This window comes from Deltaproteobacteria bacterium RIFCSPHIGHO2_02_FULL_44_16, from assembly GCA_001798185.1.
Classification (GTDB): domain Bacteria; phylum UBA10199; class UBA10199; order 2-02-FULL-44-16; family 2-02-FULL-44-16; genus 2-02-FULL-44-16.
In genome coordinates, this window is sequence record MGRM01000023.1 from 1 (window position 1) to 57412 (window position 57412).

Genomic DNA, 57412 nt, shown 5'->3' on the forward strand with positions numbered 1-57412 from the left:
CGGAATGAACACGAGGACGGGAAGTTTTAATTTGGCCACCCTTGGGGTGGCTCACAGCCGCCAAGCCTCCCCCTTTGGGGGAGCGTTATGACTTTTTTGCAAGTTCTTCCAAATGTTTTCTTCTGTCTGTTACTGAATCCAGTTTCATAATACGTTTTAGTTTGCTGTGAATAGCACACATAATTTTTTCCCCTTTTTTAGAGTCTTTAAAAGTGTCATCGCGAGCCCACTAACGCTCTAGTGACGGGCGTGGCGATCTCCTGAATGCACTGTTTGCAGGAGATTGCTTCGTCCCCTTCGACTTCGCTCAGGGTCCTCGCAATGACCTTGAGGTGATTCTTATGAAGCAACTACACCATCGACCATTTTGCCAACACCGGCAAAATGGTAATCTATCGCCAAGTTCTGTGACCCCGGCAGGAGTTGAACCTGCGACCCTCTGCTTAGGAGGCAGATGCTCTATCCACTGAGCTACGGGGCCAGACAAGCTGTTGATTTCATTCATACTTCACTAATGAGTGCACTGGGACATCTTTCATTTTTTTGCGACCATTCAAAAATAAAAGTTCGATGACAAAGGCGCATTCGATGACTTTCCCTCCTAATCGCTCCATCAAATGACACGCAGCACCAGCAGTGCCACCAGTTGCGAGAAGATCGTCGATGATTAAGACGCGATCCCCCTTTTCCACCGCATCATTATGAACTTCGATCGTCGCCGTTCCGTATTCAAGATCATACGACTTCTCAACCGTGTCATACGGAAGCTTTCCCTTTTTTCGAATCGGGATAAATGATGCTTTCAATTCTCGCGCAAGTGGAGCACCAAAAATAAATCCGCGCGATTCAATTGCTGCAATCACATCGATATGTTGATCACGATATCGTTTTACAAAAGCAGAAATAATCGTATCAAAAATTTCAAATTGTTGAAGGAGCGGTGTGATATCTTTAAAAAGAATTCCTGGTTTCGGAAAGTCCGGCACATCGCGCACAGAACATCGAATGAGTTCTTCCATCGTTTGCTCCTTTGATCTCTTTTGTTCTTTCATCTTTTTTTCTTCGGTAAAAAGAAAAGAGGATTGCGCGCTTGCTGACCTTGGCGCACTTCAAAGTGAAGATTTGGAGCTGTCGCTCTTCCGGTGCGACCAACAGTTGCAATGATCTCTCCTGTTTTTACCAACTCCCCTTTTTTCACACTGTTTTTTGTATTGTGAGCGTACGCCGTAATAAAAGCATCATCGTGACGAATTAAGACTAAATTCCCGTATCCGCGCATCTTTCCTGCAAAAGCAACACGTCCAGCATCGGCAGCTTTGATCGGAGTACCCGATGACGCCGCAATATCGATCCCTTCGTGTTTACGACCATTGCGCATTCCAAACCCTGAAGTGACTGTTCCACCGACAGGCCATATAAAACGACCGTGATAAACTTCGATCGGTCCATCCCCTTTTTTCTTTTCGCGTGTTTTTCGCTCCGTTCGTCGATCACGCGTTGCACGCGGAGGATTATCATCATCTAAAACAACGCGCTTATATCCCGGCTTTTCGGGGCGTCCCGGAATATAAAGTTTCATGCCGACCTGAAAATCGGTGACATCCGTAATATTATTGTACTCAGCCAATGTTTGAGCATCGATACGATAGGCTCGCGCAATAATCCAAATCGTTTCTCCGCGACCAACGGTGTGATGACGACCTCGCTTATCAAAGGAGGTCGCACAACTCATGTTGAGCATGAACAGAGCAAAAAGAACAAAAGAGATTCTCTTCATTTCCATCCCTGTTCTCCAATCAGTTTGACAAAGCGACAGGCTGTAATTCTTTTTTCTTCAAAACCTTGTGGAGTACGCATAATCAGAAAAAGTTCTTGTTCTTCAGCGCGACCAACAGGAATAATAAGCCTTCCTCCGACAGCAAGCTGTTGCTTGAGCGCTGCAGGAATAACAGGCGCTCCTGCAGTCACGAGGATTCCATTGAATGGAGCTTCTTGGGGCCATCCGAGCGTACCGTCGCCGATACGATACGTCACATTATTATAGCGAAGCTTGTAGAGAATTTTTCGTGCACGAATGGAAAGACTTGAAATGCGTTCCACCGTAAAAACATGAGAGACAAGTTCTGCAAGCACTGCCGTCTGATATCCAGAACCTGTGCCAATTTCAAGCACGCGAGCTGTCGGTTGAGGGTCGAGAATTTCGGTCATCGTCGCCACCATCAGCGGTTGAGAAATCGTCTGACCTTCGCCAATCGGAAACGCTTGATCGAGATATGCCTGTTTTTCAAAACCAGTGGCGACAAATTCATGACGAGGAACCCGCTTCATCGCTTCCAACACTCGTTTGTTTCTCACTCCTCGCCGTTCAAGCTGTTCAGCGACCATGCGTCGACGCGCGACTTCATACGGATCACGTCGTTCAGCACGTATTTTTTGGCCCATGAGCATTAAGATTGGCATGAAAGCTTCAGATATCTCCCTCTATTTCATGATTAGTTTCAGACATTTACGTGCTTTTAGGATTACTGTCAAGAAGCGACGTCGTGTACTCTTCTTTTGCTTTTTCTCATTTGCCATGATAGCCCGCATTTCTTCATGAGTGACTCCTACAAAAAAGCGGGTGTGAATATCGACGAAGGAAATCGTTTCGTCGAACTCATTCGTCCTTATGTGCAGATGACCAAACGACCCGGTATGCTTTCCGATATCGGAAGTTTTGGAGGATTTTTTCAACTCCATCTCGATGACATCAAAGAACCTGTTCTTGTTTCAGGAACCGACGGCGTGGGAACGAAACTTCTGCTCGCTCAACAACTCACACGTTTTGATACGATCGGTATTGATTTGGTCGCAATGTGTGTGAACGACATCGCTTGTAGCGGCGCAAAACCCCTTTTCTTTCTCGATTATCTTGCCACTGGAAAACTTGAAGCCGAGTTTCATGCCCAGATCATTCACGGTATTGCAAAAGCTTGCAAAGAGGTTTCATGCGGGCTCATTGGCGGTGAAACTGCGGAGATGCCGGGCGTTTATCATGGTAATGATTTCGATCTGGCCGGCTTTGCGGTCGGTATTGTCGATAAATCAAAAATTATCGATGGCAGCACGATTCATGTTGGCGATGCTCTCATCGGAGTTGCTTCAAATGGTTTTCACAGTAATGGATATTCACTCGTTCGAAAAATAATTGAACAGCAACATTTAGATCTCACCTCTTCTTTTGAAAAATCTGGAAAAACATTAGGTGAAGTTCTTCTCACTCCAACAAAACTTTACAGCAATCTCATTCAAAAATTAACTTCCGAGTTTTCCGTGCACGGCATTGCCCATATTACAGGCGGAGGTTTTTGGGATAATATTCCGCGTATTCTTCCGCAAACCGTGCAAGCATGTATTGATAGCGGTTCATGGGATGTTCCGCTCGTGATGCAGCGTTTTCAACAATATGCACAGATGAGTGAACACGAATTTTTGCGAGTGTTCAATAGCGGCATCGGTCTTGTTCTTGTTGTTGGTCAAGAAGAGAGTACTGAAATTTTGGAACGAGTTCATGGCATGAATGAAGTAGCCTGGAAGATTGGAACTATCAGTCGTCGCACGGAAGATCAGCCGTCGATAATCTTGAAATGACAAAAAAAGATTCCCAATTACAACTCGGCGTTCTTGTCTCGGGGCAAGGTAGTAATTTGCAAGCCATCATCAACGCTTGCGAAAAAAAAGAGATTCCAGCTGAAGTCGTCGTGGTCATCTCAGATCAACCAGATGCTCAAGCCTTAACTCGAGCACAAGATCATCATATTCCTGCACTCACCGTTGAACGAGAAAATTTTCCAAACAGAGAAGCGTTTGAAAAAGAGATATTACGTCATCTTCAACACTATCGCATCGATCTCGTTTGTCTTGCTGGCTATATGCGACTTGTGGGTAAAACCCTACTTGATCCGTATCCTGATCGTATCATGAATATACACCCTTCTCTTCTTCCCGCTTTTCCGGGACTGGACGCTCAGCGACAAGCGCTTGAAGCAAAAGCGAAGGTCACTGGTTGTACCGTCCATTTTGTGGATGAGCAGTGTGATCATGGCCCCATCATTCTTCAAACAAAGGTGGAAGTTCTGAAGAACGACACGGTTGAAACGTTATCAGCTCGGATTTTGAAAGAAGAACATCTGCTCTATCCAAAAGCCATTGGACTGATCGCAAAAAATATGCTTGATAAGAAAAGATGAAATCTACTTATTGTCATCGCGAGCCCATAGGGCGTGGCGATCTCTTGAAATCACTGGATTGCTTCGTCGTTGACACTCCTCGCAATGACAAACGCGGCTTTTGAAACAATGCATAGGGGGAACCATGAGCATAAAAAATTATTTCAAAACAGATGAGATACGGGTGTCGCCGACGTTGGATCCCAGGGGTGCCCCGCGCCAGCGGGGAGGTGGAACGACGGAGGAGACAGGACCCGCATCAAATAAGAAACGTTTTGAAATAATTTTTACCCTTTTTCTTTTCTCTTTTCTTTTCTCTTCACGCGCCGAAGCAGTCGGAAATTTCTCGGTCGGTTTAGGGCCTGTCGGAAATATTTATGCAGTTGATGCAAGACCACAGCTTGATCCAGGAGTTGGAGGACAACTCTATTTTGATTATCGTTGGTCACCACAGTTTTCAACGCAGTTTGGCGTCATGGTCACAACGCAAGATGGAACCGGAGCTGATAACGGTGACAATGGCATTGAATTTTTAGGTATCCCGACGTTTGACGTCAAAATCTACTTTCTCTCCAATGAATCTCGCTTTGATCCTTATGGTCTTCTTGGCATCGGTGTCTATGCGGTCTCTGAAGGGAGTCGTAGTAATGGAACGGTTGCGGTCGGTGTTGGAGCAAATGCCGGCATTGGTGTCGATTATTATGTGACGGAACATATTTCTCTTGGACTCTCAATGGTCTTCCGCTCTATCGCACTCATCGACTCTACCGGCAGCCGCGACAACGGCGCATCACTCTTCCCCGTGTCTCTGAGCGGCCTCGCCGCCTGGCATTGGTAATTACTACGCTGCTTTCTGCTCTTTAAAGATTTTGACTTTCTTTTCAAGGGTATTTGCCAAATGATCCTCTTCAAGTGCCAGATCATATTCCATTTGAAGCCCAAGCCAAAACTGAGGTGACATTTTAAAATAGTGAGCTAAACGAAGAGCTGTATCAGCTGTGAGATTTCTTTTTCCGAGAACAATCTCATTAATTCTGCGTGGAGAGACATCAAGATCCCGTCCAAGCTTATTCTGACTTAAATTCAACGGCACCATGAATTCATCAAAAAGTATTTCTCCAGGATGAATCGGTTTTATTTTCTTTTTCATAATGTCTTCATTCGTTATATCGATCAGTAATGAGAATCTCTTCGGCATAATCAATTGTCACACGAAATCGACGAAAGAAGTCGAGTCCAATAAGAGCATCGATATTCCACTTCTCATCAAATCGGGAAACATAGACAACCCAATCTGCAAGTTGTTCACCCAATACGGTGACAAGAGGAAGGCGAATTTTTCCATATTTTTGTGTTTCTTGCAGGTCTTTGGTTTGAACCTTCGATTTGGCAGTATGGAATCCGGCTCTCGCTAAAGATCTATCTGAAATTTCCGTAAAAGGCGCGCCAGTATCAAGAATCGCACTAAAAGAAATTTCTTTTCCGGAACTGCTTTTAACACGCATCCATGTATGAATGTGCTGTTTCTTGGCATCAAACCGCGTAATCTTCGACATGTGAACGAAGGCCTCGGAAAGGGCTCTCTCCTGTGTACCAAATGCCAACCTTGTCGGCTTCAATGGGATATGAATAAATTTCTTCTTTGTTCGTAGAATGAGTCACGACAATACCGTCTTTGACTTCTCCAAATTCAGTGAAATCGTAATCAACAACAAGAACCCATTCATCAGGATATTTTTTTTCAATTTCTTTCCATGTCATCTTTTTCTCCATGACACCTCCTTCGTTTAATAACAGCACTATAGTGCATTTCTTTTATTTGTGCAGCAGCAATTTTGTTTTCTTTATTTCTACAAGATAAGTCTCTCGCCACGTGGCATTGGTGGTCAAATCTAAAGTCATTTTCAATGCCTTATAATCGACTTATTCCCAATTAAGTGCACGGCACTTAATCCTTTAGGATTGCTGCTTGGCATTGGGAATGTACATTTATTTTCGAGCTTTCAGAGCTTCTAATTCTTTTCGAATGTGATCGAGATATTTCATATCCTCGATTGTTACTCCAATGCTCTCTGCAGGATCGATTTTAAAGGGACAAAGATCGTCGGTATCTATATTGTTCCTCACGAGTTCATCTATTTCTTCGCGAGTACTTTCTTCGCATTTTTCACCATGTGGATATCCCGAATCCGAAAGAAAAACTAAATCAGGAGCCCAAATTTCTGTAAAAACTTCTCTCCCCCGTGAATCAACAAAATAGTATCCAGAAAGATCGCGACTTTTCCCCTGAACCAATCCTCCATTCTTGAGGGCATCGACAAAATCGAGATAAAGTATTTCAGCCCTAGCTTTTCCTGCGAGAAAAGTTTTTTGGGCATCAATTGCCTGGGTGTTTGGTTGCGGAACAAATTCAACATCACTCTGCTCTGCAGGACAGGAAGATGCTAAAGGAACATTCCAAGAAGCAGCCCCAGAATACATTGGATGAAAATTCCAACTGGTAACAAAAAAATGTTCACCTGTATTTCTGCAATCGGGAGAGGTATTTCTATAATAATCAATAACTCCATCGTCATTTTCATCTGCAACCTGAATAGCGCCGCCTGTTCCTCTACGTCTCTGTCTGTCCTCGAGATAGGTGTCATCAATTTTTTTCTCAAGAACGTAAACGCTTCCATCGCTGTTAAGAATCACACTCATTCCGGATTGAGCCATAAATTCTCCTTGTGATTTTATTATCGACAAATGTTTCAGCAAAGTTGTGGGTAGGAGCTAAAAAGAGCATAAGTATTCAAAAAATATAATAATTATACCCCTTTTATCTCATACGCCAGAGATTGGACACGGAGATTGGCTTTCTTGAAGGCCTCTTTGAGCTTGGTGTTCGGTTCATCCAGAAATTTTGCGAACTTGATAGGTTTTCCATCTTTGAGTTCCACAAAATCGTTTAAAAGTTTATCAGCTCCTTTTCGATCGCCACTGAATTGGATACGCGTCACACGACGTGCAAGTTTATCGATCGCAGAATCCATCTTTTCAAAACGAATTTCGTATTGATTCTGTTTTGGATGATAGACAACGGCCCCTTCTTGAAGAAGATTCCCAAGTTCAATGGCAGCAACTTGCGTATACGTATTATCAAGAGGACGTTGAAGCATCGTAATCGTCCAAAGAAGATACGCCACATAACGTCGCTTCAGCTCTTCGTCATTCACCAATCCTTGAGCATGCAAGTAAGGTAAAAACCAAACCCCGAGCGAGTCTGCTTTGACCTCTTCCATCAACGTATCACGAATGCCGAGTGACTCACGAACCGTCGTCTTCTTCCCCTTCACCGTAATCGGCATGGTGTGATACGAACCGAGCCCATGCGCAAGTTCATGCAGTGTTGTATTCATGATCGCTGAATGATCATCGACAAGTTTTGCTTGATGCGGAACAATCGCAATCTCAGCCTGCTTTTTACGCTGATCGTAACGCACCGTCATGTGATTAATCAACATCACCTTCTTTGAAAGTCCGGCGTCAATTGCCGCACCCTGGTTTGGAAGATGATATGCCGCCGTTGAACCATAAGCATATCGATAATCTCCCGCCGCACGAATGACCTGCACCGCACGGATTTCAATTCCTTTATCAAGTTTTCGACGTTTATAAAGGTTCCCTCCAAGCTCTTTCGCAAGGAGATCTTCCATCGATTGCAGATGACGCTTGTACTGTTCCAACTCCTTTGTCACTTTCGGATCTTCTTGCGCAATCAACATTCCAAACATGGCTTTGACATTCAGAGGATCGCGATAGGTTTCATAAGCGCCGATAGTGAGCTCCCACTTACTTTTTATTTTGATCCAATCAATGTCGCTTGCATCATAAGGATAAGGATCGCGATGTAAAAAAGCACGCGCACGCGATCGCAAAAACTTTTTCATCGACGGTGTGTCCGCATATTTAATGGCAGCAGTCATTTCCTGCGAAAGACTTTCCAGTTTTTCCCGGATGAGAGGCCACGATGCATAAGGAATCCCAATGTAGTTTCCTTTGGCATCAAAACGAACCACCGTAAAAGGACTCAACAATTCATCTTTATTTTTTGTTTCCGAAAAAAGTTTGAGGGTCGCTTCATTCATCCCTTCTGGCCAATGGTGCCACGCTTCACGTTTTGCAGGAAGAGAAGGGTGGGCGTTGCACAGAGGGTTCCGCACACTTTCGCACCAAGGGCCACGATTACGTTCAAAGAGCGCCTGATCATCACTCGTTCCAGAGAGTCGAATCTCTTCACGATACTCAAGAGTTTGGGGATCACGCTGCAAAAAACAGATTTCATCGACCACGTCGGCAACACGAAGCATTTTCGTCAAAAATTGACGCTCACGACGTGAAAGAGATTTTGCGTCAAATGTAAGGAGTGTCTGCTCAAAAGCAGCCAACTCATCTTTGACGAGCTGCCGGCGAATATGTTCTGTTTCGTTTGTAATCTCTTTCGACATAGCTCCTCCTGTGTGGAAAAAAAGAATCACGCCAATGGTGAACAAAAACACAAATGTTGTAAATTGCTTCATATTGTCATCCCTGCGAAAGCAGGGATCCAGTCTTTTAACGTTTCCTGGATTCCCGCCTTCGCGGGAATGACAAATAACTTTTTATGTTGCTTTGATCAACGCAGATTTCAACTCTTTCACTTCAGCAGGCGTTAAAAAACGCCACTTTCCTCGCGTAAGATCACCAAGCGTAATCGGTCCGACAGCAACACGTTTCAGTCGCATGAGAGGATGCCCGACAGCTTCGCACATACGGCGTAGCTGTCGATTTCGTCCCTCACGGAGCGATGCTTCTAGCCACGCATGTCGATCGCCGGCTTTCAACAGTTTCCATTTTGAAGGAAGCGTTGGGCCATCCTCAAGTTTGATTCCCTCTTTGAGTTTGCGAAGTGTTTCAGGCGATGGAAGACCTTGCACTTTGAGTCGATACGTTTTCCAGAGTTCGTGACTCGGATGCATGAGTGCATGCAACAAAGCTCCATCATCAGAGAGAATAAGAAGTCCTTCGGAGTCAAAATCGAGTCGACCTGCTGTGTTGAGTCGACCCTCCCAACGCTCTAACAATTTCCAAATCGTGTCGCGGCCTTCGGGATCAGAACGCGTCACCAGCATGTTTGGTGGTTTGTAAAAAGCAACGTAGGAAAATGATCGCGGAAGCTGAAGTGATTTTCCATCAAGCTTGACGTGATCTTTTTCCGGAGAAACCAAAACACCAAGTGCGGTTACTTTTTTGCCGTTGAGTAAAACTCTTCCTTCGACAATCGCTTTTTCTGCGCTACGGCGTGAAAGCTCACTGCACAGGGCTATCAGGCGATGTAACCTTATCTGATTCGGTAGTAGATTTTTCGATGGCTTCATCGCTCTCCTCGAGAACGATTCCAACATGTTCAAAGACTTTCTTTTCAACACGGCGGAGATCTTTTAAGCTCGTTTCGAGCGTCTCAATAGCCTCATCATCACTGATGAGTTCCGAAGGTGCAAGGACTTCTTCTTTCTCTTCATCATCTTCATCAATCCATTCTGTCGGTTCTTCTTCATCGTCAGATGAATCAGAAGGAGTAAGAGAAACCTCTGGTCCTTTTTCTGTTCGGACCTGATGCTCTCGCATCAACTCTTCGATATCTTTGAGTTGAGGAAGTTCTTTTAAATCCTTCAAATCAAAAAGTTCCAAAAACTCACCCGTCGTTCCGTAAATTAAGGGATGACCCGCTTCATCACGACGTCCCACGATCTTGATTAAGCGTCGCTCCAAAAGTTTTTTCAAAACACCACCAGAATCGACACCGCGAATCTGCTCAATTTCCGAACGAATAATCGGCTGACGATAGGCGATCATCGCAAGGGTTTCCAGGGCCGCACCAGAGAGTCGTGACGGCTTTTGGATATTCAAACGCATGAGCCACGAAGCGAGCGTCTCTTTTGTGCGAAATTGATAACCACCTGCCACTTGTTTGAGTTGAAGACCCGACTCAGGATCATCGTTCCATTTTTGTGTCAGCTCGTGAAGACACGTTGTGAGAATTTCTTTCGTCACACCGGTCCCTTCGAGGCAAAGCAACATCCCCTTCTCATCCATTGGCTCTTCGGCGACAAAAATCATCGCTTCGAGAATTGGTTTCAATTCAAAAAGTTCCATGGCTCTCTCCTTCATCATCCATCTGAACAAGGCGCAGCACCTCTTCTTCGGTAACCTCTTCCATTCTCCCTCGTACATAAAGAGGTCCATATCGTTCAGATTGATAAACTTTAATCATCTTGAGTCGCGACATCTCAAGCACCGCCAAAAACGTCACGACCATATCGTACTTTGTCATCGGAATCACAAGCAGTTCTTCAAGCGTTATCGTCACATCTTTTTTGATCCGTTCCGTCAGTTGCAGAATACGTGCGTTCACACTGATTCGATCAACCGCAACCGCATGATATTGATCTGCCGGAATGCGTTTCAAAATTCTTCCAAACGCAGTCATCAGTTCAAAGACATCAGCTTCCAAAGGACCTTCCGCAGCTTCCACTCGTTCGGGCTGCAACGGCACAAAGACATCGCGACCGAGCTGGGTTCTCTTTTCAAGGGTTTCTGCGGCAAGGCGATATTGTTGATACTCCAAAAGCCTGCGAACAAGATCCGCTCGCGGATCAGCTTCATCTTCTTCGATCGCTCCCTCGTCTTGAGGAAGAAGGAGTCTCGATTTGATATGCGCGAGTTCCGCAGCCATAAGAAGAAACTCGCCCGCAAGATCAATATCGAGTTCGCGAAGCGAATCGAGATACTCCATATATTTATCGAGCATCAGAGAAACGGGGATATCGTAAACGTCGAGATCATTTTTCTTAATGAGATAGAGTAAAAGATCGAGAGGACCTTCAAAGACCGAAAGATTAACGCGGTAATTTTCATTCATGTGAAGTTCCATAATCTAACCCCATTGCTTTACGGACCAACTGCATCGTCACTGCAGCAACGTGTTGCGCTTTTTTCGAACTTTCGCGCAGCATATCAAGAAGCTTCTCTTTTTGCGACTCCCATTGTTCACGGCGTTGCCGGATGGGGCGCCAAAACTCAAGCGCATTTTGAATACAGATCTGCTTACACTCCACACAACCGAGCTGGCCGCTGCGACATTCTTTATCGATCCAGGCGACCTTCTCGGCATCGGTATAAAGTTTGTGATAAGCATAAATATTGCAAATATCGGGATTACCGGGATCATAGCGTCGTTTACGGCCAGGATCGGTGATCGTCTGCATCATTTTTGTTTCAATAGTTTTATCGTCATCCGCCATATAAATTGCGTTGCCGTAACTCTTGGACATTTTTCGACCATCTGTCCCCGGAATACGAGGAGTCTTTGTCAAAAGGGGTTTGGGCTCCACAAAAACTTCAGACTTCGTTATGTGATGAAATCGACGCACAATTTCTCGAGAAAGTTCGATATGGGAAACTTGATCTTCTCCGACAGGGACAAATTTCGCTTGATAGAGAACAATATCGCCGGTCTGCAGCACGGGGTATCCAAAAAAACCATACGTATTCAGATCGGTCCCTTTCAGCTGTTCTTTCATCTCTTTATACGAAGGGACACGCTCTAACCACCCCAGCGGGGTAATCATGGAAAGAAGAAGATGGAGTTCAGCGTGTTCAGGAACCCACGACTGAAGAAATAAGGTACATTTTTTGGGATCTATTCCAGCAGCCAACCAATCGAGAAGACATTCTTTGACCGAGGGAGCAATCTCTTCGGAATGCTCATAGCCAGTCGTCAGAGCGTGCCAGTCGGCAATAAAATAGAAGCAGTCATATTTTTCCTGAAGTTCAACCCATTGCTGAATCGCTCCAAAATAATTTCCCCAATGGAGCTTTCCCGTCGGTCGATTTCCACTTAAAATGCGCTCTTTTTTCATATATTTCCCTTAAAAAGGTAAAAGAAGATGTGCGAAATACATCACAGGTATCAACAAATACTTTAAGATTCCTGTCATGAAAAATAACAATAAAATCAAAAAACTATACTGAGAAAATTGATCAAAAACATGAAGCAATGAATCGGGTAAAAGTCCTCTTAAAATTGCTCCTCCATCAAGGGGAGGCATCGGTAAAAGATTAAAAAGCGCCAACATGAGATTCAGAAAAACACCTATCTGACAAATCGAAAAAAGGCCCTTCACCAGACTGCTTCCAACATCACCGGCGGTAAATTCGTTTAAAAAAAGATCGACGGTCGTCAGAAGTCCTCGCGCAAAAAATGCAAAAACACAGGCGAGAAAAATATTGGAAAGAGGACCCATAAGCGCAATCCAGAGATGATCTCTTCTCGGGTTTTTCAAATAACGCGTATCAACTGGAACGGGCTTCCCCCATCCGATCACCGGAGACTGGGTCAAGATGCCAAAAATAGGGAGGAACGCAGTTCCAAGCATATCCATATGTGGAAGCGGATTGAGCGTGATGCGGCCAAGATAACGAGCTGTCGCATCCCCTAAGCGGTTCGACATCCACGCATGAGCTGCTTCATGAAGCGAAAGAGAGAAAAGAAACACCGGATAGAAGAGCAAAAGTTCGACAAAGCGCTGTTGCATCAGGCATTGTTATTGGAAAAGACCTTAGATGTCAAATAGTTAGTATTAATTTTCTTTAAGTTTTTTGCTGATGCTAACTTCAATTGCTTTTAAAATTTTGTCATCTTCAAGCGTTTCCTGTTAGTAGAGAAGAAATTGACCGATAGAATCAGATTTTGAAAGGGATATGGTCATGTTCTGACTTCCTAAGTGATATTTTCGCTTGAGCAACATACACAGAAAAATCGAAAAATGATTGGCCCGTTTATCCCTTCCATTTTCCGTGCGCTACATACCCAAATACCCTCACGAGACACTGATTGTAGACGAGAAATGTTAGCGCATATATCGCTGGTGCTGCAAGAATCAGAAGCAACAGAAAAATGATGCCATCAAGTATTCGCTTGTACTCTTTTCTGTAGATTTTTACTCTGAGATCCGGGTTTTCCTTTTGGACATGTGCCAAGACAGATTTGACTGTCTCCTCTCTCTGCCCGGGATGTACCCACATCAGCCTATCAATTTCTTCTTCAACGACAGCTTGAACTCGAGCATCGTCTTTGGCCGCCCTGATAATATTTTCGTTCACACCAAAGTATTTGTAGATGACGTCCCTCGCATCCGATTTCAACCGTAGAATCTCATGAAATATCAACCAGTGCTGAGGAGGAAAGAATTCATGGTTAAGCTCTGAACCGCTATCTTCTACATGTTCATATTCCTCTTGAAATGAAAAAACGATATCCTCAGTTCTTAATGACTTGAATACGAAATCTAAACCACCATCATCGAGGTAATTGAACCAAGGAATAACCATAAGCAAGGAGGCAACAGCCACAACTATTTTAAAAAAACGTTGTAACCGCTGCCTCCACATTTTTATTTTTACATCTGTCATCCGCCCTGTTCCATTAAACCAGAATATATAATTAAAAGTATCAATCCCGTGAAGTATCCTTCACAGCTAACGTCACCGTTATAACCATGCAAAGCGGTGTTTCTAAGCCAATGAAGCCTATCTCCCAAATGAGAAATATCTTTATCTCTTCCTGCAACTTTATAGGGCACAATCGATTCATCGATATCTTTTAAGATTTGGTTCATTGGCTTGTTAGTTTCTCGAACAATCTTATAGAGCCGATCTATCTCTATCCTGTCTCCAATATTTTTCCCTGCTCGCAGCCCGTTGGGTAAATCTTTCACTAACATCCCTTTTTCATCAACATATTCACTTAACCTTCACAGTGAGTACTCAATTTGTGTGACGAGATAAGGCGTTGCCACAGCACCTCCCGGCCGAAACGGTGGAGACGAAACAAACAAGTCGATGGCAAAAGCGATGTGTTCGCGGCGGCGGTTACCATAAATGCATTCATTTTCAGAAAGCAGAAATGAGGAAAAATTTTGAAGGAGTTCAACAACTCTTCCAGAAATGGAAGAAGAACCAGCATGTGGGCAGCATGTTTTTATAATACCTGCCGCCTCACTTTGGTTTTCTTTCCAATTCATTTTATTCATATAGCTCTCTCACTGTCTTCCACTATCCACAAAAACTACATTCCTTCCCGCCTCCGGCATCTCACCTTCAAGCACAGTCAAGCAGTTTCGCCCTGAAAACCAAAATCAATTTCAAAATTAGATCATCCATGCCGCATCCCTTTCTTGGGCGGTAGATAATTTCCTGCGCTCACCACTTTTCGGCCAGTCTTTTCCTCAAGTTCCAAACGTGCTTTTTTGGCAATACGTCCACCCTTGATACCGGCAACTTTGTTTTCATCCATTCCCGTGGCACTGGCACTTTCGGCAATTTGTCGTGAAGATAATTCTGCAAGCGCCGTGAAAATCAATTCTGCCTCGTTCATATGGTCGCGCAGATTCTGAGTTTTTAATCCCTTGAGGGCTTTGTGGTCCTTAACCGAAACGTCGGCCCACTCTTGATGAATGATGTTAGTGAGAATGGCAAATTCATCACCTTCTTTAATGCCGTGATCTTTCCAATAATCGGTGAGTTTGTTGCGAGTCTCTTGACCCATCATGCGTTGTTGAACCCACTTTTCACTACGTCCATGTTTACGCCATGTCTCACGGGCACGATCGAGCGAACGGGCAGGATCGGACATTTCTTGCATGCGTTCATAACCAACCTTGGCGAGCCAGAGCTTCACTGGTTCGGCCTTGGGGCTTGGGACGGATTGAATCAGGCGTAGTAAGGTTTCGGGATTGGCCACATCGGTAAGATATTTTTTACCGTCGGCAGCTTCCAATTTCAGTCGGTTACATTTTGTAACCGACTCACTCCCCTCTTTCATCAATCGATTTTTAAGCACTTTCCAATAATTTCGAGCAGCCTGAAAGTTGGGCTGTTGGATGAGCACCTGAATAATGTCGACGACAGAGAAGTACCAAACCTCCTTTTCTTTATCGTATAAACGACGAATTTTAAAGTTTTCAAAAATAGCTAAATTAGTTTTGCCTGTCATAACGCAAACCTTTCTGCAATTGTGCAACTGTACATTGCATATTCTTACAAGTCAGCCGTGTTGTAGACACGTAAATGCGGTCATAATCGACTCCATCATGTCGAAGTGTATGGTATAGCAAATTAACCTTTCATGAGTATGATGTCATTCCTGCGAAAGCAGGAATCCAGATGTTTATCAGCCTTTCTGGATCCCCGCCTGCGCGAGGATGACAATTATAGAAGCCCCATAGTTTGTTGACGATATCGGACATATGCTGTTTTTCACTAATCACTCAAAAAACTTTCATTGGATATACTTGCTGGTGTATTCAAAATCACGTTCGGAACCATGTCTTCAACATATTCTAGTAATTTTGAAATTGCGTTTAGTGAATCTTTGCCTCGTTCATTTATCCAACTTTGGATATAGTTGTAGTCTGGATTTCCATTTTTATAAACAGCGTCTAATGGGGCTATTGCATCGTAGTAATATTGAGCTCCAGAAACCCGCAATTCCCTCAACCATGACGGCATATTGCTATAAGAATATTTATGAAGTGCTAAATCTTTTGGACTTTTTATTTTTGTGTCGCTTCCTTTTTTAAGCATTTGGCTATCTTCTCGATTTATACTTTGTTGCAATGCATTAATTCTCTTCTGTAAATCTTTCTCCCAAGATTCCAAGTCCACCCGTACTTGAATCACCCAGGAAAGTTTCGGCAGAACTTCTAACTGCCTTTGTATTTTTGCATCATCGATACTTTTCTTGGTTAGAATGGCTGATTTTTTTGTAAAGTGCGTTTGACAAATAACAACAATCAAAGCGATTGTGTTAATAAGCAATGCTACTAATGTCATAACTCCTGTATATGAATTCATTTGATTTAACATACGGAGTATTTCCTCTATCATATTCAAGCCGCCAGTCTGCAATTAATCTCTTTCGCTAGGAAGAATTGTAACCATTACGCGAGAAAATTCAATGAGAGATTCGTGGATATTAACCCCTCGGATGATATTTCTCGTGAAGTTTTTTTAAATGCTGGCGCGTGAGATGCGTATAGATTTGTGTGGTCGCAATGTTGGAGTGACCGAGCATCATCTGCACACTTCGCAAATCCGCACCTCGCTCTAAAAGATGTGTTGCAAATGAATGCCGAAGCATGTGCGGCGTGATCCTTTTTTGAATTCCAGCTTTTCGCGCGCACGCTTTCACAACTCCCCACAAGCGTTGACGCGTCAGCCCTTCTCCCTGCTGTGAAAGAAAAAATTTCTCAGAGCGATGCTTCTCATAGAAACGCGGCCGCACTTCATCGACGTACGTTTGCAATGCCTGCAACGCAATCTTCCCCACAGGAACCAAACGTTCCTTACTCCACTTTCCCATCACACGCACGACACCGGTTTGAAAATCGACACGATCAACGGTCAAACCGGTCATCTCACTGATGCGAAGTCCTGAAGCATAAAAAAGTTGCAAGATGGCAAAATCGCGCTTTCCTAAAATCTCTTTCTGATCAGGCGCTGTCAGGAGCGCATCGACTTCATCGAGTCGAAGAGCGCGTGGAAGTTTTTGGAACTTCGCAGGCGATTCGATAAACTCCATGGGATCACGCTCAATCGCTTTTTCGTGAAGGAGAAAAGAAAAAAAACCGCGAAGCGAAGCAACAATGCGAGCGATACTCCGTGAAGAGAGTTTTTTTTGCGCAAGCTCTGCAAGAAATGGCAAGATATCGGCTTCACGTATGGATGAAAGAGAATTTTCCTCTGCATAAAAATGTTGAAACTTCAGAATATCGGAGGCGTAAGCTTCGAGAGTGTGGGGAGAGAGTCGACGTTCAACTCGCAGCGACGTCAGATAAAGATCAATCAGATCTTGCAAGCCACGCGTTTTCATGAAACGTACTTTATCAGAACAAATGAACATTTTCAAAAAATATAAACTCGGTTTCGAACATATCTTCATCGGAGCACGCTTTCTTTTCAATCAACGCTCTTTGTGGCCCTATGCAATTCTTCCGATGTTGATCAATCTTGTCCTGCTTGGCAGCATGATCGGAACGTTCTCTTTTTTCTATGATGAATCGTATACCTGGCTCGCAGCACAGCTCGGCTCTCTCCATATCGAAAGCCCCAACACGTGGATACTCCATCTTGCCAATGCACTCCTCTGGGTGCTCGACAAACTTTTTCAACTCCTTATCATTCTTTTAAACCTCATTCTCATGCTCCTTCTCTTTTATGCGCTCGGGTTTCTCATTGCCGCCCCCTTTAATGATCTCCTTTCAGAAAAGGTGGAACAACTTGTCACCGGGAATATCTCTTCGCTTCCGTTTTGGAAAAATATCGTGCGAACATTCAAAGCGGAACTTCTGAAGATTCTCTTTTTTCTGGGAATTCCACTTTTTCTCCTGTTGGTGACTACCTTTCCTTTTCTTGGCCCCTCTCTTTATCCGTTCATCACTATTGTTTTTGGCATGTTTGACCTCGGATTTAATTATCTTGATTATCCGATGGCGCGCAGACTTCTCCCTTTTCGGGAACGTCTTCGCTTTGCACGATCGAACACACTTACGGTCGTCGGTTTTGGGCTTCCGTTTGCCATTCCTTTTACGAATTTCTTGTTGATGCCGATACTCGTTGTTGGCGGCACACTTCTTTATTTAAAACTTTCTACCGAACCACGTCATGATCGCCATTCCGTATAAATCTCCTGATCGCCGAACTCGTGCACAATTTCTTTTCCCCGCAAGTGCATCGTGGCAACAAGCTCAAAAGTTGATTGTCGAGATTGGTCCTGGTCGAGGTGATTTTCTTTTTCATCTTGCAAGCACAAACCCCGACGCAATCATCTTAGCAGTTGAAATCAAATCACTTCGAGTGGACAAACTGGTTCGTCGCATTCAGAAACGTGGAATGAAGAATATTATTCTGATTCAGGCTGACGGACGTGATTTTTTGAAGACGTTTTCAGAAAAAATCCATGCCCTCTATATCAACTTCCCTGATCCTTGGCCAAAACAAAGACATAGAGAGAATCGGCTTATGAATCCCCGTTTTCTCTCAAGCATAAATGCTTTACTGACTCCCGGAGGATTTTTTTCATTTACCACAGACGATCAAACCTATGCGACTTATACCTCGCGTCTGCTTCAAAATATTGCAGAGTTCCAATCACTGGAAGAAAAGAGGATGAGCACTTCTGCACCTGATGCGTTTCCCACCTATTTTTCAGAAAAATGGAAAGCAATGGGACGTACCATCTACTATCAACGCTACAAAAAACTTTAACGCATTTCGACAATTTCAAGCATTTTCGCTCGTATCCGATCGGGATCATACGCGGTAATGATCGCATCTGGATAGAGGGTCCCGTCAGATCCAAGGAAAAGAATGGTCGGCCAACCGATCACACTATACTTATCGACAATCGCTTCCACCTCTTCTGTCTCAACCGTAGCATCAATGCGAAGCATGACAAACGCGCGACTCAGTTCAAGAATCTCTTGTCGCGAAAAGAAACGGTGATCGAGTTTCTTACACGGCGGACACCAATCAGCATAGAAATCGATCATGATCGGTTTCTGCAGTTGCTCTGCGAGCGCTAAAGCTTCTGGCTCAGAGGTAAGCCAATCGATCTGCTCAGCGCCTCCTTTTTTCATAAAAAAACCGAGAGGGTCAAATCCTGCAAGCGTGGTGAGATAAAAAATTGCAGGGACGAGAAGCATTACGCCGAGCGTACGTTTGATCCATACCATCCATTTTCCACTCTTGATATGATCGGTGATGGTCGCAAAACCAGATCCGATAATGATAAAGAGTGATCCCATTCCGAGACCGAAAACAACGAGCGCAAGAAAACCAAACGCATAATTTTTTTGAAGCACAACATACGTTAGAAGCGCTGCCAGTACTGGTCCCACACAAGGGGAGGCGATAAAACCGACACCGATTCCGGCAAGGAAGGCGCCAAAATATCCTCGACCTCCGAGCCGATGAAAAAACTGATGTACCGATTGCGGAAGCTGCAGATGAAAAACATCAAAAAGAGAAAGCGCAAACAGAATGAAAACAAGACTGATGATGCCAAGGAAAATGGGCTGCTGAAAGAGAAAACCTAAATTTTTCCCAAGCGCGGCTGCGCCGATTCCCAGTGCGGCATAAATAAGCACCATACCAATGACAAGCGAAAGCGAGAGCCCAACATTTCGATACCATTTATGTTCAGGATGTGTTCCCACCACCGCAAGCACCAGCGGAATCACCGGCCAAACACAAGGAGTAAATGACGTTAAAAAGCCGGCAAGAAAGACAATGAGCAAGGTAAGCCCCATCCCCTGTTCAAGAAGAATCGCAAAGTCATTCGTTCGAATAAGCTCCCAAACGCTGCGCGTTTCTTCTGGGTGGTCACTCGTGGTCGAAACATCCACAGCTTGAGGTGGGACACTCCCCGTCACATTCAAGGTGATTTGAATCTCGTGTGTTTCGGGGCGCAGACAGAGCTTCGGAGTACACCCTTGGAGCATTACGGTCGCAATTAAATCTCGCTCTCCTCCTTCAAAATTCTCTGGAACATGACCATGAATCGTGATGGCCACATCGTGGGTATAGATCGCCACTTCCTTCCCTAAAAATTCATCGAACTTCTTGGTCGGCTTTGGATATTCAATGCGCTCGATCCGAATTCCCTCAAGGCTTTCAAAAAGAACATCAAGCTTTTCAGCGTAGAGATAATGCTCTTCGGGAACCGTGACTCGAAGAGGAACTTCAAAATCTTCACCCGGTTTGACAGCAACACTTAACTCCTTTTCGACCTGAAAAGGAGAAGCAGGCTGCTGAATGGCATGACTGAACGACGACCACAGAAAGAATGAAGCGAAAAAAAGAAAAAGTTTTTTCATAGGGAGTGAAAGATACATGAGATGCTATTGATGAGTCAATTCTCGATTGATTTCAGAAATGTCATTCTTTCGTAGACGGCATGTCGCCGGTTTAAGTGCTGGGGGCCCATCGTGATGAGCGGGTTGTGGAAACCTCGGCCCGAAAGTCTTGTGGCGGGAACGAGGAGGGTCCACAGACCGCGAACTCACGAAAGGGTCAGCACGGTCAGGCGACGTCGTCGAGAAAGAATGTCATGTGATGAATTTGTTCTTGCTGGCGCAGTTCATATTCGATATTTTAGGGGTCTCTATGAATCCTGAAAATAGCTTTATGCTGAAAATGGCGTTTACCGTCGCAGAGAAATTAAAAGCCGATGCTGTCGTGCTTTATGCAGATCCTTTGGAAGATTTAAACTTTCCGTTGAAACTTCCGCGCCGAAAAATTCCGCTTATTCTGCTGAGTCGAAAGAAAAAATTTGAAGCGGAACAAGTCAATGCTGAGAATACAGGACTTCATATTACCTCTGTTATCTCTCTCCCCCGCATTCAAATGACGCGTGTTTCGATCATTAAAGTCGCGACGACACTCGCACTTTCAGGCGATTTTATAAAACCGGGGAATATCGTCGTTTTCGTCGTCGGTCCTCATGATGGAGGATTTCTTGATCTCATCCATATTGTGGACACTTCCAAGGAATCAGAAATCATTACGGGGCGTGGGCTTTCAAAAATCTCCGAGACCGTGAAACCTGAGATATTCCAAGCTGTTCTCAATCTTGCGGTTGAACTCGCGGATAAGGGTCGCGAGGGAAAACCGATCGGCACCATTTTTGTGCTCGGCGATCACGAAAAAGTTTTACAGCTCTCCAAACAAATGATCATTAACCCTTTCAAAGGATATGAAGAGGATGAACGCCACATTCTTCATTCAGGACTAAAGGAAACGATACGAGAATTTTCTGCGCTCGACGGCGCTTTTGTACTTACTGATGAGGGAACAATCTTAACTGCTGGTCGTTATCTCGGAGCAGCGATCGAAGAATCAAATCTTCCTCGCGGTCTCGGAAGTCGTCATCTTGCAGCTGCTGGGATCACGAGCTTGACGAAAGCTATAGCGATCGCTATATCCGAATCCTCCGGTGATGTGCGAATCTTTAAAAACGGTAAGGTCGTCATGCACATTGAAAAAGGGCCTACCAAAAAATAATCGAGGCATCATAAAATGAGTAAAAAAAATGACGAAACCCTTTTTGATCAACGCACCCTTCTCCATCTTCGTCGTCAAGGTGTGATTGATGACAAAAGCTATGAAGCCCATCTCAAAGCTCTTCCCGATTGCGAATCCAATGTTGAATATGTGGAAATGAAAGAAGAACCAAAAAATAAGACTGAAGAAGATGAAGGCTTGGCTTTTTCTATTTAAGAAGAGAAAATAATTCCACTGCCTTTTTTTGTACTACAGTTTTTACTTCCTGCATCTCAGGCACTTTCCCAAGCAGAGCTTCCATTGAGGTCACACCGCAATCGTGAATGCCGCAGGGAACAATGTGACGATAGTGCATCAGATTCGGTGCAACGTTGAGCGCAAAACCGTGAAGAGAAACATCGCGGGAAAAGTGAAGACCCACTGCTGCAATTTTTGCATTGCCAACCCAAATTCCGGGATGATCAGGATCGCGAGTTGCCTGAATACCGTACGCTTCAACCGTTCGCTTGCAGATTTCCTCAACAGCAACTACAAATTCCGCCACACTTTTGTGCACCGAACGAAGTGAACAGATAAAATAACCGACAAGCTGACCTGGGCCATGGTACGTTACTCGTCCACCACGATTCGATTTCATCACCTCAATTCCATCGTGCGCAATCATCTCAGAGGTTGAGAGAAAATCTTCTCCGGTATCGCGCTTTCCCATCGTGAAAACAGGAGGATGCTCAAGCAGAAGAACGGTGTCTTCGATGAGATTTTGAATTCGCTTCTCACGCAGTCCTTCCTGCAACTTCCATGCTTTCATGTAAGGAATAAGACCTAAATCTTGAAACTTCATGTTGCTTTAGCTCGACTGCGCACAACTCCATAACCGATCGTGATGTATTGAATGGCACTGATGATGATCAGAAGTGTCGAAATGACGAGAAAAAAGTACATCCAGGTATACAGTCCACTGTCTGGATGCGCCGAGGAACGATAGATGATAAGACCCAACACAGTTGTTATAAGTTGAAAGAGGGTTGCAAACTTACTCGCATACACCGCTTGATAACGAACATTCGCTTTCACGCGATATAAATAATAAATACCGCTCAAAATCATGACATCGCGCGACAGCGCCAGAAGAAGGAACCAGAGAGGAAGAATCTGAACAAATGTTAAACAGATAAATGCACTTTCCAGTAACAATTTATCCGCAATCGGATCGAGAAAAGCGCCAAAACGAGTTGGCTGCTTCAGAAAGCGAGCAATGCTGCCATCGATTAAGTCGGTGAATCCAGCAACCAAAAAGGAAGCAAGAGCAAGATGAGGACGATCAAAAAGAAATGCCGAAATAAAAACGGGGACCAGCAAGAGCCGCATCAATGTTAAATAATCTGCTACAGTCATAAAGACTCCAACATCAGCTCAAAGTTATGTGTCATTGCGAGGAGCGTGAGCGACGAAGCAATCTCCCGCAACATTAATTTCAGGAGATCGTCACGCCTTTCAGGCTCACGATGACACACAAAACATACTGTAATGTTTCCCTCATATAACATTGTTTCCTACGTTTTCACCAGGAAACTTCGAAACTGTCCAAGAAATTTTGCATGCAATTGACAGTCGACCCACATCCCCTCTCCATCATGATTCACCTTCCAGACATAAGCTAAACGATAGACTTGAGAAAGAACATCTCCACGATTATGCGGAAGAAAAAGAGTCACCCGATGAAAATCTTCCCGAAGCACTTCATCCAAACGAAGCAGCAAGGTATCGAGCCCTTGCCTCTTCAATGCGGAAACAGAGACTGATTCCTCTTCTCCGCGATAGTGAAGTTCACCATCGGCTTTATTCAACACTTGAATGCAAGGTTTGTGACTGAGTTGAAGCTCGGTTAAGACTTGTTCCACCACTTCAATTTGCTGTTCTGCTTCAGGATCCGAGGCATCAATCACGTGGAGCAAAAGATGCGCTTGTTCAATCTCCTCAAATGTCGCGCGAAAAGCTTCAATGAGTTGATGCGGAAGACGACGAATAAATCCGACTGTGTCCGCAATCAGCGCTTCACGCCCTGAAGGGAGTCGAAGTCGGCGAACTTTTGGATCAAGCGTGGCAAAAAGTTTATCCTCCACAAACGCATCAGATCCGGTGATGGCATTGAGTAAGGTTGATTTCCCAGCATTGGTATATCCAACAAGAGAAACAAAAGGAAAGGGAACACTCTCACGTCGAAGACGATGAATTTTGCGATGCGCCTGAATTTCACGAATTTTTTTTCGCAGCACTGTCGCTCGATCTCGAATACGTCTTCGATCAAGCTCGAGCGCTGTTTCACCCGGACCACGCGTTCCAATGCGACCGACTTGCTGAGAAAAGGTCTTTCCATGTCCTACCAGACGAGGAGCTAAATATTCGAGCTGTGCAAGTTCGACTTGCAGTTTTCCCTCACGACTTTGCGCACGAAGAGCGAAGATATCGAGAATCACTGCGGTTCGATCGAGAACTGGAATTCCCCATTCACTTTCCAGATTTCGATTTTGTACTGGTGAAAGTTCATCATCAAGAACGATCAGTTGCGCTTCGACTTTCTTCAGCAACTCTTTCACCTCTTCCATTTTTCCTTTGCCAATAAAGGTCGCGGGGTTTGCTTCACGCACCCGATAACAGATCCGCTCTACTACCCGGCCTTCTGCTGTTGTCACCAGGCGAGCGATTTCATCGAGAGAACGTTCGGCTTGAAGGCGGCTCATATGCGTGCGTTCAATACCGAGAAGAAAGGTCCGTTCATGATGTCCAGAAAATGATCGACGAAAAGGAGAGCTCATATATTTAAGAAGATTGAAACTTGGTCACGTCATGTCCAAAAAGTTTTTCTACCGCGGCAATAAGCTGCGGAGATGGCGCAAGTTTTAAATCATCCGGAAGTTCAAGCACTGTTTCAGATTGTTGTGGTTGCACGAGATGAACATAAGCCGGACATGAACCTTGATGACTGCTCAAAATTGATTTTAATTGTTGCAGATGTTTTTGCGTCGCCTCTTGCGAGCGTAAAAAGAAATGAACACTCGTGGTTAAATAGAGCGGAACTTCTTCGAGAGAATAAATTTTTTCAGCGATCACTTTGACGGTTTCATCCCCAGCATCTGCAACTCCCACCACAAAAATCGGTTTTTCACTTTTCAAGGCGGTGATCGCATCACGATAGACATCGGCAAAAACCACAACCTCCACCACTCCGGTAAGATCTTCGAAACTGACAAACGCCATACGATCCCCGCGCTTTGTCGTAATTTCTCGAAGACGCGTCACGACACCTCCAAAACGGACATGTTGTTTATCTTTCGCTTCGTCGAGAGTAACCGTATTCGATGTGGAATAGATGGCGAGGAGGTCTTCGAATTGTGTCAATGGATGTCCCGTAATATAAAAACCGAGCGAATCCTTTTCATATCCCAAAAGTTGATGTTCTGGCCACTCGTGAACGTGCTCATATCCTTTGCTCTCCTGCGCCATAGTCTGATGTTCAATTTCGGGAATTTCAAAAAGACGCGATTGCCCTGTTTGTCGATCGCGTTGATGACTACTTGCGTGGTTGATCGTTTGATCGATCATGGCCGTGAGTTGTGCGCGCGGAGCTTTCGTAAAATCAAAAGCGCCGCATTTAATAAGACTTTCAATCACACGTTTATTCACTTTTCGTGAATCGACCCGCACACAAAAATCTACAAGAGAATGAAATACATTCCCCTGTTCTCTTGCTTCGACAATACTTTGAACCGCCGCTTCTCCCACATTTTTGACAGCGCCGAGTCCAAAGCGAATCACATTATTTCGCACAATGGAAAAATCGCTTTCACTCTCATTCACATCAGGAGGAAGAATCGTAATCTGATGTGCTCGACAATCTGCAATACTCGCCAGAATTTTATCTGCGTTGCCATGTTCACTCGTAAACAGAGCTGCCATATATTCTGTAGGATAATGACATTTCAAATAAGCCGTCTGATAAGACACAAGCGCGTATGCAGCAGAATGACTTTTGTTAAAACCATACTCAGCAAATTTTGCCATGAGATCAAAAATATGTTCCGCTTTTTTGGGTGTAATTCCCGATGCGATCGCTCCTTGCACAAAACGTTCACGTTGGGCATCCATCTCTTCCGCAATTTTCTTTCCCATCGCGCGACGAAGAAGATCGGCATCACCAAGACTAAATTTGGCAAGTTCACTGGCAATACGCATCACCTGTTCTTGATACAGAATGACGCCATACGTATCCTTCAAGATAGGTTCAAGTTCAGGTAATTCATACCTGATCGCAATCCGTCCGTGTTTCCTATTGATGAAGTCATCCACCATGCCGCTTCCCAGAGGACCCGGTCGAAAAAGAGCGACAAGAGCGACAATATCGCCGAATACGTTCGGTTTCAGTTTGAGAATGAGATCGGTCATCCCCTGACTTTCAAGCTGGAAAATACCGTGCGTATCCCCTTCTGAAAGGCGCCCATAGACCGCAGAATCATCAAGAGGAATTGTATCAATATCGATTTTTTCTCCTCGCACTTTTTCGATAAGACGTAACGTATCATCGATCACGGTAAGCGTTTTTAAACCCAAGAAGTCGAATTTGATCAGACCGATTTTTTCAACAGCCTTCATGTCAAACTGTGTAATGACTTCATCATTTTGACCACGACACAAAGGAACATAATCCGAAAGAGCTTTATCTGAAATCACCACACCTGCTGCATGTGTCGATGCATGACGAGGAAATCCTTCGAGTTTTCTCGCAATCTCGAGAAGTTGTTTCATTTTTGGATTCTCTTCTGCAAGTTCCAAAAGACGTGGCTCAATTTCAAGCGCACTTGCAAGTGTCATCCCAAGCGTTGCGGGGATGAGTTTCGCGATGCGATCGACATCTCCATAAGCCATGCCGAGCACACGCCCCACATCGCGCACCACGGCGCGTGCTTTCATTTTTCCAAAGGTAATAATTTGACTGACGTTTCCATATTTCTTCGCCACATACTGAATCACTTCATCGCGACGGCGCATACAAAAATCGATATCGACGTCAGGCATGCTGATACGTTCGGGATTGAGAAAACGTTCGAAGAGAAGATCATGCGCCAGGGGATCAATATTCGTAATTCCAAGGCAGTAGGCCACGATCGATCCTGCAGCCGAACCTCGTCCAGGACCGACGGGCAAACGTTGGCGACGAGCAAATTCAATAAAGTCAGCAACGATTAAAAAGTAACCTGCAAAACCCATGTTCGTGATCATTTCAAGTTCACGTTCGAGTCGCTTTTCATAGATCTCGCGAATATCTTCGAGAGCGAGTCGGCGTTGGAGGGCAATCTTCGGAAATTTTTCCTGAAGCTTTTCACGAGAGAGTCGTTGTAAATAACTTTTGAGATCTTCGCCTGTGGAGGGTTCAAATTTTGGAAAATGATACGTTTCAAAATCAAATTCGAGATTTAAATGTTTTGAAAGTTCGACGGTATTTGCAATGGCTTCCGGATACATTTCAAAGCGCTTCGACATTTCGTCGGGCGATTTAAAATAAAACTCATCACACGACATTTTCATCCGTTTTTTATCTGAAATATTTTTCCCGGTTTGAATGCAGAGAAGCGCGTCATGTGCTGGTGCGTCTTCGCGACGAAGATAATGAACGTCATTGGTCGCAACAAGCGGCCAACCTTTTTTCTTTCCGAGATCCACGAGCTTTTCATTTACTTTTTGTTGAAGAGAAAGGCCATGATCCATAATTTCAAGATAAAAACGATCTCCAGAGAAAATTTCCGCAAGTCGCTCCGCGAATTTCAGGGCATCTTCATCGCGATCATCAGCAAACAATCCCGGAACCCCACCCTTAAGACAACCTGAGAGGGCTACGAGTCCCGCAGCGTGAGCTGCCAAAAGTTCCATATCAATTCGTGGCTTATAATAAAAACCTTCGAGATAACTTGAGGTAATCAAGCGACAGAGGTTTTGGTAGCCCTCTCTGTTTTTCACGAGCAGTGTCAGGTGAGTCAATAAACTTTGCGAACGAGAGCTGCGCTCTCTTCTCTCTCCTTCTGGAAGAAGATAACACTCACACCCGATAAGCGGTTTAATTCCTGCCTTGGACATGGTCTGATAAAACTCGATCGCCGCAAACAGATTCCCATGATCTGTCAGCGCCAGCGCCGGCATATGGTATTCGCGCGCTTTCTCCGCCAAGCCGGAAATGGAACACGCTCCGTCAAGAAGACTGTAATAGGTATGAACATGAAGATGGACGAAGTTGGAATGGTGCATTGAACATCAGGTCGTACCCTTGAGACTAACGAGAGTCAAGAATCTAAGAACATGCTTTAGAAAAGACTAAATAGGTGTCATCTCGAAAGTCCTAGCGAGGTCGTTTATTTCTATCAAAACCGCATATCCCTCACCTTGCTCAAGAGCGCGTTTGCGTGTAAATACTTGCATCTTATTTTCAACAAGCCTTATTGTGGCTTCAGGATAGACGGAGCGAATGGTTCTTTCGAGAAAGGAAAGAACGGCTTCATCTTGAACACTTTCACAAACAGCGCGTTTTAATTGCCTTGCAAAATTTTTGCGCTCGACTTCAGGAAGATTTCGGAGTGCACCGTTAACAACATCCATGATGCCCGACTTTAAAAGAGAATTACGAAGTTTTTGTACCTGGTGAAAACGACCGCTATAAGGATGCGTTGTTCCAGAAGCAAGAGCCATAAAGAGTTGAAAATCTTCAGGACTTTCAAACGCGTCTTTGTAAAGATTTTCTACATATTCTCCGCATGCGCCTGACATCGTCACCGGTCCAAAATCTTCATAGCCTTCATAGCGTCGAGGATCTATATAATTAATTGCTGCCATACAACCAGTGAAATAGTCCTCTAGGTGTCGTGTTCTCAACAATCTTGTAATTTCAGGTTCTGCCATAATTACCTCCAGAAAGGTTATCTTTCTCTGATTTCATTATCGACAGTAAGTGGATTAAGTTGCTCTCTTATTTATTGTTTATTTATTGTTTACCACTCAATCGTTTTCAGAACTGTATGAACATGAGATGAACAAAATTCGAGTGAGCATATCAAAAAGTGTGTATTCTATTATTTTCTCTTTTTTTCTTCCTCAATGCGTTGCTTGAGGGCATTGACATCCATTTGATCTGATGGACGGATTGTATTTTTTGTTCGAATGAGAAGTTCTTTTGTAGCAGTTGGAATTTTAACATTATCTACTGTAATAAAATCAATATCTGATTTTGCCGCTTCGTAATCAATGCCACAAGCTTTTGCCATCAGATCGACCACAAATTCGTCTGCAATTCTGACGACTTGATATTGTTGAATCTCATAATCTTGTATAAGAGCTATGGCATTATCTGGAAGTGAAGACATCGCCTTTTTGATACGTTGAATATTTCCTGGTGAGGGGTCTATGAGGAGATCGATGTCTTTTGTGCCTCGCGCATAAGCTTGAAGAGCAACAGCAAACCCGCCAATAAGAATATACCGTACTCCAGCATTGTTTAACTCTTTACAGAGTGTGACGAGATCTTCGATTGTCGGAGCGCGTGAGTACTCGCAATTGTTTTGATCATCCATTGATCAGCCTCTTCAAATGATGTGAAATGATAGATACCGCGGGGAACGAGTTGGTTCCCTTGTAGCGTCCAGAGTGTCCGTTGAAGTATTTTCATATCTTCAATAGAATTTTCTTTTCCATGGCGCTTCGTGATTATGCGCATCGATTTTAATAACATATGCAAAGCCTATACTGAAAACACGCTTTCTGCAAAAGATGATTTTTGATTGTTGAGATATCCTTACTCCCACTCAATCGTGGCTGGAGGTTTGGAAGAGATATCATAGACAACACGATTGACCCCTTTCACTTCATTAATAATGCGATTTGAGATCTTGCCAAGAAGATCATAAGGAAGTGGGCTCCAATCAGCAGTCATCCCGTCTAAACTCGTCACCGAACGAATGGCAATCACGTTTTCATACGTTCGCTCATCTCCCATGACACCAACAGTCTTTACGGGTAAGAGCACACAAAATGTCTGCCACGTTTTTTCATACCAGCCGGCAAGCTTTAACTCTTGCATCATAATATCATCTGCTTCACGAAGAATCTCAAGGCGCTCCTCCGTCACCGCATCAAGAATGCGAATCCCAAGCCCTGGACCTGGGAATGGGTGCCGAGAAACTATCTCATCTGGAATACCGAGCTCTCTCCCCACTTCTCTCACTTCATCTTTAAAAAGTTCTCGAAAAGGTTCGAGGAGTTGAAGGTCCATTTTTTCTGGAAGTCCACCGACATTGTGATGTGTTTTGATCGTGGCAGATGGCCCCTTAAAAGAGACCGACTCAATAACATCGGGATAAAGCGTCCCTTGAGCTAAAAATTGAACATTTTTAATTTTCTTTGCCTCTTCTTCAAAGACTTTCACAAATTCATTCCCAATACGTTTTCGTTTTTCCTCTGGGTCCGTCACTCCCGAAAGTACCGAGAGAAAACGTGCTGAAGCATTTACGACATTCAGATTGATCTGAAATGTTTTTCGAAAAATAGCTTCTACTTTTTCTGCTTCATTTTTTCGGAGAAGCCCGTTGTCGATAAAAATACAGGTGAGCTGATCACCGATCGCTTTATGAATCAACAGTGCCGCAACGGAAGAATCGACACCTCCGGAAAGTCCCAAAATAACATGTTGATGAGCAACTTTTTCGCGAATTGCAGGAACTTGAGATTCAATAAAAGAATGCGTAGTCCATGTCGGCTTACAGTTGCAAATGGCGAAGAGAAAATTCGCAAGAAGTGTGGTCCCTTCTGGCGTATGCGTCACCTCAGGATGAAATTGAAGACCGAAAATCTTATTCGCGCTATCAGCAATGACTGCATGTGGAGAATTATCGCTGGAAGCCAAAACACGAAAGCCTTTCGGAAGCTGTCGCACACGATCCCCATGACTCATCCAAACGGGAAGCGGCCATTCTTTGATTCCTAAAAAAAGAGGATGTGATTCATGAGCATGAAGGAATGCGCGTCCAAACTCACGATGAGGAGAAGCTTCGACTTCTCCTCCACCTTCATGCGCCATAGCTTGCATTCCATAACAGATGCCGAGAACAGGAATCCCCAACGTCAAAAGAGCTGGCGCTAGCCTCGGAGCGCCAGGAGCAAAGACGGAGGCAGGACCACCTGAAAGAATAATCCCCTTTGGCGCAAACGCTTTTATAGTTTCCAGTGAAATTGTGCAGGGATGAATTTCACAATAGACATTTAATTCACGCACTCGTCGTGCAATGAGTTGTGTATATTGAGAACCAAAATCGAGAATGAGAATTTTTTGGTCCATGGGCAATGATTAGTGGTCAACCTGATAATTCGGTGCTTCTTTGGTAATAATCACATCATGAACATGCGATTCACGAAGCGCTGCAGATGTAATACGAATAAATTTTGTTTTCGTCTGAAGTTCGTGGATCGTCTTGCATCCCGCATATCCCATACCGGCGCGAAGCCCACCACTGAGTTGATACAGCATGTCACGAAGTCTCCCTCGATAGGGGACACGTCCTTCAATCCCCTCAGGAACGAGCTTTGACAGTTCCCTCACTTCACCTTGCGCATAACGATCTTTACTCCCCTTTTGCATGGCGAGAATTGAACCCATGCCACGATAGACTTTATAACTTCTTCCCTGATACATAATGATTTCGCCAGGAGCCTCTTCTGTTCCGGCGAAAAGCGAACCGATCATTACCGCACTTGCTCCAGCTGCAATGGCTTTTGCGAGATCACCTGAATATTTAATTCCACCATCAGCAATAAGCGGAATATTTCGTTTTTTCGCCACTTCAGCACACGAGGAAATTGCCGTCAGCTGCGGAACTCCGCAACCGGCGACAATGCGAGTGGTGCAAATCGATCCAGGTCCAACGCCCACTTTCACCGCACTCACTCCAGCGTCGATAAGGGCCTGAGTTCCTTCTGCTGTTGCCACATTTCCGGCAATAAGAGCGATATGGGGATGGGCTTTTCGCAGAGATTTCACCATCTCCAAAACACCTTGCGAATGACCATGAGCTGTATCGACCACGAGCAGATCGACTCCAGATGCAATCAGGGCTGCCGCCCTTTTCTGTTCGGCCGCGCCAATTCCTATAGCCGCCCCAACACGGAGTCGCTGAGAAGAGTCTTTCGTGGCACCGGGATGTTCGCGAACACGTTTGATATCACGCGTGGTCATCAGACCCTTTAAGCGAAACTCAGCATCCACAATCGGAAGTTTTTCAATACGATGTTGATGCAGGAGTGCTTTCGCGGCTTCTAAGATAATATCAGGACCACCGACAATGAGTCGCTCGCGTGGTGTCATCACTTCACCCACACGACGCGAAGGATTTTCTTCGAATTGACGATCACGATTAGTGATGAGTCCAATGAGAATGCCCTGATCTACAACCGGGAACCCGGTCACACCCATTTCCCGGGCGAGAGCCCCGATCTCTTCTAACGTTTGATCTGGGGAAACCGTAATGGGATCAGTGACAACTCCCCCTTCATGTTTTTTCACCTTCATCACTTCAAAGGCCTGCTCTTCAATGGACCAATTTTTATGAATGATTCCAATCCCACCCTCTTCTGCAATGGCAATAGCAAGCCGACTTTCGGTCACCGTGTCCATGGCTGCGGAGAGAAAAGGGATGGTCAACGAAATATCATCCGTAAGACGTGTTTTGAGTTCCACTTGTGCGGGCGTAACAGCGCTGTGTGCAGGAACGATGAGAACATCGTCAAATGTAAGGCCTTCTTGAATATTCTCGACCAACATTCGGGGGTCATAATAAAGGAGCTGCGCTCTGTCAAGGGCCTTCACAACTTTTCCTGGCATATACCGATAAGGTTATCATGGTTTATAAACTCTATCGAAGCGCTGTTGAAAATTTACTTTCGAGTCAAAAAAACGCCTTGGACCAGCAAATTTTCCATATTGCTTCTCAGGATGACGATGCGGGCGAAAACCTTTCTCAAGTTGAAATTGATAACGCTCATCACCTCTTTCCAAACAATACTTTCTTCTCTGATACCGGTGAAAAGATGCATCATAAATTAAATGCCTACATGGCCGATCGATTCCGCTCGATTGTACGAATGGGAATTAACGATTGTCTTATACAATACAGCCTTCCTCGTGAACCGAGTGAAGCTGCTTTTGGAGAATGTCTTCGAGCAAACTTCCCCTTTCTCAACACCGGAAAAGGTCAAAGTCAAAAAGGCAACATTATTTTTAATTCTCTCGATATAGAGACATCAGAGTGGATTTTCTTAGGACTCAATCCACGAACAGCAATGTATGATTTTCAAAGCGAGGATATGGCCTCTTTTGATCTCCCTCCTCATACCCTTCTTGAGTACAGCGTAAACTATCATGGTTATGAGTTTCAATGGAATGACACATCGGGACGAACGATAAAGCTTATCGGTAATCAAAACAGGTCAACACTTCTCATCGGAAAAGAGAAATTTGAACTCACGGTCGATAGTTCCTTTTCAGATCTTCTTCACTTCTCTGAAACGTTTTGGGACATCATCATCTCAACACCACATGGTACCGAATTTTCCCATAAAAGCATGACACATTCTGTATCGACAGATGAACGATACGCAACACTCCATGGACAACTAAGACCAAAGAGCCAAGCTTATGTGTTTATGCTTGACGAACGCCATCAGGGAAAAAGAGCGCTCGTTTCTTATCAGCATGGCATCTCTCTTCATAAACGATTATTGATTCAAGATGCTTATGAGTCTGATGAAACTTTCGAGATGGACACATTTTCCCTTTTGGATCTAAAGCATTCCTATAAACGACATCTCGGCTTTGACTCATCTCAAGGCATTTTCTTTTTCTTTACACCACCTCCAGAACATCCCGTGGTTGGAGAAATGGAATTTGGTTACGTTCATCAATTTCTCTGGGAGACAAGTAACGAATATGAACGCAATCTTCCATTTAGTACATATTCGATGCATGGATTTGAAACAGAGGTCACAGGTGAATACACACTTGCTCAGATCGCGGATCATACCTACAAAAAAGCAGCGACAAATTCAGAAGTTTTTTACTATCCAGAAGATTTTTATCACATTCCGATGTGGGCTATTTCCTATTTTGAAGAGCAAAAAGATAAAGAACATCTGGAAAAACTAAAACAGGTGGCACTTGAACGCATTCGTCGCGTGCTCAATGACGGTGAATTTATGGAATATCATAAAACCATTCGATTTGGTCAGGTTCGTTTATCGCTCGACGGTTTTGTTGGTCATACGACTGAATTTCTCGGAAAACTTGCAGCATCAGATCAAATAACGTGGACTCCGGAAGATGCAGAACTCATTAAACGCTGGATTCGTGAAATCACGATCACCACACCACGAGCGCTCCCAACCTTTGCTTCTGAATACTCGCATCTCGTCTTGGGACTTCGGTTACTTCACCAATACCGTGAGCGTGTTGGAATTTGAATAAATTATTTCGTCACGAGTGTGAAGACAACGCGTCGATTTTTGGCTCGATCTTCAGGTGAAGAATTTGGCGCCACCGGCTCATTAGCACCATAGGCAACAGCGGTAAATTTCACATCGCGTCGAGCAAGCCGGCGCTTGAGATAATCGATCACCACTTGTGCACGATAACGGGAGATATTTGAATTCACGACTTTTTCCCCGATACTGTCCGCATGCCCTTCAACGCGAATATGTCGAACCCAAGGATTCTGATCAATAAAGTCAGCAACGTGGTCTAAGATATTGTAGGCCTGAGCACGAAGAATGGCCTTATCAAAATCAAAATAGACCGGCTCAAGCGTGACAAGCTCTGCACCAGTGACAACGACCTCTTTGTCTTGATTCTCATCGGGACAACCGTCGTCATCCGCAAATCCATCTTTATCTTCGGAGCTATTCGGACATTGATCTTGATAATCGCGAATCCCATCACCATCAGTGTCTTCGTGCGCGAGCTTCGCAAGAACTGCCCATTGATCGTCATCATATTTCTTTTGCAAATCAAAATAAGTCATACAAGTCGGATCGTGTTTTTGAGGATCATATTGCTCTAACGTATTCGGACATTTTTCACCCAACAATACTGTTTTTGAAAAATCATAGTATTTTGGACAACCGGCATCATGCACACGCGCATCAAATTCCGATGGATCTGAAGGACAACGACGGTTCATTTCAGCTGTCGAGAGATTCACGATATTAAAAACGTCTTCATCAGAATAGTTTTCGGAAAGAGTAAATATTTTTTCGCAGGAAGCATCATGAATCTTCGGATTAAATTGTTCTGGCGAAGGACATCGGAAATAAAGTTCCGCGACATCTTGAAATTCATAATATTTGGGGCAACCTTCATCATGTATTTTCGGATCAAAATCTTCCGGAGCTGCCGGACAACGTTGTTGCAAAAGAGTATACACTTCAGGCGTGAGCTTTCGCTCTTTCTTGGTCACAATCGTTGTAAATGCAATTTCATCTCGTCGCTGAAATTCTTCTGTATTCAGGCGATACCCTACGGAAGCGAGTGCACGAACACGTGCTCCACTTGCACCGCACACTGTGCATGTTCCAGCTCCTGCTCTCACCGTCACACCAGATTTCCCAAGATCTGCACTCATACCGCCAAGAATTTCCATGGGACTCTCTTCGCGATCTTTAAAAAGGTTCCCGAGATTTGTCCAACCACTACTCTCTACAAAAACATGCTTATTTTTTCCGACACGATATTTTCCACCCGCTGAAAAAAGAAAACGATGTTGATAGTCGATATTTCGAATGGAAACATGTTTGCCTCCTTGATAACCTGCATTCAAAAGAAGAGACAAACGGGGAAGAAGAGCAACATCAAATGCGAGCAATCCCCCTCCCGTATAACTTGCATCTCCAACATAAGCGCTACTTTTCCCTGTGGGAATGGTCATAAAAGGAATCACCGCCAAACCTACCGGAAATCTCATCGGATCCAAAATGCGAGCTTTTACTTCAAGACGCATATCTCCAAAGCTGCGAGTATTGTCGGTTCCTGTGCCAGGAACAATATTAGGAGATTGAAAATAATTCACATATACATAAGGAATGTCAGCTCCAACTTGAAGAACATCGAAAAGTCCAAACGCCACCATCGCATGCTGAACAAGAAGGTGATCAATCACACCTTGAAGACGACTTCCAGCTTGGCGAATTTGAAATGGCCGATAGCCATACGACCCCAACAAAGCACCTGAGAATTGAAAGTGATATAACATCGTTGAATCGTGAGCTTGAAAAAACGTGCGTTGACCTATGGCGGGAACAAAAAAATCGGCATTGAGTTCTGTGGTCGCTGCCTCTGATTTTACAGAAATAAAAAGAAAAGAAAGAATGAGAAAAAGAACGGAGGCGAGATTGAAGATTCGATTCATGACCATGATTTCACTGTATTTGAACATGCCTTGGTTTTAACTCCTTCATTCGATAACCAAGAAGTCTTCCTTTATTTGAAACCACATATACTTCATTCGCTATGACGAGAGGATCACCGAGACTCCCTTTTCGAACATAGAGGCGTTGAAGAATATCCCCTGTGTCTTGATCCAAAAACCAAAATTTATCTGATGTCGAAACAACCGCAAGAAAGTTTTCTCCTCCAGCCGCAGAAGAGATCTCAGCTGTTTCGAAATCCTGTTGCCAATGAAAATCCCCCGTTACAGGATGAAGTGATGTTAAAACTCCCGATCCTGTAACATAAAGTTTTTCATTTGCAAGGAGCAAATCATTTACACCTCCAACATCACGTGACCAAATGATTCGTCCATCGAGCGCATCAACTTTTGAAAGTTTTCCATCTGCTGAAGAACACAAAAGAGTATTTGCAAAAGGAACAATCGTTGCATCAACATCGTAAACAAGCTCACGACGATCACCGAGTTGACGGACCCACGCAAGCGAACCATCTTCCGGATGATATGCCATGAGCATGCCGGTCGCTGTCCCCACAAAAATTTTTCCAAAAGCAGCAACGGGCTTTGTCGCTTTTCGTACAGAAAATCCCCAACTTTTTTCATACGCCTCAGTATGCCAAACTTCGTCCCCTGTTTCACGATCAAGAGCAAAAAGTCGTCCCGATTGCGTAACAACATAGAGCTTTCCTTCGGAGGCTAAAGGGGGAGAGAGAATTTCATCATCGAGCCTTCTCTGCCACACGAGTATTCCACTCATGGCATTCAACGCGTAGACGTTTCCTCGAACATCGCCAAAAAAAACAACATCCTGATCGAGGTCTGCAGAGGCATGAACGGCTCCTTCAGTTTCAAAAACCCATTTTTTTCGCATCGGTTTTGTTTCAAGAGCGTAAAATTTTCCAGCGTCGACCCCGACATAGAGAAGATCGTGATGGTAAAGAGGTGTTGTAAATTGGAAAGGACGACGATTCCAAAAACTCGACTTTTCAAATCGAATGACGCGACGATAAGAAACATGCAATTGACGTATACTTCGCGTTTCACCTTTGAGTCTTCGATAAACAATCGGGGCTTTCGCCGATTCCCAACTTAAAACATGACGTTTTAATTTTGAAGGAGAGGCTAATGCAGAAGGAATTGATATGATGAAAAGAAAAAAAATAAAAAAAAGTTTTGTAAAAATCAGGGTTTGTTTGCAAAACCCTCGCATGTCATTGCGAGGAATCCGCCACGCTTTATGGCGGGTGACGAAGCAATCTCCCGCAGATAGTATTCTCAGGAGATCGCCACGCCCTTCGGGCTCGCGATGACATTCTTTGCAAATAGAGTTTATGGATGCGCTGAATACCATAACAGATGTTCCTCACTCTTTTCTTTTAGGACCGTCTCTTTATCCTGCTTTCGGATTTCTTCAAAAATCTTTTGCGCTTCTTCCTTCTTTCCCAAGCGTTGGAGAGATAATGCTTCTTGATATTGACTCTGAACTTTCAACATATTGTGAGGGAAACTCGCTGCTTCTTTATAAAAGCTCAAAGCTTCATCATGTTTTTCCTGCTTTGTCGCAAGAGCTCCGAGCCCGTGAAGCGCTGAGACATGTAACATCGGTTGTTGATCCGTGTGTTTGACAAGTTGCTGGTAATATCCCTTTGTGTCCTCGTCTTTTTCCATTGCTTGAGCATGACGAGCAAGCTCGAAGAGAGCGAGCTTTCCAGAAGGAGTTCGAACATATTGAGTTGCGATCTGCTTGAGCGCTTCAATTTGTTGATGTTGATCTTCAAGTTTACGCGCCTGATAATATTCATCTGCCGCTTTTTCGACACGATAATCCCAATAAAAAGCCGCAGACCAGATCACGAGAAGAAAGGCAATGATGCCGCTGGCAATTTTGACCATCAGTCGCCATCTCAGATAAAACCATTGCAACATTGTTCGTGAGGGATCTCCTGTCCCCTTTGACTTGATCTCCCACGCGTTTGGATAGCGTTTATAAGTTCCCATAATCTCCTCAGGTTGTAGCGGGGGGCGGGATCGAACCGCCGACCTACGGGTTATGAATCCGTCGCTCTCACCATCTGAGCTACCCCGCCAAAAAGAACCATAAAATTAATGGTTTTGGGTATCTTGTCAACTAAGTTCGCCGTAGACTTTTCGGGAAAAAGAAGTATGAGCGTTCTTACCTTATGAAACCCTTCGTAGCTATCATCGGCCGTGCCAATGTCGGGAAATCCCGTCTTTTTAACCGTCTTACCGGAAAAAGTCAGGCCATTGTCCACGATCAACCGGGAATCACTCGAGATCGACTCTATGCTCCCTGTTTTTGGGCGGGTCGCGAATTTATTCTCATTGATAGCGGCGGCGTCGATCTTGAGGCGAGTTCCACACTTGATCAAGCGGTCACGGAACAGAGTCTTATGGCACTTGAAGAAGCAGATCTGATTATTGCGCTTTTTGATGGAACAACAGAACCGACATCGACCGATTACGAACTGATGAAACGTCTCAGAAATACAAAAAAACCTGTTCTTTTTACCATGAACAAAATCGATACGGATCGAAACGAACCTCATGTTGCTTCATACTATCAATTTGGTCTCACCTCTCTCCTTCTCGTCTCAGCCGAACACGGTCGTGGCATCGGAGAGCTCCTTGATGAAGTGGTCGAAAAACTTCCTAAACTTCCAGAAGAAGAAGAGAAAAATAAAAACGAACCGCATGTGGCGATCATCGGCCGTCCAAACGTGGGGAAATCAACCTTGATCAATCGTTTCGTCGGGGAGAAGCGTGTCCTTGTCCATGAAACTCCTGGAACAACGCGCGATGCGATCGATGTCGCAGTTACCTATGACGAAAAACCATATCTCTTTGTGGATACGGCTGGCGTCAGCAAACATAAACTCGACGTTGATTATCTTGAAGGCATCACCACGATGAGAACACTGCGCACAGTTGATCGATGTCACATCGCTGTCTTGATGATCGATGCGAATATTGGATTAACCCATCGCGATCGAAATCTGGCTGATTATGTTTTTGATCAGGGCAAAGGTTTGCTCCTTGCCGTTAATAAAAGTGATCTGCTTGAAAAAAACTGGGAAGAATATATTGAATCGCTGCGCGATCTTCTCGGTGAGCTTCGTGATATTCCCATTCTTCGACTTTCAGCCAAAACGGGACAGGGATGTCTTAAAATTTTTCCTGGAATCCAAGAACTCTATAAAGCACTGGGATCAAAACTCTCAACTTCAGAGCTCAATAAACTTCTTGAGCGTGCTCTCTCTGAGCATCATCTTCCTGCGTATCGTGGAAAAAGCATTCGCATTTATTATGGAACACAAATGGGAACTTTTCCTCCGCGCTTTGTCTTTTTTTCAAACGCGCCACAAGGCATTGCAACCAGTTATCGTCGCTATTTGACAAAAGCTATAAAAACAACGCTTGGCATACGCGGGATTCCACTTCGATTGCAATTTCGAAAGAAAACGTAAGTAGGGGCGAACGGTGTTCGCCCTAAATCATAAAACGTCCATCAATATCTTCAACTTCCTGATCAAAGGCAATACCCGCTTCATAGAGACGTTCAAACAAGGAAGGATTTGTCATTCGCGACCAACGCACCGTACCGCGAAGGGCTTGTGTTGTCGGATTTGCGCTGGTGATCGTAATCTCTTGTCCTTTACCCAAAGGTTCAGACGTTACCAACTTTAATCCTCCGTATGAAATATCTCTCACTCGAGCAGAATACCAACGACTGTCATGCACAAGACAATACGAAATAATGATATTCACCGAACGACGAAAGGCTTGACGTCGCTCTTCATTTTTCTTTCGTGTGATCTTCTTCTGTGTGGTGCGCAAAATGAGATCATACTCACGCCGCTTCTGAGGATCGCGCAAGATTGCATAGGCCACGTTGATTTCAGAAGCTTCGCGCTCATCACCACCGAGATCAGGATGTTTTTTGAGAGAGTACAAAAGCGCACGATATGCCGCGGTAATAATTTCTACCGGAGCATCAGCGCTGACACGCAGAATTTCATAATAATTACGGAGAGATTTCATTAAAAAATAACTCCAAAGTCTTCAATCTTTTTAGAATTTTTGGTCCATCCTTCATCGACCTGAACAAAAAGATCTAAGAAAACTTTTGTTTCGACCAGTTCTTCGATCCGTTTTCTTGCGAGCGTCCCGATGTTTTTAATGCGTTCGCCGCCCTTTCCAATCACCATTTTCTTTTGCGCCTCTTTTTCCACCACAATCGTTGCTTTAATCTTCGTGATATTTTGCTTCTCTGTCGGTTCCTGAAATTCTTCGAGATGCACAAGGGTTGCATACGGAATTTCTTGATGCATCTGTAAAAAAACTTGCTCTCGAATAATTTCGGAAACTAAAAATCGGACGGGATGCTGTGTATAGATATCCGTCGGAAACATCGGTTCCCCTTCAGTGAGAAAGCTCTCAAGCGTTTGAAGCAACTCTCCAATCCCAATGTTTTTCAGTGCTGAGATCACGAGAAGTTCTTTTACTTTCCATTCATCATGAATTTTTTTTGCGAAACGATCGAGATCCTTTTTTTGAAGAAGATCTCCTTTATTCAACGCAACGACATGGGGTTTATGCGCAATTTTGCGATAGAGTTGTTCGCTTCGAGCAGAATCGATATTCCAAGGATCTACCAGAAAACAGACGATATCAGCATCTTCAATCACTTGATGAAGGACACTCATCATCGACTGCGAAAGCGCCTGAGATGAAACATGGAAACCAGGACTATCGAGAAAAACAATTTGAGATTCCGGACGATTCAGAATTCCCACAATACGATTACGCGTTGTTTGTGGTTTTGGAGTGACAATCGCAAGGCTCTCACCAAGAATATGATTGAGAAGCGTCGATTTTCCAACGTTTGGTTCACCAAGAAGCGCAACCGTTCCAAATTTCATGACTTGTTCTCTTTTCGTATTTTTTCAAGCGCTTGTTTCGCCGCATCTTGCTCGGCCGCCTTTTTGCTGCTTCCGCTTCCAACACTTTTCTCTTCACCACAAATCGAGAGACTGATTTCAAATGTTTTTTGATGATCAGGTCCAGAAGTGCGAAGAAGAGTATACCGAGGAATAGATCGAAAACGACTTTGTGATTCCTCTTGAAGTTGCGTTTTATAATCTTTGACGAATTCCACTCCACTTACTTCCTTGAGCAACGGTTCATAGTGATGGTGCACCACTTCAAACGCTTTGAGAAAACCACGATCAAAATAAACAGCGCCGAGAAGAGCTTCAAAAGCATCCGAGAGAATCGATGATTTTTCTCGACCTCCTGTTTGCTCTTCTCCTTTTCCTAAAAATAAAAACTCTCCAAGCTTCATGTTCCGCGCAAGCTCAGCCAATTGCTCTTCATTGACAATAGCAGCGCGAAGTTTTGAGAGATCCCCTTCTGCATGCTCGGGGAATCGTTCCATGAGAAGATGACTCACGGCAAGTTCCAACACCGCATCACCCAAAAATTCATATCGCTCATTATGTTCGAGCGCGGGTAAACGCTGTTCGTTTGCATAAGATTTATGCGTTAATGCGCACTTAAGATGCGTTCGCTCTCGAAAGCTGTAGTGAAAGAGCTTTTCAAACGCCTTAAGTTGTTTTTTTTCTTCTGAAGTGATTGGCATCGTCCGTAAACTTTTCCGTCATGGACTCTCTCAATAAGAACTTCTTCAGATGCGCCATGACGTGCACCTGTGTCAGGATATAAGATGGGCACATTATTATCGCTGATCCCATGAAGAAATCCTTCTTCATCTTTTTGTTTCGACGTCACAATAACGGGAAGCGTTTCTCCAATTTGGCTCTGATAAAATTTCTCTCTTTTCGCATGAGCAAGAGAAGTCAGAAGACGCGCACGTCGCTGAATCTCATTCTTTGCAACTTGTGCTGACATTGTTTCTGCAACAGTTTCCGGACGAGCAGAAAAAGGAAAAACATGGAGCCATGCAAATGAAAGTTCCTCTAGGAATTGATGCGTGCGTTTAAAATCTTCTTCAGTTTCACCTGGAAATCCGACCATAATATCAGCCGCAATAAAAAAACCTTTCGAATTTTCAGTGAGCGCTTCAATGATTCTTTTTGCGTCAGCGCTTTTGGTTCGTCGTCGCATCAAGCGAAGAACGGAGTCAGAAGCGCTCTGCAAGGAGAGATGAAGATGACGGGCAAGTCTTTTTTCGGAAAGAAAAAGTTCTAAAAGATCCGGATCAAGACATTCAGGATCGAGAGATGAAAGACGAATACGACGAACAGACGTCTTTGCATATATTTCTTGCAGAAGATGAGAAAGTTTTGGTTGCCCTTGAAGGTCGCGACCATAACTTCCGATATGAATCCCAGTGATGATCACCTCTTCATAACCCGCATCGACCAAACGATGAACATCATCGACCAAAAGCGCGACAGGACGACTTCGGCTTTTGCCACGAGCTTTCCAAATCGCACAATAGGCACATCGAAAATTACAACCATCTTGGATCTTCAGATAAGCGCGTGCGCGATCTTGGGAAAGAGGAACAGATTCATCAAAAGTAGAAGGGGGCGCATCCGTCACAAGAAAACTTTGAGCAAGATATCGAATCACTTCTTCACGTTGCTGCGTTCCAAAAACAGCGTCAACGCCTTCAATACTTTCTAAACTTTGAGGAGAAATTTGTGCGGTGCAACCGGTCGCGATGACAAGCGCCAGAGGATTTTGTCGATGCGCACGACGAAGCGCTTGACGACCTTGATGATCCGCATGCGCTGTCACCGTACACGTATTCACCACATAGGCATCTGCTTCCGATGAAAAAGGAACAATCTGAAAACCGAGACGTTCACATATAACTTGAAGCTGCTGCGTATCAAAAAAATTCGCTTTGCAGCCCAGCGTTTCAAAAGCCACTCGCGGCTTTTTCATTGAATCCATCCTCCACCTAAAACTTCATCCCCATCGTAAATAACGGCCGCTTGTCCCGGAGTAATCGCACATTGGGGATCTTCAAATCGGACCGAAATCGAACGTTCTCCCGTAGGAGTGATGAAAGCTTTTGCCGGAGGATGTTGCGAGCGAATTCTGACGTGAACGGGACGTTCAAAATATTGTTCTTCACCCATCTGTTTCTCTTTCTGCCAACAGACCCAATGAAGGCCTCGAACTTCCATCTCTCTTCGCATGACATTGCTTTTAGTTCCAAGCACCACTTCATTTTGTTGTGCGCGAATTTCGACCACAAACATTCGCTCTCCGCGACTGATCCCTAATCCTCTCCGTTGCCCAACGGTGTAAGCGTGAATACCCGCGTGTTTCCCCAGAATATTTCCTTGGAGATCGACAAAATTTCCTTCACCCTGAAGAAGATGCGCACCGTTTTGCTCAACGAAAGCCACATAATCGTCGTCGGGAACAAAACAGATTTCCTGACTTTCCGGTTTATCCTGAGTGATAAATCCTTGCTCGCGCGCAATCCGACGAACATCCTGTTTCGTGAGATCTCCCAAAGGAAACGCGAGATGTTTGAGTTCATCTTGCGTCAGTTGAAACAAATAATAACTTTGATCTTTCGCATCATCCGAGCCACGAAAAAGACGATACGCTCCACTCCGATCAAGACTCACACGAGCATAATGTCCCGTTGCAATCACCTTTGCATCTCGTGCACGCATATCTTCAAAAAATGCAGAGAATTTCAGTTCAGCATTGCAACTCGTACAAGGGATTGGCGTTCTCCCTCGCGCATATGAAGCAATAAATGGTTGAATCACTTTTTGTTGAAACTCACGGCGATAATCGAGCGTGTAGTGCGGAATGCCAAGCGTGGTACAGACATCGCGCGCATCGGAACGATCAGATGCGGAACAACAACTTTTCCCTGTGGAACGATGACAGCTCACCAGATGCATTGAAACACCAATAACCTCATAGCCCTGTTCCTTCATGAGATAAGCAGCAACAGAACTATCAACACCTCCCGACATGGCGACGAGAGCTTTTTTCTCTTTCACACTCATACGTTATCCTGAAAAAAGGAGAACGAGATCATAGCGCGTAATGATTTCAAATCCTCCACCCTCTTTTTGAACCATGACCGCAGGACGTTCTCGTGAAAGTTTTTTTACAAGTTCATCGATTTTGAGAGATGGATTCACAAAAGGAAAAGGTTCGTCCATAACCGTGCGGACCGGATCTGATTGACACGTTGGTTTTTTCAGAACCGCACTCAAAATATTTGAATCAATAAGACTCCCGACAACTTCTCCACGTTCAATCACGGGAAGCTGAGAAATATTATGTTCATTCATGATCTCGATGGCTTTGGAGAGAAGTTCTTCAGGAGAAACTGAAATGAGCCGACGTGTTTTCTTCTTTTTGTTTAAAAGTTCTTGAAGAGTCGTATGCGTCTCTTCCACAAAACCGTGAGCTTTCATCCAGGTATCATTGAAAATTTTTCCCAAATAACGAGAACCGTGATCGGGAAGAAGCGCCACCACGATATCATCTTTCTTGAGCTTCTTCGCAATGCGGAGAGCACCCACTACCGCAGCTCCCGATGATCCGCCAACCAAGATCCCTTCCCGACGAGCAAGCTCGCGCGCCATCAAAAAAGCATCTTTGTCCGTCACTTTTTCTACCTGATCCACGAGTCCAAAATCGGAATTTTCAGGAAGAATATCTTCTCCAATACCTTCAATGAGATAAGGATAAATTTCCGCTTCATCAAATTTTCCTGTCTCTTTATATTTTTGAAAGACCGATCCATACGTATCGATACCGATCGCTTGAATTTTCGGATTTTTTTCTTTCAAGTAACGAGAGATACCTGTCATCGTCCCGCAGGTCCCCATTCCACATACAAAATGAGTTAATTTCCCATCGCTCTGTTCCCAAAGTTCTGGGCCAGTCGTTTCATAATGAGCCCATTGATTTGAAGGATTATCGTATTGATTTGGATGATAGGAGTTTGGAATTTCACGACTAAGTCGCTTTGCAACTGAGTAGTAAGAGCGCGGATCTTCTGGTGCTACATTGGTCGGGCAGACAATCACTTCAGCGCCAAAGGCTCGAAGCGCATCGACCTTTTCTGAACTCTGTTTATCAGAAATCGTAAAAATACAACGATATCCTTTAATAGCGCCGATAATCGCAAGTCCAATACCGGTGTTTCCGCTTGTGGCTTCAATAATGGTTCCACCAGGCTTGAGCTTCCCTTCTCTTTCAGCATCCTGAACCATCTTCAGCGCAATGCGATCTTTAACGGAGTTTCCGGGATTAAAATATTCAAGTTTCGCATAGACGCGCGCTTTCACTCCCAAAGCGACAGTGTGCAGTCGTACCAGAGGTGTGTTCCCAATCACTTCTGCGAGACTTTCATAAAACATTCTCCATCTCCTTTAACCCCCACAATTCTTGGGGTGGGTCAACCCACCAACGCTTTAGTGGCGGGTCTTTTGTCGGGGCGACTGGATTTGAACCAGCGACCCCTTGCACCCCATGCAAGTGCGCTACCAGGCTGCGCTACGCCCCGAGTAAATGTTTAGTTTAGATATCCTCTCGCACAAGTTTTAGGAGAGTTTCAAGGTCTTTGCGAACTTTGGTCAGCAATTTTCGTCGATCGCTGAGATCAGGCGCTGCTTCGGAAGATAAAGAAGCTGCCACTTTCACTCGTTCTGGTGATGAAACAACCGGCGAACGTGCTGGCGACGTCGAAACAGGTTTCACTGTTACCGGTGTCGCAACCGGAGCTGCATCAAGTGAAATACTGTTCTCTTCATACGCATCAATATGATCATGAGATACGGATTCAGAAGGTTTTCCATTCTTGATACGATCTTTTAATCTTTTACGAGCACCGTTAATGGTAAAACGCTCTTCATAGAGCAGCGTCTTAATGGCAAGAAGTGTTTCCACATCTCGACGTTTGTAAAGACGCTGACCTGATTTTGACTTCGAAGGTTTGATATCAGGAAATTCTGATTCCCAATAACGAAGCACGTAGGGCTTCACACCAACGATATCGCTCACTTCTCCAATACGAAAATAGAGCTTATTCGGAATGGACTGGGAATGAAGCTCAGACATGATTTATGGCACCATGAGTTTCGGAAGAATCACTCTCATCACCATTGAGAGCTGCCTTCAGCACTTGACTTGGACGAAACGTCAAAACTCGTCGCGCTGAAATTTCGATCTCCTGGCCTGTTTGAGGATTGCGACCGATTCGAGGTCTCTTTTGGCGAACCACAAAATTACCAAAACCCGAAATTTTAATTTTTTCCCCTCGTTCCAGAGTCTCTTTCATCGTATCAAAAACAAGTTCAACAATGTCTGAAGATTCTTTCTTGGAAAATCCAATCTTTTCGTAAATCTGTTCGATGATTTCTGCCTTCGTCATAAGCACCCCCTTCAGAAGATAGGTGAGGTAAGGATAGCACCGGCGTGTAGATTCGTCAATTATTCTCTGTGGTTACCGGGGAACCCTCTAAAAGGTCGAGAAGCGCCATGAAAACCCCTGTTTCTTATGTTCTTAATTCAGCTTTAAAGGAGGTTTGAAGCTTTTGAACAATCATCTGATGAGCTTTGGTGACCTCTTCATCGGTTAAGGTTCTGTCATGAGAAGCGTAGCGCAGAGAATAAGCAACACTTTTTTTTCCCGAGGGAATATTTTTCCCTCGATAGAAATCAAAGAGATGAATAGACTGAAAAATCGGAATTTTCATCTCGCGAATCAGATGTTCAATATCTTCATGCGTTACGTTTTCACCAATCACAATTGAAAAATCGCGATCAACAAAAGGAAATCGAGAAAGAGGAAGAAACTGGCGTGAAAAGTGTGAAGCTTTCAGAAGTAATTGCACGTTCAGTTCAAAGGCAAAGATCTCTTCTTCAAGTCCTGACGCTTGAATGACAGAGGGATGAAGTCGCCCAACATAACCGATCGGAGTTCCTTGCACGGTGATCGATGCGGATATTCCGGGATGAAAAAAAGAAGGAATATCTTTGCGATCAAAGACGATGTTCTGACAATGAAGTTTTTCGAAAAGTTGTTCGAGCACTCCTTTGAGATCAAAAAAATCGATGTTCACACGCGATGTCTCCCAAGCTCGCGGAGAACGACGCCCCATCATAAGACCCGCCAGATGAAGGGGTTCATGAGATTCTTTTTTCCCTTCTTCACGATGATAGACACGTCCCATTGAAAAAAATCGACCATCTGTCTGTTGATGATTTTTATTGAGCCGCATCACACGCAAAAGACCTGGCAAAAGACTCGTTCTCATACAAGAATCTTCTGGCGAAAGAGGATTCGTCAAAAGAAGAGGAGTATAACCCTTGAGAGTAAATCGTTGATGTTCTTCAGGACTGATAAATGCCATGAGCACCGCTTCAGAAAAACCGAGGGTGGTGAGCATAGTTCGAATATGACGTGTAGGCTGCTCATGCTCTGGTCGAGAAACAGAAGAAAGAGCAACGCGCGGCAGTGTTTCAGGAATATGACCGTAGCCATAGATTCGCGCAATCTCTTCAATGAGATCGATAGGTCGTGAAAGGTCCTGACGAAAGGTCGGAATCTCAAACGTCACCTGCTTGGCAGTTTGATTCTCTTTCCGAAACTGAAGGCGCTGTAATAATTTCACACATTCAGCCGACGTTATCGTCATCCCAAGAACGCGACGCACTTCTTCGAATGACAAAGAAATTTTAGCAGGAAGAATTTTCTTTCGATAAAGATCGAGCCAGTCTTCAGTCGGTGTTCCACCTGCAAGTTCTGTGATCAGTTGCGTAAGACGATGAAGTGTTTCGAGCACGGCATTCGGATCAACGCCTCGCTCAAAGCGATAGGAAGATTCCGTTGAAAGTCCAAGTCTGCGCGATGAGCGACGAATACCGGCCGGTTCAAAATAAGCACTCTCGAGAAGAAGATCAAATGTCTCCGCATGGATTTCAGAATTTTTCCCTCCCATAATGCCAGCAAGAGCCACAGGTCCTTTGCCATCGCAGATCAAGAGATCTTCTCGCTCAAGCTTTCGCGAAACTCCGTCGAGCGTTTGAAATGTTAAAGAAGAGGAAGAAGTTTGAATGCGCAAGGTCTGCTCACGCAGATCGCGAAGATCAAATGCATGAAGCGGCTGACCCCGCTCGAGCATGACATAATTCGTCGCATCCACAACATTATTCACGGACCGAATCCCACATGCTTCAAGTCTCTGCACAAGCCAGGGAGGTGAAGGAGCAATACGCACTCCTTTAATGATGCGCGCGGTATAACGAGGACATCTCGTTTCATTTTCAACTTGCACCGCAATAAAATCTTTCATGCGTCCTTTTCCTGAAGGCACACGAGTTTTCGCTTTCTTGAGTTTTCCACCCACGGCCGCAACTTCACGTGCGACGCCGAGAACCGACAAACAGTCAGGACGATTCGGCGTAATCCCTAACGTAAAAATCGCACGGTCTCCCTTACCTTGAATCTCCTCGACTTCGATACCAGCCATCGTAAGTTTTGCGGCAAGCTCATCGATTGAAGCATCAAAAGAGACAAATTCACGAAGCCATGTGAGAGGTGTTTTCATGATTAAAATTGATGTAAAAATCGTAGATCGTTATCAAAAAAGAGACGAATATCATTGATGCAATATTTCAGCATCGTGATTCGCTCAATGCCCATTCCAAATGCAAAACCGGTAACTTTCTTTGGATCATACTTTACGGCTTTAAATACTTCTGGATCTACCATTCCACATCCCAGAATTTCGACCCAACCACTTTGCTTGCAAACGCGACATCCTTTTCCTTTACACATAACGCATCCAATATCGAGTTCAGCAGAAGGTTCAGTAAAAGGGAAAAAACTGGGACGAAAACGAACAGGAAGATCATCACCAAAACAACGATGGCAAAACTGAGAAAGAATTCCTTTCAAATCTCCAAAAGTCACATGTGCATCCACAAGCAAGCCCTCTACTTGATGAAACATCGGTGAATGAGAAACATCGCTATCACAGCGATAGACAGCACCGGGCGCAATAATCATCACCGGTGGTTGCATCTTTTCCATGACATGGATCTGAACCGGAGAGGTGTGTGTACGGAGGAGTCGACCATCATCGACATAAAACGTGTCGTGCATGTCTCGCGCAGGGTGACCTTTCGGAAAATTGAGAGCTTCAAAGTTATAATAGTCAGTTTCAATTTCAGGACCTTCATGAATCGAAAAACCGAGATCAGTGAAAATATCAACGACCTCTTGCATCACTTGAGTGAGAGGATGTTGAGAGCCTTTTGGAAATTTTCTACCAGGGAGAGAAATATCGACGTGCTCTGATGTCACTGCCCGCTTCTCTTCACCGCGGGAAAGTTCTTCGCTGAGCTTCGCAATTTTTTCTTCCACTTTAACGCGAAGTTCATTGAGATGACGACCAACTTCAGGTCGATCTTCTTTTTGAACTTTTCCTAATTCCTGAAAAAGCGCTGTGATATTTCCTTTTCGACCAAGATATTTGACACGAAACGCTTCTGCGGCATTGGCTGTATCAACGTGCGCGATCTCCTGAAGCGCACGTTGCTCGAGAACCTGAATGCGTTCGATCAACTCCTTCATAAAAGGAACCTCAAATTTATTTAGGTCGGGCAAACTCAACAATCGCTTTAAAGTCATCTGGATAATGGATAGCAAGCTCGGAAAGCATTTTGCGATTCAACGCAATTTGTTTTTCCTTAAGACTCCCCATGAGTCTGCTGTAGTTCATACCAGAAGCAGTGGCTCCTGCAGAAATACGAGTCTGCCAAAGAGCGCGAAAATCACGCTTCTTTTCTTTGCGACCGCGATAAGAAGCTTTCCATGCATTCTCCACAGCCTCCATCACCGTTCGAATCATGCGACTGCGGCCGCCGTAAAATCCTTCAGCAGCATCCAAATAACGGTTGCGTCGACGACGCGCTTTAAATCCTCGTTTTACTCGTGGCATACGCCCTCCTTAACTTTTATCCATATGGAAGTAATTTTTTCATCGCTGGAACATCAACATCTGCAATATAGCCACCGCGTCGAAGACGGCGCTTTTGCTTTGGTGTTCGGTTCGTCAAAATATGTCGAAGCTTACTCCGCTTTCTTTTAATTTTTCCGCTTGCGGTAACGCGAAATCTTTTCGCAGCAGCTTTTCGTGTTTTCAATTTGGGCATATCCTTCTCCTATTTTTTCGTTTTCTTTAAAGGAGCCAAAAGCATTTGCATTTGTTTTCCTTCAAGATGTGTTGCTTGTGCTACTTCTGCGACATCTTTCACATCTTCAATAATTCGCTTCATCCGTTGTTCTCCGAGCTCTTTGTGAGACATTTCACGTCCACGAAATCGAAGCGTAATTTTTACTTTATCTCCAATCTCGAAAAATTTTCGAACATGTTTGAGTTTCGTTTGATAATCATGTTCATCAGTTCCGACACGCAGTTTAATCTCTTTTGTTTTCACCACAATTTGATGCTTCTTGGCTTCGTGCTTTTTCTTGCTTTGTTCGTATTTATACTTTCCATAATCCATAATTTTACAAACAGGAGGTTTTGCCGTTGGTGAAATTTCCACCAGATCTAATCCCTCTTCTTCAGCGCGACGAATTGCTTCGGGAGTGATAAAAATTCCAAGCTGTTCTCCTTGCGATCCGATTAATCGCACTTCCGGAACTCGAATCCGATGATTTCTTCGGAGCTCATCTTTACGAATAGGAGCTCGTGTTGGCATTGGTACTGGCAATGGTAGCGGCTGCGACTTCGTAATAAAAACCTCCTTAGTGTTGATGAGTTTTCTTTTCGCTGACTTCAGCAAAAAGATGATCGGTAAATTCTTGCACCGATTTTTTCCCCATATCTCCATAGTTTCGTGATCGTATCGCAACCAACCCTGCTTCTTGTTCTTTTTTCCCAATCACCAACATATACGGAATCTTTTGCATTTCTGCTTCACGAATTTTTAATCCTAATTTTTCATTTCGATCATCCAACTCAATTCGAAATCCGCGATTCACCAGTGCCGTCTGAATCGAACTCGCAAACTCACGCTGTTCATCGCTAATCGTCACAATTCTTGCTTGAACCGGAGCAAGCCATACGGGAAATGCTCCTGCATAATGTTCAATCAAAACTCCGAAGAAACGTTCAAGCGATCCCATAAGCGCACGATGAATCATAATGGGTCGATGTTTTTCGCCATCGTTCCCCACGAACTCAAGTTCATATCGTTCTGGCAAATTGAAATCGACTTGAATCGTGGAACATTGCCATGCCCTTCCTAATGAATCCTGAATTTTGATATCAATTTTTGGTCCATAAAACACTCCTTCGCCAGGATCAACTTCATAATGAAGATCTGAGGCATTGAGAGCATTTTCCAACGCCTTTGTGGCCATAGTCCATGCTTCATCACTCCCCACATGCTTTTCCGGTTTTGTCGAAAGATAGACATCAAAAACTGTAAATCCAAACGAACGAAGGATATGCAAACAAAAGGCAAGCGTCGTGGTAATTTCTTCTTCGAGTTGATCTGGACGACAAAAAAGATGAGCGTCATCTTGGGTAAAACCTCTGACTCTCATGAGCCCATGCAACACACCTGATCGTTCATGACGATACACCGTTCCAAGCTCAGCCCATCGAAAGGGTAAATCGCGATAACTGCGAAGAGAAGTTTTATAGATCTGAATGTGAAACGGGCAATTCATCGGTTTGAGTTCGTACTCAACATCATCGACTAACATCGGCGTGTACATGTTATCGCGATAAAACTCCCAGTGTCCCGATGTTTTCCACAAATCAAGACGTGCAATGTGAGGGGTAAAGAGAAGTTCATATCCCCCTTTGCGATGTTCTTCGCGCCAAAAATCTTCAATGGCTTGACGAACACGGCCACCTTTGGGGTGCCAGAGAATAAGCCCAGCACCGAGATCTCCCATCGTCGAAAAAAGATCGAGCTCTTTTCCAAGACGACGATGATCTCGCTTTTCCGCCTCTTCACGTTTGCGAAGATAATCTTCAAGCTCTTCTTTGGTGGAAAAAGCAGTTCCATAAATTCTTTGAAGCTGCTTCTTTTTTTCATCTCCGCGCCAGTAGCTCCCGGCAACTTTCAGAAGCTTAAACGCTTTAATTTCACCTGTATGCTCCACATGCGGACCACGACAGAGATCTTCCCAGGAACCATGTGTATACAGTGTCAACGTCTCATCAGAACCGATCGCATTGAGCAACTCGAGTTTGTACGGTTCATTCTTTTTTTCAAAGAGCTTCTGCGCCTCTTGACGTGAAATTTCACGTCGCTGCAGAGGTAATTTTTGATCGATGATTTTTTTCATCATCGATTCAATATTTTCTAAATCGCTCGTGGAAAATCCTTTCGGATAATCAAAATCGTAATAAAATCCATCTTCGACCGGAGGGCCTATCGTTACCTTGGCTTCAGGGAAGAGTCGCTGGACTGCGTCTGCCATCACATGCGCTGTGGTGTGACGAAGGCGATATAAATAGCTCTCTTCGTATTTTTCTGTTTCTCGTTTTGACATTTTAAATACAATGCCCTCAAAAATCTCATCTTCTTTTTTCAACACAACGTTGAAATCATAAAAAGAAATGGCGCAGCCATGTGGGCATAAGAGGACTCGAACCTCTGACCCCTACCATGTCAAGGTAGTGCTCTAACCAACTGAGCTATATGCCCGGATTAGGCTGCTGAAAAAGTTCGTCTGCTTCGTTGCCTTCGTCAGCACTCCTTGCAGCGTACATTTGCAGTACGCTTCAGTCGGCTTCCTCAGGCTGCCTCGCATACGATTCTTTTTCAGCAGCCTTTGCACAAGAAGATCGAGGCGATTAGCAAATCCTTCAAAAAAGTCAATGATTTAGGCTTTGAAAACGGCCGTAGGAGGCGATTGTTGAGCGGCGTCTTCAGACGCTGGAAACGAAGCCTCAATGCACAGCAGGCTGAAGCGCAGGCAAAAATCCGGCGTGTGAGGATTTTTGCCGTAGTGAGACAACGCCTCCGAGAGACGTTTTCAGTTTTAAAGTAAAAGATGAGAGATTATTTTGGAAGAATTCGAATTTTAAAGTTTTATGCTTTTTTCAGAAGTTGATCAATTGTGCCTTTGGGGACATTGCCAATGACCTGATCGACTTTTTGGCCACCCTTAAAAAGCATGACAGCGGGGATACTACGAATACCATATTGAGCGGCCACTTTAGGGTTCTGATCGACATCCACCTTGCAAACTTTCACTTTATTTTCCTGTTCCTGTGCAACGGTTTCCAGTGTCGGAGTGAGCGCCTTGCAGGGGCCACACCACTCAGCCCAAAAATCGACAAGCACCGGTTTATCTGCACTGAGCACTTCTGTTGCAAATGTTGCATCGGTCACATCAAAAATATTTTTTGCCATAACGTTCTCCTTGATTGATTCTGCTTTAATCACTGCTGATATTTCAGTCAACAGTTCTCTCATTGTTGAGCACACCAAAAGGAGCCTGACGAATTTCTGGCATAATGTTGTGCCAGAAAGCGTCTGGCTCTTAAAACATAAAGCGCCGAAGACTGATGCTCAGAAGAATTCCGATACTCATCAAAATCGTGACCATCGACGAACCACCATAACTTAAAAGCGGAAGTGTGACACCGGTGAGAGGGATGAGACCGAGCACTCCTCCGAGATTAATAACGAGTTGCCAAAAAATCATGGCCACAATTCCCAACGCTAAAAAAATACCGAAGCGATCACGCGCTTTTCGCGAAACTTCAACTCCCATCAAAAGAAAAGCAGCATAGAGTCCAAGAGCAAAAACAGAACCGAGAAAACCCCATTCCTCTGCAAGCACCGGAAAAATAAAATCGGTATGACGCTCGGGCAAATACTGAAGCTTATTGATATTCCCCTTGAGATATCCCTTTCCTAAAATCTTTCCTGAACCGACCGCAATTTTTGATTGCATCAAATGATAACCACGACCACGAACATCTTCTTCCGGATGAAGAAATGAAAAAATACGATCACGCTGATAAGGTTTCAGACCAAAAGTATAAAACGAACCGGCTGCTGCAATTGCTAAAAAAAGTCCGAGAAGAAGTGTTTTACGACGAATACCTGCAAAGAAAGCGAGCGACATAAAAATACAGATAAGAAAAAGGGAAGAACCAAGATCACCTTGATAAATAATAAGAGCAACCGGGATAAACATAAATAAGAATGGTTGCCATAAATCGAGAAGACCACAGCCGTCTGGGTTTGGATGGTCACTGAAATATTTCGCCGCAATTAAAATATAAGCGATTTTTGCAAGCTCTGCTGGCTGCAAATTGAAAGGCCCCAGTTGAATCCATCCATGCGTACCGCGCACAGTCGAACCAAAAAAAATCGAAATCATCAGAAGTAACAACACAAGAACATAAATCGTGATCGCGAGTGATTTGAAAACACGATAATCAAAAAAAATAGCCGCGACCATCACGAGCAATCCGACTCCGACCCATGCCATTTGATTCCAAAAAAGCGAAACGGCGTTTGTCTCTTCCCAAAAAGAGACCGCACTATAGAGATTCACGAGTCCAATCGCCAGAAGCGTCAGCACAACACCAAACAATGGCCAATTAAATGTTTCTGTAAATCGTTGGGTCATATTGTGTTTTAACTTCTTTTTTCAAACCTGCTTCGGGTGCGATGTCGAAAAGACGCAGTCGTTTTTTCTTTACGGAGAAAAATCGCTGCTCTTCTCTTAGTCGGTTGTAGCATCAACGCCATAGTGACAACCTCCTGCGAGATGCTTTTCGCCACTCGCACCGCTCGCGCGGTTTGAAAAAGTCATCTCTCAACATATCGTTTCAACTGTTTCAACATACCTAAAGCATTTGATTTCATCAAGGGTTCTGCAACGAGCGTTGGCATCCAAACGGCAAGATCAACGTTCAGTTGATACGTCACATCGACTTCATTTTTTCCCATCTCTTCCAAGGTCCAACTCCCTTCATTACGTTTCATCATATCCCCTTCTACCAATTTCCACTTGATATGATCTGGTGCAAGATGAAAATCGAGAATACAGTTTACTTGCCGAAGAATATTGAGCGAAAAAGAGACACGTGGTGTTTTTTTATTCTTTTTTATAATTTTTGCTTTTTTGACTGCCGTAAAAATGTGAGGATATTTTTCGAAATCGATGATCGTCTGATAGACATTATCTAATGAAGCTTCGATGAGAATAGATTGTGTAAGTGAGAGCATGGTTGAGATGATCAGTCTAAAAATTGATGGAGATTTCTCGGCACTTTTTCTTTGGAGATCCCGTCAGCGAGCTGGCAGGAAGGATCACGACGAAGATCTTCTGCATATTCTCCCGAGGAAATGACAACCTTCTTTACTCCCTCTTCTACGAGAGAAATTGCAAGATGATAACTGTGAATGATATAGAGTCTCTTCTTTGGGACAGGAAATTCACTCCCCTCGACGTTTTGAATCGAAAGTAATGCCACACATAACGCAACCAATACATGAGTATTTATTTTCTTCATGACAATTTTCTATCCGCAAGAGCCGGAAGTTTTTGCCTTACCCTTTCAATTTCCTTGAAGTCCAAATCAGCGTATATAAGTCCCTCACTTTCAGATAATTGACTGATAATTCCGCCCCACGGGTCAATAATCATCGTGTGACCAAAACTCTCTCGTGAAGCGTTGTGTTTTCCCCATTGCGCAGCTGCAATTACATAGCATTGATTTTCAATGGATCGCGCTCGCAAAAGCACTTCCCAGTGTGAAGGACCGGTTACAGACGTAAAAGCGCTCGGAATGAGTAATATATGAGCCTTTTTTTGGGAAAGGACACGATAGAGTTCAGGAAAACGCAGATCATAGCAGATACTCAATCCATAATTCCAGGGACCGAGCGCATCGATGACGGGCACCCTACCACCTTGCACACGGTCACTTTCGCAGATCTGTTGGGATTCTGATAATCGAAAATTAAAGAGATGAATTTTTCGGTAAAGGGCTCCTAAGCGACCATCAGGATGAATAATGGCACTTGTGTTATATACTTTCTCTGTATCCGGAATCCTTTCAGGAAAAGACCCAATATGCACAGCTATCTCAAGCTTTTTGGCGAGAGCAACAATCTCCCGAATCGGGTTGTCATCAGATCCAAATGAAACGTTTTTGGGATGATCAGGATCATAAAAAATGAGACTGTTTTCAGGAAAAGAGATGAACTGTGCACCAGCCTCTTTGGCCTGAATGATATATTTAAAGACCTTCTCAAGATTTGCCTGCAAGTCCCCAGTTGAATTCAATTGTGCGGCTGCCACGCGAAGAAAATCATTCTTCACTCCGTCCATGACATCTCCTTAAGGTTTGTGAAGTCCAGAAGCGATCATTCCAGATTCGCAATTGCAAAGTGTTTCCTCGACTCAACATGACTACTATATAATGTAGGCGATTTCCATACCACATTCCGGATTGTTGTACTTCGTTGTTTTATCAGCAATGAGTAACTTTACCTGCTTATAAAAGTGTTCAGAAATCCGGATTTCGGAACACTATAAAAATTCTTTCAAATTTCTCGGAATTTTTTCGGAGAGAATATGGTCAGCGTGCTGGCAAGCAACATCTTTTTTTAAATCTGCAGAAGATTCACCAGAGGCAATGACAACCTTCTTCACTCCCTTCTCCTTGAGATACGAAATCGTTTTCGAAAGTTCCCATGTCGTTTCAGGAATATTTTTATCGATGAAGGCGATATCAACATCAGAATACATGACACCATTTGAGGTGCATTTCTCCATATTCGAATAAATCTGAAGTTGTCCGATCTTTAATGCACCTTTCTGCGATCGCCATGAAAGTCCGATCAACGGGTCATCATCGATGACGAGGACTGAAAGTCCTTTTCCGTTTGTGCTCTGTTTGTCATTGCGAGGAGCCTCAGCGACGAAGCAATCTCCTACAGACAGTGCTTTCGGGAGATCGCCACGCCCTTCAGGCTCGCGATGACAGTCTTCTTGCCGGTCACCCTGAGCCTGTCGAAGAGCAATCGGAATAAATCCTGCCATTGATTTTGGAATCAATTTCACTCCAAGCTTGAAACACTGCTCCAGGACTTCTCTCTCTTCGTAACGGCTCGTCACTAAAATGCTCTGATCCTGGATACCCAAATGTCTGACAACATCAAGCCCCGTTTCTTTTTGACCAAGCAATTCATAATCACAAAGATACCGCGCCTGACGGCGTTCCTGGTGCTGATGCCACTGTTTGAGTTCATACGGCGTCGAAAAATGAATGACTTCAAGATTGAGTCCTTGAAACCGATTATCCCATACCTGATGAATCGAAAGATCGTCATCCAAAATAACAACCGCCGTTCCTTTCTCAATCTCAAGTTTTGGCACAAACCAATCTGGAGCTCTCTCTCGAGGCAAAATAAGTTTTAATGTTGTTCCCTTTCCCATTTCAGACACAATCTCAACTCTTCCTCCCCATGATTCCACCATCTCTTTCGCATGCGCTAACCCCA

General features: G+C 44.2%; 60 protein-coding genes and 4 tRNA genes. 9 read left to right on the forward strand and 55 right to left on the reverse strand.

Features of this window, described 5'->3' with window-relative positions; translation table 11 throughout:
- Positions 1–408: 408 nt before the first annotated feature.
- The 4 genes from A3C46_07500 to A3C46_07515 form a co-directional block, all read right to left on the reverse strand.
- Positions 409–481: transfer RNA gene (locus A3C46_07500), tRNA-Arg, on the reverse strand.
- 16 nt (positions 482–497) lie between these two features.
- The gene (locus A3C46_07505; protein OGQ21788.1) at positions 498–1019 is read right to left on the reverse strand and encodes an adenine phosphoribosyltransferase; all 522 of its coding nucleotides are present in this window, start codon (positions 1017–1019) and stop codon (positions 498–500) included.
- Between the two features lie 29 nt (positions 1020–1048).
- Positions 1049–1741, reverse strand: coding sequence for a hypothetical protein (locus A3C46_07510; protein ID OGQ21789.1), 693 nt, complete (start codon positions 1739–1741; stop codon positions 1049–1051).
- A gap of 32 nt (positions 1742–1773) precedes the next feature.
- Positions 1774–2442, reverse strand: coding sequence for a protein-L-isoaspartate O-methyltransferase (locus tag A3C46_07515; protein ID OGQ21790.1), 669 nt, complete (start codon positions 2440–2442; stop codon positions 1774–1776).
- A gap of 153 nt (positions 2443–2595) precedes the next feature.
- Here A3C46_07515 and A3C46_07520 point away from each other — a divergent pair, with 153 nt between their 5' ends.
- The 3 genes from A3C46_07520 to A3C46_07530 all read left to right on the forward strand — a co-directional run bounded on the left by A3C46_07520 (position 2596) and on the right by A3C46_07530 (position 5046).
- Positions 2596–3630 (forward strand): phosphoribosylformylglycinamidine cyclo-ligase, encoded by a 1035-nt coding sequence (locus A3C46_07520; GenBank protein ID OGQ21791.1) that lies wholly within the window; start codon positions 2596–2598, stop codon positions 3628–3630.
- Entirely contained in the window at positions 3627–4229 is a 603-nt protein-coding gene (locus A3C46_07525; protein OGQ21735.1) for a phosphoribosylglycinamide formyltransferase, read from the forward strand. The genes A3C46_07520 and A3C46_07525 overlap by 4 nt, the downstream gene beginning before the upstream one ends.
- 163 nt (positions 4230–4392) lie before the next feature.
- Positions 4393–5046, forward strand: a complete 654-nt coding sequence (locus tag A3C46_07530) for a hypothetical protein (protein OGQ21736.1) — start codon at positions 4393–4395, stop codon at positions 5044–5046.
- Positions 5047–5049: 3 nt separating this feature from the next.
- On the opposite strand, the gene A3C46_07535 is transcribed toward A3C46_07530, so the two are convergent.
- The 16 genes from A3C46_07535 to A3C46_07610 all read right to left on the reverse strand — a co-directional run bounded on the left by A3C46_07535 (position 5050) and on the right by A3C46_07610 (position 17145).
- Positions 5050–5406 (reverse strand): addiction module antidote protein, HigA family, encoded by a 357-nt coding sequence (locus A3C46_07535; GenBank protein OGQ21737.1) that lies wholly within the window; start codon positions 5404–5406, stop codon positions 5050–5052.
- Entirely contained in the window at positions 5366–5764 is a 399-nt protein-coding gene (locus A3C46_07540) for a hypothetical protein (protein OGQ21738.1), read from the reverse strand. The genes A3C46_07535 and A3C46_07540 overlap by 41 nt, the downstream gene beginning before the upstream one ends.
- Positions 5742–5981: a hypothetical protein gene (locus tag A3C46_07545; GenBank protein ID OGQ21739.1), complete on the reverse strand. Its 240-nt coding sequence runs from the start codon at positions 5979–5981 to the stop codon at positions 5742–5744. The genes A3C46_07540 and A3C46_07545 overlap by 23 nt, the downstream gene beginning before the upstream one ends.
- Before the next feature lie 216 nt (positions 5982–6197).
- Complete coding sequence (locus tag A3C46_07550) at positions 6198–6923, reverse strand: hypothetical protein (protein ID OGQ21740.1); 726 nt, start codon at positions 6921–6923, stop codon at positions 6198–6200.
- A gap of 92 nt (positions 6924–7015) precedes the next feature.
- Entirely contained in the window at positions 7016–8767 is a 1752-nt protein-coding gene (locus tag A3C46_07555; GenBank protein ID OGQ21741.1) for a hypothetical protein, read from the reverse strand.
- An 81-nt stretch (positions 8768–8848) separates the two neighbouring features.
- A complete protein-coding gene (locus A3C46_07560; protein ID OGQ21742.1) occupies positions 8849–9604 on the reverse strand; it encodes a hypothetical protein in 756 nt (251 codons plus the stop codon).
- Complete coding sequence (locus tag A3C46_07565) at positions 9537–10382, reverse strand: SMC-Scp complex subunit ScpB (protein OGQ21743.1); 846 nt, start codon at positions 10380–10382, stop codon at positions 9537–9539. Before A3C46_07565 ends, A3C46_07560 begins: the two co-directional genes overlap by 68 nt.
- Positions 10369–11160 (reverse strand): hypothetical protein, encoded by a 792-nt coding sequence (locus tag A3C46_07570; protein OGQ21744.1) that lies wholly within the window; start codon positions 11158–11160, stop codon positions 10369–10371. The genes A3C46_07565 and A3C46_07570 overlap by 14 nt, the downstream gene beginning before the upstream one ends.
- Positions 11141–12148 (reverse strand): tryptophan--tRNA ligase, encoded by a 1008-nt coding sequence (locus A3C46_07575; protein ID OGQ21745.1) that lies wholly within the window; start codon positions 12146–12148, stop codon positions 11141–11143. Before A3C46_07575 ends, A3C46_07570 begins: the two co-directional genes overlap by 20 nt.
- 9 nt (positions 12149–12157) lie before the next feature.
- Positions 12158–12823 (reverse strand): hypothetical protein, encoded by a 666-nt coding sequence (locus A3C46_07580; GenBank protein ID OGQ21746.1) that lies wholly within the window; start codon positions 12821–12823, stop codon positions 12158–12160.
- Between the two features lie 244 nt (positions 12824–13067).
- Entirely contained in the window at positions 13068–13700 is a 633-nt protein-coding gene (locus A3C46_07585) for a hypothetical protein (GenBank protein OGQ21747.1), read from the reverse strand.
- Positions 13697–14011 carry a hypothetical protein gene (locus A3C46_07590; protein ID OGQ21748.1) on the reverse strand — a complete coding sequence of 105 codons (315 nt, stop codon included), beginning with the start codon at positions 14009–14011 and terminating at the stop codon, positions 13697–13699. The genes A3C46_07585 and A3C46_07590 overlap by 4 nt, the downstream gene beginning before the upstream one ends.
- A gap of 30 nt (positions 14012–14041) precedes the next feature.
- The gene (locus A3C46_07595; GenBank protein ID OGQ21749.1) at positions 14042–14320 is read right to left on the reverse strand and encodes a hypothetical protein; all 279 of its coding nucleotides are present in this window, start codon (positions 14318–14320) and stop codon (positions 14042–14044) included.
- 122 nt (positions 14321–14442) lie between these two features.
- Positions 14443–15282, reverse strand: coding sequence for an antirepressor (locus A3C46_07600; protein ID OGQ21750.1), 840 nt, complete (start codon positions 15280–15282; stop codon positions 14443–14445).
- 266 nt (positions 15283–15548) lie between these two features.
- Positions 15549–16196, reverse strand: a complete 648-nt coding sequence (locus A3C46_07605; GenBank protein OGQ21751.1) for a hypothetical protein — start codon at positions 16194–16196, stop codon at positions 15549–15551.
- Between the two features lie 67 nt (positions 16197–16263).
- Complete coding sequence (locus tag A3C46_07610; protein OGQ21792.1) at positions 16264–17145, reverse strand: site-specific tyrosine recombinase XerD; 882 nt, start codon at positions 17143–17145, stop codon at positions 16264–16266.
- A 13-nt stretch (positions 17146–17158) separates the two neighbouring features.
- On the opposite strand from A3C46_07610, the gene A3C46_07615 reads away from it, so the two are divergent.
- Complete coding sequence (locus tag A3C46_07615) at positions 17159–17971, forward strand: hypothetical protein (protein ID OGQ21752.1); 813 nt, start codon at positions 17159–17161, stop codon at positions 17969–17971.
- A complete protein-coding gene (locus tag A3C46_07620; protein OGQ21753.1) occupies positions 17952–18554 on the forward strand; it encodes a tRNA (guanosine(46)-N7)-methyltransferase TrmB in 603 nt (200 codons plus the stop codon). Before A3C46_07615 ends, A3C46_07620 begins: the two co-directional genes overlap by 20 nt.
- Here A3C46_07620 and A3C46_07625 read toward each other — a convergent pair.
- Positions 18551–20182 carry a hypothetical protein gene (locus A3C46_07625; GenBank protein OGQ21754.1) on the reverse strand — a complete coding sequence of 544 codons (1632 nt, stop codon included), beginning with the start codon at positions 20180–20182 and terminating at the stop codon, positions 18551–18553. The two genes, A3C46_07620 and A3C46_07625, sit on opposite strands and share 4 nt — an antisense overlap.
- A 271-nt stretch (positions 20183–20453) precedes the next feature.
- Between A3C46_07625 and A3C46_07630 the strand changes: the two genes are divergently transcribed.
- Together A3C46_07630 and A3C46_07635 are read left to right on the forward strand one after the other, a co-directional pair.
- On the forward strand, positions 20454–21350 hold the full coding sequence (locus A3C46_07630; protein ID OGQ21755.1) for a hypothetical protein: 897 nt from the start codon (positions 20454–20456) through the stop codon (positions 21348–21350).
- A gap of 15 nt (positions 21351–21365) precedes the next feature.
- Positions 21366–21566, forward strand: coding sequence for a hypothetical protein (locus A3C46_07635; protein ID OGQ21756.1), 201 nt, complete (start codon positions 21366–21368; stop codon positions 21564–21566).
- Here the strand turns inward: A3C46_07635 and A3C46_07640 are convergent.
- The 8 genes from A3C46_07640 to A3C46_07675 form a co-directional block, all read right to left on the reverse strand.
- Positions 21559–22191, reverse strand: a complete 633-nt coding sequence (locus tag A3C46_07640; protein ID OGQ21757.1) for a lipoyl(octanoyl) transferase — start codon at positions 22189–22191, stop codon at positions 21559–21561. The two genes, A3C46_07635 and A3C46_07640, sit on opposite strands and share 8 nt — an antisense overlap.
- Positions 22188–22745: a hypothetical protein gene (locus A3C46_07645; GenBank protein ID OGQ21758.1), complete on the reverse strand. Its 558-nt coding sequence runs from the start codon at positions 22743–22745 to the stop codon at positions 22188–22190. The genes A3C46_07640 and A3C46_07645 overlap by 4 nt, the downstream gene beginning before the upstream one ends.
- Before the next feature lie 158 nt (positions 22746–22903).
- Positions 22904–24166: a GTPase HflX gene (locus tag A3C46_07650; GenBank protein OGQ21759.1), complete on the reverse strand. Its 1263-nt coding sequence runs from the start codon at positions 24164–24166 to the stop codon at positions 22904–22906.
- Between the two features lie 4 nt (positions 24167–24170).
- Positions 24171–27647, reverse strand: a complete 3477-nt coding sequence (locus A3C46_07655; protein OGQ21760.1) for a DNA polymerase III subunit alpha — start codon at positions 27645–27647, stop codon at positions 24171–24173.
- A gap of 66 nt (positions 27648–27713) precedes the next feature.
- Positions 27714–28229 carry a hypothetical protein gene (locus A3C46_07660; GenBank protein ID OGQ21761.1) on the reverse strand — a complete coding sequence of 172 codons (516 nt, stop codon included), beginning with the start codon at positions 28227–28229 and terminating at the stop codon, positions 27714–27716.
- Positions 28230–28465: 236 nt separating this feature from the next.
- Positions 28466–28867, reverse strand: a complete 402-nt coding sequence (locus A3C46_07665) for a hypothetical protein (protein ID OGQ21793.1) — start codon at positions 28865–28867, stop codon at positions 28466–28468.
- A 317-nt stretch (positions 28868–29184) separates the two neighbouring features.
- Positions 29185–30723: a glutamine-hydrolyzing GMP synthase gene (locus A3C46_07670; protein ID OGQ21762.1), complete on the reverse strand. Its 1539-nt coding sequence runs from the start codon at positions 30721–30723 to the stop codon at positions 29185–29187.
- 9 nt (positions 30724–30732) lie between these two features.
- A complete protein-coding gene (locus tag A3C46_07675; GenBank protein OGQ21794.1) occupies positions 30733–32202 on the reverse strand; it encodes an IMP dehydrogenase in 1470 nt (489 codons plus the stop codon).
- Between the two features lie 77 nt (positions 32203–32279).
- On the opposite strand from A3C46_07675, the gene A3C46_07680 reads away from it, so the two are divergent.
- Positions 32280–33896: a hypothetical protein gene (locus A3C46_07680; GenBank protein ID OGQ21763.1), complete on the forward strand. Its 1617-nt coding sequence runs from the start codon at positions 32280–32282 to the stop codon at positions 33894–33896.
- A 5-nt stretch (positions 33897–33901) separates the two neighbouring features.
- Here A3C46_07680 and A3C46_07685 read toward each other — a convergent pair whose 3' ends face one another.
- From A3C46_07685 to A3C46_07700, 4 genes are all read right to left on the reverse strand, one after another.
- Positions 33902–35863 (reverse strand): hypothetical protein, encoded by a 1962-nt coding sequence (locus A3C46_07685; GenBank protein ID OGQ21764.1) that lies wholly within the window; start codon positions 35861–35863, stop codon positions 33902–33904.
- Entirely contained in the window at positions 35847–37226 is a 1380-nt protein-coding gene (locus A3C46_07690) for a hypothetical protein (protein ID OGQ21765.1), read from the reverse strand. Before A3C46_07690 ends, A3C46_07685 begins: the two co-directional genes overlap by 17 nt.
- On the reverse strand, positions 37205–37873 hold the full coding sequence (locus tag A3C46_07695) for a hypothetical protein (protein OGQ21766.1): 669 nt from the start codon (positions 37871–37873) through the stop codon (positions 37205–37207). Before A3C46_07695 ends, A3C46_07690 begins: the two co-directional genes overlap by 22 nt.
- 12 nt (positions 37874–37885) lie before the next feature.
- A tRNA-Met gene (locus tag A3C46_07700) sits at positions 37886–37962 on the reverse strand.
- Positions 37963–38055: 93 nt separating this feature from the next.
- Here A3C46_07700 and A3C46_07705 point away from each other — a divergent pair.
- Positions 38056–39360 carry a ribosome biogenesis GTPase Der gene (locus tag A3C46_07705; GenBank protein OGQ21767.1) on the forward strand — a complete coding sequence of 435 codons (1305 nt, stop codon included), beginning with the start codon at positions 38056–38058 and terminating at the stop codon, positions 39358–39360.
- 22 nt (positions 39361–39382) lie between these two features.
- Here A3C46_07705 and A3C46_07710 read toward each other — a convergent pair whose 3' ends face one another.
- The 22 genes from A3C46_07710 to A3C46_07815 all read right to left on the reverse strand — a co-directional run bounded on the left by A3C46_07710 (position 39383) and on the right by A3C46_07815 (position 57389).
- Positions 39383–39934 carry a hypothetical protein gene (locus A3C46_07710; protein ID OGQ21768.1) on the reverse strand — a complete coding sequence of 184 codons (552 nt, stop codon included), beginning with the start codon at positions 39932–39934 and terminating at the stop codon, positions 39383–39385.
- Positions 39934–40815 carry a GTPase Era gene (locus tag A3C46_07715; protein OGQ21769.1) on the reverse strand — a complete coding sequence of 294 codons (882 nt, stop codon included), beginning with the start codon at positions 40813–40815 and terminating at the stop codon, positions 39934–39936. Before A3C46_07715 ends, A3C46_07710 begins: the two co-directional genes overlap by 1 nt.
- A complete protein-coding gene (locus A3C46_07720) occupies positions 40812–41534 on the reverse strand; it encodes a ribonuclease III (GenBank protein ID OGQ21770.1) in 723 nt (240 codons plus the stop codon). The genes A3C46_07715 and A3C46_07720 overlap by 4 nt, the downstream gene beginning before the upstream one ends.
- A complete protein-coding gene (locus tag A3C46_07725; protein OGQ21771.1) occupies positions 41438–42808 on the reverse strand; it encodes a tRNA (N(6)-L-threonylcarbamoyladenosine(37)-C(2))-methylthiotransferase MtaB in 1371 nt (456 codons plus the stop codon). The genes A3C46_07720 and A3C46_07725 overlap by 97 nt, the downstream gene beginning before the upstream one ends.
- Positions 42805–43899 carry a tRNA 2-thiouridine(34) synthase MnmA gene (locus A3C46_07730; GenBank protein ID OGQ21772.1) on the reverse strand — a complete coding sequence of 365 codons (1095 nt, stop codon included), beginning with the start codon at positions 43897–43899 and terminating at the stop codon, positions 42805–42807. Before A3C46_07730 ends, A3C46_07725 begins: the two co-directional genes overlap by 4 nt.
- A gap of 3 nt (positions 43900–43902) precedes the next feature.
- Positions 43903–45267: a cystathionine beta-synthase gene (locus A3C46_07735; protein OGQ21773.1), complete on the reverse strand. Its 1365-nt coding sequence runs from the start codon at positions 45265–45267 to the stop codon at positions 43903–43905.
- A 69-nt stretch (positions 45268–45336) separates the two neighbouring features.
- Positions 45337–45413, reverse strand: a tRNA-Pro gene (locus A3C46_07740).
- Positions 45414–45427: 14 nt separating this feature from the next.
- Complete coding sequence (locus A3C46_07745; GenBank protein ID OGQ21774.1) at positions 45428–45967, reverse strand: hypothetical protein; 540 nt, start codon at positions 45965–45967, stop codon at positions 45428–45430.
- The gene (locus tag A3C46_07750) at positions 45960–46280 is read right to left on the reverse strand and encodes an integration host factor subunit alpha (protein ID OGQ21775.1); all 321 of its coding nucleotides are present in this window, start codon (positions 46278–46280) and stop codon (positions 45960–45962) included. Before A3C46_07750 ends, A3C46_07745 begins: the two co-directional genes overlap by 8 nt.
- 124 nt (positions 46281–46404) lie before the next feature.
- Positions 46405–48459 carry a phenylalanine--tRNA ligase subunit beta gene (locus tag A3C46_07755; protein ID OGQ21776.1) on the reverse strand — a complete coding sequence of 685 codons (2055 nt, stop codon included), beginning with the start codon at positions 48457–48459 and terminating at the stop codon, positions 46405–46407.
- Between the two features lie 2 nt (positions 48460–48461).
- Complete coding sequence (locus tag A3C46_07760) at positions 48462–49478, reverse strand: phenylalanine--tRNA ligase subunit alpha (protein OGQ21777.1); 1017 nt, start codon at positions 49476–49478, stop codon at positions 48462–48464.
- Positions 49479–49503: 25 nt separating this feature from the next.
- Positions 49504–49854 (reverse strand): 50S ribosomal protein L20, encoded by a 351-nt coding sequence (locus A3C46_07765; protein OGQ21778.1) that lies wholly within the window; start codon positions 49852–49854, stop codon positions 49504–49506.
- Between the two features lie 16 nt (positions 49855–49870).
- Positions 49871–50068 (reverse strand): 50S ribosomal protein L35, encoded by a 198-nt coding sequence (locus A3C46_07770; protein ID OGQ21779.1) that lies wholly within the window; start codon positions 50066–50068, stop codon positions 49871–49873.
- A gap of 9 nt (positions 50069–50077) precedes the next feature.
- Complete coding sequence (locus A3C46_07775) at positions 50078–50620, reverse strand: translation initiation factor IF-3 (GenBank protein OGQ21780.1); 543 nt, start codon at positions 50618–50620, stop codon at positions 50078–50080.
- Positions 50621–50666: 46 nt separating this feature from the next.
- The gene (locus A3C46_07780; GenBank protein ID OGQ21781.1) at positions 50667–52430 is read right to left on the reverse strand and encodes a threonine--tRNA ligase; all 1764 of its coding nucleotides are present in this window, start codon (positions 52428–52430) and stop codon (positions 50667–50669) included.
- Between the two features lie 81 nt (positions 52431–52511).
- Positions 52512–52585, reverse strand: a tRNA-Val gene (locus A3C46_07785).
- Between the two features lie 387 nt (positions 52586–52972).
- A complete protein-coding gene (locus A3C46_07790; protein OGQ21782.1) occupies positions 52973–53296 on the reverse strand; it encodes a thioredoxin in 324 nt (107 codons plus the stop codon).
- Between the two features lie 130 nt (positions 53297–53426).
- A complete protein-coding gene (locus A3C46_07795; GenBank protein ID OGQ21783.1) occupies positions 53427–54527 on the reverse strand; it encodes a rod shape-determining protein RodA in 1101 nt (366 codons plus the stop codon).
- Positions 54528–54709: 182 nt separating this feature from the next.
- Complete coding sequence (locus A3C46_07800; GenBank protein OGQ21784.1) at positions 54710–55129, reverse strand: hypothetical protein; 420 nt, start codon at positions 55127–55129, stop codon at positions 54710–54712.
- A gap of 11 nt (positions 55130–55140) precedes the next feature.
- Complete coding sequence (locus tag A3C46_07805; protein ID OGQ21785.1) at positions 55141–55416, reverse strand: hypothetical protein; 276 nt, start codon at positions 55414–55416, stop codon at positions 55141–55143.
- Positions 55413–56237 (reverse strand): hypothetical protein, encoded by an 825-nt coding sequence (locus A3C46_07810; GenBank protein OGQ21786.1) that lies wholly within the window; start codon positions 56235–56237, stop codon positions 55413–55415. The genes A3C46_07805 and A3C46_07810 overlap by 4 nt, the downstream gene beginning before the upstream one ends.
- 201 nt (positions 56238–56438) lie before the next feature.
- Positions 56439–57389, reverse strand: a complete 951-nt coding sequence (locus A3C46_07815) for a hypothetical protein (protein OGQ21787.1) — start codon at positions 57387–57389, stop codon at positions 56439–56441.
- Positions 57390–57412: the final 23 nt, after the last annotated feature.

Excerpts from the sequence above, each read along its gene's own strand:
- A3C46_07745 (OGQ21774.1), bottom strand. The coding sequence starts at position 45,967 with ATGTCTGAGCTTCATTCCCAGTCCATTCCGAATAAGCTCTATTTTCGT.
- A3C46_07525 (OGQ21735.1), top strand. The coding sequence starts at position 3,627 with ATGACAAAAAAAGATTCCCAATTACAACTCGGCGTTCTTGTCTCGGGG.
- A3C46_07755 (OGQ21776.1), bottom strand. The coding sequence starts at position 48,459 with ATGAAAACACCTCTCACATGGCTTCGTGAATTTGTCTCTTTTGATGCT.
- A3C46_07795 (OGQ21783.1), bottom strand. The coding sequence starts at position 54,527 with ATGACCCAACGATTTACAGAAACATTTAATTGGCCATTGTTTGGTGTT.
- A3C46_07590 (OGQ21748.1), bottom strand. The coding sequence starts at position 14,011 with ATGTTAGTGAAAGATTTACCCAACGGGCTGCGAGCAGGGAAAAATATT.
- A3C46_07565 (OGQ21743.1), bottom strand. The coding sequence starts at position 10,382 with ATGGAACTTTTTGAATTGAAACCAATTCTCGAAGCGATGATTTTTGTC.
- A3C46_07655 (OGQ21760.1), bottom strand. The coding sequence starts at position 27,647 with ATGCACCATTCCAACTTCGTCCATCTTCATGTTCATACCTATTACAGT.
- A3C46_07555 (OGQ21741.1), bottom strand. The coding sequence starts at position 8,767 with ATGAAGCAATTTACAACATTTGTGTTTTTGTTCACCATTGGCGTGATT.
- A3C46_07685 (OGQ21764.1), bottom strand. The coding sequence starts at position 35,863 with ATGTTCAAATACAGTGAAATCATGGTCATGAATCGAATCTTCAATCTC.
- A3C46_07730 (OGQ21772.1), bottom strand. The coding sequence starts at position 43,899 with ATGAGTGTGAAAGAGAAAAAAGCTCTCGTCGCCATGTCGGGAGGTGTT.
- A3C46_07520 (OGQ21791.1), top strand. The coding sequence starts at position 2,596 with ATGAGTGACTCCTACAAAAAAGCGGGTGTGAATATCGACGAAGGAAAT.
- A3C46_07675 (OGQ21794.1), bottom strand. The coding sequence starts at position 32,202 with ATGTTGGTCGAGAATATTCAAGAAGGCCTTACATTTGACGATGTTCTC.
- A3C46_07775 (OGQ21780.1), bottom strand. The coding sequence starts at position 50,620 with ATGCCAACACGAGCTCCTATTCGTAAAGATGAGCTCCGAAGAAATCAT.
- A3C46_07650 (OGQ21759.1), bottom strand. The coding sequence starts at position 24,166 with ATGAGCTCTCCTTTTCGTCGATCATTTTCTGGACATCATGAACGGACC.
- A3C46_07695 (OGQ21766.1), bottom strand. The coding sequence starts at position 37,873 with ATGGGAACTTATAAACGCTATCCAAACGCGTGGGAGATCAAGTCAAAG.
- A3C46_07770 (OGQ21779.1), bottom strand. The coding sequence starts at position 50,068 with ATGCCCAAATTGAAAACACGAAAAGCTGCTGCGAAAAGATTTCGCGTT.
- A3C46_07560 (OGQ21742.1), bottom strand. The coding sequence starts at position 9,604 with ATGAAGCCATCGAAAAATCTACTACCGAATCAGATAAGGTTACATCGC.
- A3C46_07505 (OGQ21788.1), bottom strand. The coding sequence starts at position 1,019 with ATGGAAGAACTCATTCGATGTTCTGTGCGCGATGTGCCGGACTTTCCG.
- A3C46_07585 (OGQ21747.1), bottom strand. The coding sequence starts at position 13,700 with ATGACAGATGTAAAAATAAAAATGTGGAGGCAGCGGTTACAACGTTTT.
- A3C46_07600 (OGQ21750.1), bottom strand. The coding sequence starts at position 15,282 with ATGACAGGCAAAACTAATTTAGCTATTTTTGAAAACTTTAAAATTCGT.
- A3C46_07550 (OGQ21740.1), bottom strand. The coding sequence starts at position 6,923 with ATGGCTCAATCCGGAATGAGTGTGATTCTTAACAGCGATGGAAGCGTT.
- A3C46_07670 (OGQ21762.1), bottom strand. The coding sequence starts at position 30,723 with ATGGACCAAAAAATTCTCATTCTCGATTTTGGTTCTCAATATACACAA.
- A3C46_07765 (OGQ21778.1), bottom strand. The coding sequence starts at position 49,854 with ATGCCACGAGTAAAACGAGGATTTAAAGCGCGTCGTCGACGCAACCGT.
- A3C46_07715 (OGQ21769.1), bottom strand. The coding sequence starts at position 40,815 with ATGAAATTTGGAACGGTTGCGCTTCTTGGTGAACCAAACGTTGGAAAA.
- A3C46_07580 (OGQ21746.1), bottom strand. The coding sequence starts at position 12,823 with ATGCAACAGCGCTTTGTCGAACTTTTGCTCTTCTATCCGGTGTTTCTT.
- A3C46_07630 (OGQ21755.1), top strand. The coding sequence starts at position 20,454 with ATGAATCCTGAAAATAGCTTTATGCTGAAAATGGCGTTTACCGTCGCA.
- A3C46_07575 (OGQ21745.1), bottom strand. The coding sequence starts at position 12,148 with ATGAAAAAAGAGCGCATTTTAAGTGGAAATCGACCGACGGGAAAGCTC.
- A3C46_07690 (OGQ21765.1), bottom strand. The coding sequence starts at position 37,226 with ATGGTATTCAGCGCATCCATAAACTCTATTTGCAAAGAATGTCATCGC.
- A3C46_07705 (OGQ21767.1), top strand. The coding sequence starts at position 38,056 with ATGAAACCCTTCGTAGCTATCATCGGCCGTGCCAATGTCGGGAAATCC.
- A3C46_07620 (OGQ21753.1), top strand. The coding sequence starts at position 17,952 with ATGATCGCCATTCCGTATAAATCTCCTGATCGCCGAACTCGTGCACAA.
- A3C46_07725 (OGQ21771.1), bottom strand. The coding sequence starts at position 42,808 with ATGAAAAAGCCGCGAGTGGCTTTTGAAACGCTGGGCTGCAAAGCGAAT.
- A3C46_07545 (OGQ21739.1), bottom strand. The coding sequence starts at position 5,981 with ATGGAGAAAAAGATGACATGGAAAGAAATTGAAAAAAAATATCCTGAT.
- A3C46_07625 (OGQ21754.1), bottom strand. The coding sequence starts at position 20,182 with ATGTATCTTTCACTCCCTATGAAAAAACTTTTTCTTTTTTTCGCTTCA.
- A3C46_07815 (OGQ21787.1), bottom strand. The coding sequence starts at position 57,389 with ATGGTGGAATCATGGGGAGGAAGAGTTGAGATTGTGTCTGAAATGGGA.
- A3C46_07790 (OGQ21782.1), bottom strand. The coding sequence starts at position 53,296 with ATGGCAAAAAATATTTTTGATGTGACCGATGCAACATTTGCAACAGAA.
- A3C46_07595 (OGQ21749.1), bottom strand. The coding sequence starts at position 14,320 with ATGAATAAAATGAATTGGAAAGAAAACCAAAGTGAGGCGGCAGGTATT.
- A3C46_07735 (OGQ21773.1), bottom strand. The coding sequence starts at position 45,267 with ATGTTTTATGAAAGTCTCGCAGAAGTGATTGGGAACACACCTCTGGTA.
- A3C46_07540 (OGQ21738.1), bottom strand. The coding sequence starts at position 5,764 with ATGTCGAAGATTACGCGGTTTGATGCCAAGAAACAGCACATTCATACA.
- A3C46_07720 (OGQ21770.1), bottom strand. The coding sequence starts at position 41,534 with ATGCCAATCACTTCAGAAGAAAAAAAACAACTTAAGGCGTTTGAAAAG.
- A3C46_07535 (OGQ21737.1), bottom strand. The coding sequence starts at position 5,406 with ATGCCGAAGAGATTCTCATTACTGATCGATATAACGAATGAAGACATT.
- A3C46_07710 (OGQ21768.1), bottom strand. The coding sequence starts at position 39,934 with ATGAAATCTCTCCGTAATTATTATGAAATTCTGCGTGTCAGCGCTGAT.
- A3C46_07515 (OGQ21790.1), bottom strand. The coding sequence starts at position 2,442 with ATGGGCCAAAAAATACGTGCTGAACGACGTGATCCGTATGAAGTCGCG.
- A3C46_07640 (OGQ21757.1), bottom strand. The coding sequence starts at position 22,191 with ATGAAGTTTCAAGATTTAGGTCTTATTCCTTACATGAAAGCATGGAAG.
- A3C46_07680 (OGQ21763.1), top strand. The coding sequence starts at position 32,280 with ATGGTTTATAAACTCTATCGAAGCGCTGTTGAAAATTTACTTTCGAGT.
- A3C46_07615 (OGQ21752.1), top strand. The coding sequence starts at position 17,159 with ATGAAACGTACTTTATCAGAACAAATGAACATTTTCAAAAAATATAAA.
- A3C46_07800 (OGQ21784.1), bottom strand. The coding sequence starts at position 55,129 with ATGCTCTCACTTACACAATCTATTCTCATCGAAGCTTCATTAGATAAT.
- A3C46_07510 (OGQ21789.1), bottom strand. The coding sequence starts at position 1,741 with ATGCTCAACATGAGTTGTGCGACCTCCTTTGATAAGCGAGGTCGTCAT.
- A3C46_07660 (OGQ21761.1), bottom strand. The coding sequence starts at position 28,229 with ATGGCAGCAATTAATTATATAGATCCTCGACGCTATGAAGGCTATGAA.
- A3C46_07570 (OGQ21744.1), bottom strand. The coding sequence starts at position 11,160 with ATGGAACTTCACATGAATGAAAATTACCGCGTTAATCTTTCGGTCTTT.
- A3C46_07645 (OGQ21758.1), bottom strand. The coding sequence starts at position 22,745 with ATGACTGTAGCAGATTATTTAACATTGATGCGGCTCTTGCTGGTCCCC.
- A3C46_07810 (OGQ21786.1), bottom strand. The coding sequence starts at position 56,237 with ATGGACGGAGTGAAGAATGATTTTCTTCGCGTGGCAGCCGCACAATTG.
- A3C46_07635 (OGQ21756.1), top strand. The coding sequence starts at position 21,366 with ATGAGTAAAAAAAATGACGAAACCCTTTTTGATCAACGCACCCTTCTC.
- A3C46_07780 (OGQ21781.1), bottom strand. The coding sequence starts at position 52,430 with ATGTCAAAACGAGAAACAGAAAAATACGAAGAGAGCTATTTATATCGC.
- A3C46_07750 (OGQ21775.1), bottom strand. The coding sequence starts at position 46,280 with ATGACGAAGGCAGAAATCATCGAACAGATTTACGAAAAGATTGGATTT.
- A3C46_07805 (OGQ21785.1), bottom strand. The coding sequence starts at position 55,416 with ATGAAGAAAATAAATACTCATGTATTGGTTGCGTTATGTGTGGCATTA.